This window comes from Streptomyces sp. NPDC001732 (assembly GCF_053596315.1).
This window is the reverse complement of the sequence record NZ_JBSFFY010000045.1, coordinates 1-52988: the sequence shown is the minus strand read 5'-3', so window position 1 is coordinate 52988 and position 52988 is coordinate 1. Positions and strand designations below refer to the sequence as shown.

The following is a 52988-nucleotide window of genomic DNA, read 5'->3' as shown; positions in this document are numbered from 1 at the left end:
GGTCTTGGCCTCGCCGGGGTAGAGGTCGGCGGCCCGGCGCATCGACAGGCCGGGCAGGTAGGCGACCCGGCAGCCCGATGGGCGGGCGGCGGCGACCAGCGGGCTGCCGTCCTGTTCGCGCTCACCGGTGCGAAGGACGGCGAGCGCGAGGCCCGGCGGACCGGCGCGCACCCGCTCAAGCCGCCGCAGCAGATCACCGGGTCGATCGACCAGACCCTCAAGGGCCGACCGGACCCGGAACGCCACGGCGGCAAGAGCACAGTCGGCTAGGAACGGACCTCGCGATTCCGGAGCCCGCGAGGGTCGATGACCTCGCGGATGAGCCGGAGTTCCTCGTCGTTCGGTACCCGGGTCCGGGTGGCGGAGTCCGCGTCGATGTCGAAACCCGTGTTCTCCCGGACCTCGTCGACCGTGACGCCGGGATGCACCGAGCGGATGCGGAGCCGGCCGTCGTCTCCGTAGTCCAGCACCGCCAGATTCGTGATCACCACGCCCAGGTCGTGGAACCTCAGCGCCTGACCGGCGTGCGCACGGGCCCGGTCGTTCCCCACGCCGGACACGACGTCGACCTTCTCGACGAAGGTCCTCGCAGTGTGCTGCGGAACCCAGTAGTCGGTGCGGTGGTTCACGGTGTTCCCCGGCGCCCCGCGGACTCCGATGAGCTGTCGGGTGGGGCGTTGCCAGTCGCCGATGAGGGAGATGTTCTGGTTGCCGTACTGGTCGATCTGGCTGGCGCCCATCATGCTCTGCCGACGACCGGTGGCGACGATGTCCAGGACGAGCCGGAAAGGCACCCAGCTTTCGATGACGCCGCCGGCGGCAGCGGTCCGGCCGAGTGGCGGCGGTTCGCTCATGAAGAAGGCCTCTCCGTCGGAGAGGACCAGGTCGGGGGAGGTCGTCAGGCGCGCGAGCCGGGCCCCGATGGAGGGGAGCGTGCCGACCGCGTGGGCCAGTACCTCGCCGGCGCCGCGCCAGGCGTCGGCACAGGCTGCGGCGCAGACTTCTGCTCGGGTGATTTCCATGGTCAGCCCTCCTCTCCGCCACGGTCCCGGGACGCGTGGAACTCCGCGACGGCCGCGTGGTACTCCCGCTCATTGCCCTGAAGGAACCTCTTGCGGAACAGCTGCCAGGAATCGGGGTCCTTGGCGGCGGACGCGTAGTGCGACTGGAATGTCTCGTCCCGCCCGTAGTCGGGTTCGCAGGAGGTGAAGTGCGCGCCCCGGGGCGCCTCGACCACCCCGGTGACGAACATGCGACTGATCAGCAACGACTGCGCAGGTGCGTCGGTGAGCAGCTCGTCGGTGGCCACGATCTTCTCGGCGCTGACGTAACAGCGGTCCGCGGCCATCGCATAGAGGTCGTCGAAGTACGGGTCCGGACCGAAGTACTGGGCGTTGCCCGCCGGATCCGCGCGGTTCACATGCACGAGCGCGACATCGAGGTTGAGGGCCTTCATCGCGACGTACTCCTCGTCTGCGTACGGGGAGGCGATCGTCGTGAGGTCCGGGTTCATCGCCAGCACGTCCGAGCCGAGTCCGGCCCGGATGGGCAGGAAGGAGAGCCGATTGGCGGCCGCGCGCAGGCCGGTGACGAACATGCCCTCGTCGTACTCCGCGGTCTCGACGGCGCCGCGCTCCCGCGCCGCCCGGAAATGCGGATCGAGCGCGATGCTGTCCAGCGAGACGAAGCCGTAGACGAGCTTGCGCACCTTGCCGGCCGCGCAGAGCAGTCCCACATCCGGGCCGCCGAGCGAGACGACGGTCAGGTCCTTCACCTCGCTGCGGAGGAGCTCGCGCACCAGGGCCATCGGCTTCCGCCGGGATCCCCATCCGCCGATTCCGATGGTCATGCCCGACTCGATCGTCGAGGCGAAGTCCTCGAGGGGCATCGACTTGTTGCCCATGAATCGTTCCTTTCACGCCTCGGGGATCGCACCGGCCGGCGCGATCCTAACCTAGCGCTTGCTTGCTTGAAGCGTAGCACGGGCCCCGTCCACCGGCTGTGGGCGAAAGCCTCGCCGGCCGCTCTATCAAGCAAGCGCTTGATAGGTTAGGTTGGCCTGTGCAGGCGAATCCGGGCAAGGAAGGCGAAGAAATGGTCGGTGTTGCCGAACACGCCGTCGTCACGGGCGGCAGCAGTGGGATCGGTCTCGCGGTGGTGCAACGGCTCCTCGCCAGGGGGCTCAATGTCACCGTTCTGGATCTGCAACCCCTGCTCTCCCGGCCCGAGTCGGCCGGAGGCGGGATCCTCCAGGAGTTCCCTGTCGACGTGACGGACGAGGAAGCGGTCCAGGCCGTCCTTGCCCAGGCCGCGAAGCGGGCGGGAGTGCCCACCCGGCTGGTCACCAGCCACGGGATCCGCGGTGCCTACGTGCCCGCCCTGGAGTTCGGCCTCCAGACCTGCCGGCGCGTGCTGGACGTCCATGTGGTGGGCACGCTGGTGATGGCCCGCTCGATGGTGAAGGCCATGGACCAAGCCGCCGACGGTGACCCCTTGCCGGGGTCGATCGTGCCGGTCTCCTCCACGACGGCGTACGGCGGCTGGGCCAACCAGGCCGACTACGGGGTGGCGAAGGCCGCTGTCCGTCAGCTCACCGAGAATCTCGCCATCGAGTGGGCGCCGCGCGGCGTCCGCGTGAACAGTGTCGCCCCCGGGCACACACTGACCCCGATGGTCCAGGAGATGATCGGCCAGGGCTACGACGTGAGCGCCACCGAGACCCGGACACCGCTGGGGCGGCTGTGCTCCCCGGACGAGACGGCCGCCGCGATCGAGTTCCTGCTGCTCGACGCGTCCTTCTCCACGGGAGTGTGCATGCCCGTGGACGGCGGGTGGACGGTGGTCGGCAGGTGAGCGGCGGCATGCGGGCGTGGAAGGCCAACGGAGTCCGGGTCTACCGGGAACTCGCGAGGCGCTCCCTCGCCACACTGCGCGAGGCGATGCCGTTGGAGGCGGTCGAGCCGGCCCGCAGGCGCGTCAGCACCGGCCGCGAGGTGTCGATCCCGCTGCACGAGATGCACAGGGCGGCCAAGTGAGCACGGCGGAGCGTGAACGCATGGTCGAGGCCACCCGCGCGCTGGCCCATGCCGTCGGGGTGGCGGAGGTTCCCGGCGAGGACCTCGCCGCGGCCACCGAGGCGGTCAGGGCCGTGAGCCGGGCGCTGGAGAAGCAGACCCGGAAGCGCTGCGTCGTGGAACCCTTCGCCAGTACCGCCGAGAGCCGGCAGGTCGTGCTCGACAGGTACAACCCGGGACTGATCCCACTTGAGGTGCACTTCCTCGATGACGGCACCGCCGCAGCCACCATCACCATGAACGCCCTGCACCGGGGCCCCACGGACTCGGTGCACGGGGGAGTGGGCGCACTCCTGATGGACGACCTCCTCGGAATCCTCGTGCGGTCCAAGAAGCTCCTGTGCGTGACCGGGACGCCGAACGTGCGCTACCTGGCGCTCACCCCGCTCGACCGGCCGCTCGAACTCGGGGCCAGGCTCGTGGCCCACTCGGGGCGCAAGGTCACCGCGGCGGGATGGATCGAATGCGCCGGAGTGAGGAGGGTCGAGGCCGACGGACTGTTCATCGAGGTGGCTCGTCGCTGAGGGTTGCGGGACAGCCCTTGGCCAGGCCCGGCAAACCGAAATGGCCTCGACCCGTGTGCAGGGTCGCGGCCATTTCGGTGAGCGGCGTTCGGTGGGCGGCTACTCCGCGCGGAGGCCGCCGTGCAGCACGGTGAGGTACTGCGCCGCGACGGTTCCGGGCTTGTACTTGCCGCCCGGGCGGTACCACCGCACGGCGGACCAGACGGTGTCCCGGATGAACCGGTAGGTCAGGCTGACGTCGACGTCGGCCCGGAACACCCCGGACTTCTGCCCCGCCCTGAGCACCCGCAGCCAGATCTTCTCGATCTTCTTGCCGATCTCGTCGACGTACTCGAAGCCGGGCTGGCGACTGAGCATGGTCGATTCGTTCTGGTAGAGCGCCACGGCAAACGGTGTGGTGTGGATGGCGTCGAAGGAATGCCTGATCAGCTCGTCGAGGATCTGCTCCGGGTTCTCCCCCTCCTTCTCGATCGCGGTGAAGCGCTCGAGGAGCCGGCCGAGGAAGTCACGGAGGATCTCGTCGAGCATTTCCTCCTTGGAGCTGAAGTGGTGGTAAAGGCTGCCCGACAGGATGCCCGCCTCGTCGGCGATGTCCCGGACGGTCGTCTCGGCGTAACCTCGAGTGGCGAACAACTCGGCAGCTATGCCCAGCAGCTCGCCACGGCGGTCCGAGCCGCTGTTCCCACCGGCCCTGGAGCCGGCCTTCCTGGCCGCTGTCTGCACGGGCCGCCTTGCCGCCATGTTGTTCGTCCCTCCTAGCGGGAGACTGTGCGTCCCCCCAACAAGCACTTGTTTAAGTCTGCCACAGGGCCTGTACGGGATGCGGTTCGGTGCACCGTGATGCACCGTCGGCGCCCCGCCCGATGCGCCGGCCGCGCCGCGCGGTCAGTGGCACGGTAGTCAGTCGTCAATTAGTATACCAACCAAGCATTTGGTCAATTCGGAGGAGCCACGTGAGCAGTGCCGCAACCCCACTGACCATCCCCCGCCTCCTCGCGGACGCGGCGGCGAAGTACCGAAGGCACCTGGCCGTCGTCGACGGTGACATCCGCGTCAGCTACCAAGAACTGGCCGACCTGGCCTTCCGGGCCGCCCGAGCCTACGTCGCAACCGGCATCCGCCCGGGGGACCGCGTCGCGATCTGGGCGCCGAACCGGATCGAGTTCATGCTCGCCATGCTGGGGGCCCAGTCGGCGGGCGCGTCGGTGGTCCCGATGAACACGCGCTACCGCGGTCACGAAGCCGCCGTCATCCTCAGGCGGTCGAGGGCTTCGGTGCTCGTGCCCGCAGGAGGATTCCTCGGCAACGACTTCGGGGCGATGCTGCGTGCCGCCGTGGCCGGGGAAGCGGACCCGGGCGAGGCCGGGCCCGTACCGGGCCTTCCCGAGCTGAAGACCGTGGTCGACATCACCGCCACGCGGTCCTCGGCCGACACGCCGGCCTGGCCGGACTTCCTCCGTCGCGCCGATGCGGTCCCGTCCGGGCGGGGGGTGGAGATCGCCGACGCCGTGACTCCCGAGGACGTCTGCGACATCTGTTCACCTCGGGCACCACGGGCGTGCCCAAGGGCGTGATGAGCGCCCACCGCCAGACCATCGGCGTGGCCCGGGTCTGGGCCAAGGGCGCAGCACTGAGCCCGGCCGACAACTACGGGATAGTGAACCCGTTCTTCCACGGCTTCGGTTACAAGGCGGGCATGATCGCCGCGCTCGCCGCCGGCTCCACGATCTACCCCCTGCCCACGTTCGACGCGGACCAGATCCTCGAACTGATCGGCTCCGCCCGGATCTCCGTGCTCCCCGGTGCGCCCACGATCTTCACCTCCCTCCTCGACCATCCGCGGCTGCGGGAGTTCGACCTCGGCTCGCTGCGCTTCGCGATCGCCGGGGCGGCAACGGTTCCCGAGTCCCTTTTCCGGAGGATGCTCGACGAGCTGGGATTCGAGGCCGTGGCGCAGGCCTACGGTCTGACCGAGTGCGTCGTGGCCACCCAGTCCCGTCCGAACGAGGACCCGGCACACGTCGCGGAGACGACCGGCCCGGCCGTCCCGGGCATCGAGATCCGTGCCGTCGACGCGGACCGGAAGGACGTGCCCGTGGGCCAGGACGGCGAGATCCTGCTCCGAGGCGACAACGTCATGCTCGGCTACTTCGAGGACGAGGACGAGACCCGTGCCGCGATCGACGCCGAGGGCTGGTTCCACACCGGAGACGTGGGCCGGCTCGACGAGCACGGCTGTCTGAAGATCACCGACCGCATCAAGGACGTGTTCATCGTCGGCGGCTTCAACGTCCACCCCGCCGAAGTGGAAAACACCCTGGGTGCCCACCCCGACATCTCCGAGTCGGCGGTCGTGGGCATTCCCGACGAGCGGCTGGGCACAGTGCCGTGCGCCTACGTCGTGCCCCGTCGTGGCGCCCAGCCCTCGGCGGAGGACATCATCGCCTTCTGCCGGACCAGGCTGGCGAACTTCAAGGTGCCCCGCAAGGTCGTGCTCATCGGAGAGTTCCCCAGAAACGCCAGTGGCAAGATCCTGAAGAGGGATCTGCGAGGCGGGGCACCGGCCGACTGAGCCGTGGCGGCTCGACCCCGGTCGGGTCGAGCGCCACGGCTCGGTGTCCTGCCCGATTCAGCTCAGTCGTTCCAGGACCAGGGCCATGCCCTGGCCGCCGGCGACACACATGGTCTCCAGCCCGAACTGCTCGTCCCGCTCCTGCAGCGCGTGGATCAGCGTGGTGGCGATCCGGGCCCCGGTCATCCCGAAGGGGTGACCGAGGGCGATCGCGCCGCCGTTCACGTTGACCTTCTCCGGGTCGGCCCCCAGCTGCCGGACCGACGGGATCGCCTGCGCGGCGAAGGCCTCGTTGATCTCGAACAGGTCGATGTCGTCCACTGCGAGACCGGCCCGGTCCAGCGCCTGGAGGCCGGCCTCGACCGGGCCCAGGCCCATGATCTCCGGGCTCAGCGCCGACAGGCCGGTGGAGACGATCCGCGCCAGCGGCGTGAGTCCCAGTTCGGCCGCCCGGCGGTCGCTCATGACGACCAGCGCGGCCGCCCCGTCGTTCAGCGGGCAGCAGTTCGCGGCGGTGACCGTACCGCCCTCCCGGAACACCGGCTGCATGGCCGAGACCTTCTCCAGGGTCACGCCCTTGCGCGGTCCGTCGTCGGACGTCACCACGGTGCCGTCCGGCAGGGTGACCGGTGTGATGTCCCGCTTCCAGAATCCGCGTGCGTCGGCCGCTTCCGCGAGGTGCTGGCTGCGGACCGCGAACTCGTCCTGCTCGCGCCGGGAGACCCCGCAGATCCGGGCCACGTTCTCGGCGGTGTCGCCCATCCCGATGTAGACGTCGGGCAGCTCGCCCGCCGGGCGCGGGTCGGTCCACTCGGCGTCCTGGTCGCCGGCTCGGCGCAGGGTGCGCCGGGCCGCCTCGGAGTACGCCGGGTTACGGGTGTCGGGCATGCCGTCGGCCTTGCCCCTGCCGAACCGGGAGACCATCTCCACCCCGGCCGACACGAACGCCCGGCCCTCACCGGCCTTGATGGCATGGAACGCCATCCGGGTGGTCTGCAGCGACGAGGAGCAGTACCGCTGGACCGTGGTCCCGGGGACCTTGTCCAGGCCGAGCCGCAACGCGATCATCCGGCCCAGGTTGTAGCCCTGTTCGCCGGCCGGCTGGGCACAGCCCACCATCAGATCCGCTATCTCCTTCGGATCGAGCTCGGGCACCTGCGCAAGCGCGGCCCGGACCATCTCCGCGCCCAGGTCGTCGGGGCGCAGGTCCTTGAGCGATCCCTTGTGGGCCCGCCCGATGGGTGAGCGTACGGCGGAGACGATGACTGCCTCAGGCATGACAGGGTTCCCTTTCACGGTTCGAGCTTGCTGGTACTCAGCAGCCCCTTGTTCGGAGCGTGCTGCAAGAAGGCCGGCCACTCGCCGCCACCGTCGACGTTCAGGACGGCACCGGTGATGTGACTCGCGAGCGGGGAGGCGAGCATGACGCAGGCCGCTCCGACGTCGCCGGGCCGGGCGAAGACTCCCCGTGGGATGGTCGCCGCGACCCTGGCGGCCTGCTCCGGGTCGCCGTAGTGGTCCGTCGACCCGGGCGTCTCCACCAGCCCGGAGCTGATCGCGTTGACGCGAACCCGGGGTGCCCATTCCACGGCCAGGCTGGTGGTGAGGCTCTCCAGGGCGGCTTTGGCCGCGCCGTAGACGGCGGTGCCGGGGCTGGGCCGCCGGGCGCTGATGGAGGTGATGTTGAGGACCACGCCGCCGTCGCTCTGCGCGTTCATGACGGGGAAGACGGCCTGGGAAACAAAGGCCGCCGACAGGAAGTTGAGCTCTGTGATCCTGCGGTGAAAGCGCGGGGAAGCGGTCGCGAAGTGCGCGAAGGGCGCGCCGCCCGCGTTGTTCACCGCGACGTCGATCCGGCCCCGCCGTGCGGTGATGTCATCGACCCACCGTGCGACCTGTTCCTCGTCGCGGACGTCCACCTGGCTGAAGTGCGCCGACTCGCCGTCGACCGACCGTGTGGAATCCGGGATGCTCCGCCCGCAGATCTCGATGTGCGCGCCGGCCCGCAAGAACATCTCGACGATGCCGTCGCCGACCCCCTTGGCGCCACCCGTAACCAGGACGACCTTTCCGGACATGTCCACCTGGAGCGACACGCCGACTCCTTTCGTCATACGTGCGAGAGGCCGCCGCGCTACAGCTCCCGGAGGGCAATCGCTCCCGCCCCGGGGACACCGTCCGTGCCTTCACCGAAAGCCGCGGCGGTCATTGTGAGTTGTTCGCCCGGGGGACGTGGCACCAACCCGTCCGCCATGCGCACGGGAGCACACCCTAGCCAACGAACCAACCAAACGCTAGGTTTGTCATCATCCGATGTTCCACCCGGCATCCCGGCGCGAAGCGCTCGGTCGTCGCCCCGGCCGCAGCCGGAGCGACGGCCGAGCCCCCTCCGGCCTGCGACGGGGTACCGGCACTCGCGAACCGGCACGCGCAGACGAAGGGCAAGGGCCGGTCCGGTCTTCTTCGTGCCCAACCAATTGCTTGCTTTAGCGCTTTCAGTGCTGCGTCAGTCGGCACCGAAGGAGCACCCGTGGAACCTCACAACCAGCAGCGCGAGATGCACTTCGCCGTGTTCGCCCAGGGACTGGGCGCAGCACACTCCGTGTGGAAGTCCCCACGCACGTCACCGGAGGCGGTCCACACCCTCGCACACTGGGCAGAGGTGGCGCGGACCGCCGAGGAGGGCAAGCTGGACGCGATCTTCATCGCCGACGCCCTCACCCTGGCCAAGTCCATCGGCTCCGACGCGAGCGAACGTCCGGACCCGGTGTCCGTCCTGTCCGCCCTGGCGGCCGTCACCTCGCACATCGGCCTCATCGGCACCAGTTCGACCACCTACAACGACCCGTTCACGGTCGCCCGGCAGTTCGCGAACCTCGGCGATGTCCGTCATCTCCGTCCCCAGCGGGGGGAAGTCGGCGGTGGCCAGGTCGATGATCGCCTGGACCTCGGGACGGGGCCGGCTCACGCGTCCGCCCCCTTCCGGGGGAAGGCCGGCATCCGTCCGGCCGACGCCCGGCCGTCCACCGGGAGTTCGGTGCCGGGCAGGTACGACGAGTCCTCGAAGGCGAGGAACGCGACGAAGCGGCGGGCCTTCGCCCCGAGGGCGGCGAACGGCCGGGTCTCGGCCTCGCCCGTGCCGTGTGGCTCGCCCATGCTGCGTGCCGCACCCGTGACCAGCGCGACCTTTCCTGTCAGACCGACGGACATCAGCGGTTCTCCTGGTTGCGGATGCTCGGAAGAGGCCTCGTGTCCCGCCGGCACGGGGCGTCCGTCAAGCCTGCCCGTACCGGGCCCTCGGCGGCAGTGTCCTTTCCCGGTGAGCGGGAAGCTCCTCGGGGCCCGGCACCAGAAGGTCAACCCGCGCACCCCGCGGCACAACGGCAAGGCAGAGGGGTGCAACCGCATCCTGCCCGAAGAGTTCCTCTGTGCCCGGACCTGGACGTCAGAACAAGAACGTGCCGATGCGCTCGCCTTCCGGAAAGTCCACTGCAACTGCCACCACCCGCACGCCGCTGCCGGAAATCTTCCACCAGCAGCTCAACTCCGCGACAGCCTCACCAACGTCATGTCCTCGTACGCCTGGTCCTGCTCCCCTCATGCACCTGACGTGGCGTCAGTCGAGTCGGCATCTGATCGGCATCGGTCCCCGCACATTCCGAGGCGGGTGTCCGAGCGGATGCGTGGTCGGTGACGTCACAACAGCCTGGTCGGCACGGAAACGCGGGCAGGGAACCCTCTCGTCGGAGCGAAGCGATGTTCCTCGCGACCATCGAGTCAGAGGTGTGCCCAGGTAGAGTGAAAGCCGCCCTTGACCTGCAGAAAGCAGGCAGGGAGCTGTCTTCCAGGAGTCCAAGATGCTGCGTACTCTGTTCAAGTCCAAGATCTAGCGGTTGGGTGTTTTTGCAGGTCAGAGGTGTGATGGCCCCGCTCGGGTCAGCAAACGGTCAGCATCGGGCGCGGGAGCGTCCCGGCTTGCTGACCTGGTGGCCGCCATGACGGGGGACCTGCAACACAGGTGCCCGGCTCCCGCTCGGGAGGTTCGCTGCGTGACTCGACAGCTCGTCCGCGGCATGGGTCCTGAGAGAGCGGGCTGCGTTCGGGGCCGAAGCTGCGTGCCATATGGATGCCGCCTGTCCCCTCCGGCCGCGACCTCGCCCGCCCTGGTGTCCTTCTCGTCCACTGCGCCGGCGCCATGGGCCTCGGCTTCGGCACCGTCGTCATTCCCGACACCGAGACCGAAGCCGCAGCCGACTCCACCGCGGCGGCCCTCCGCGTGTCCTGCTGCATCATGATCACCCGTGCCCGCGGGCGGGGCTGGTCCTGGGTCGGCAGGGCGGCCGGTTGCCGCGCGCTGCCTGGGGGCTGCGCGGGTAGGCCATGATGCGCTGAGCGCCCACTGGGTGAGATGTCCGAGGGAGTGGCGGGCGGCGCCCGACCCGTACGTACGCCAGGGGAGCCCCGTATCCACCGTGCAGCCGCCTCCCAGCAGCGATATTGGATGCATGGACACGACGATCACCGCCCCCCGCGCCGAGGTGCTGCGGGACCGCTACCGCAGCCGACTGCCCGAGCGCTTGCAGGAGCTGGCCGGCCCCGTCGAGGGCAACGTGGACCTGCCGCTCCACATCGTCCGGTCCGGGCGGACGAGCTACGGTCTGGACCGTCCGAAGTCCCGCATGACGTTCTACCGGACCGTCCTCGCCGAAGGACTGAGTGAGGACCTGGTGGCCCTCCTGCACCACCGGCTGCTCACCGAGCAGTGGCCCGTGCTGCGGCGCTTGATCAGTCCCTACATCCGCGAGGTCTGGGAGGACGCCTTCCCCGAGCTGCTCCGCACCGCTCCGGCCGACCCGACCGCCGCGTGAAGCTCACTCCGCTCCACGAGCGTCTCCTCGCCGACATCCTCGACCTCGGTTCCCCTACCCTCTGGTCCTCACCGGCGGATACGCCGTGCAGGCCCACGGCCTGGTCGAACGCTTCAGCCGTGACCTCGACGTCGCCACCGAGAACCCCGCTCCGATGCAGGAGATCGTCGCCTCACTCACAGCAGGCCTCAGCGCGCGCGGATGGCGGACCACGCACGTCCAGACCGATCCGCTCAGCGGCCGGTTCCTCGTCACCGGTCCGGCCACCGGCGAGGAGTGCGAGGTCGACGTCCTCAAGGAGGCGTTCTGGGCTCCGCCCGCCCAGACCCCCTACGGTCCCGTTCTTTCCCTCGACGACGTGATCGGCACCAAGGTCCGTGCCCTCGCCGACCGCGGCACCGTCCGCGACCTCATCGGCCGTGGGCGAGTTCATTGACCGTGCCTTCCACCCCGAGCGCACGGCGTATCGGATCTTCCACTCGGGGGTCTGCTGCTCGGCGCGGGCGCGAAGCTCCAGGTCTCGGAGTTCGCGTGGGGGAAAGCCCACGGTGCGGACGCTTTCCCGTGAGGTGGTGCACTGGGTGCGGGCGGGGCAGGGCTGACACTGGCCCTTGGTGAATTTCGCCACGACCAGCGGGGCCGCGGTGGGTGAGGACGTCGGGTACGGGCCGTGCCGGCCCCGGCTGTCGTGAGTGGTGGCCGCGGTGGTCGCCACGTCCGTGATCACGTTGGGGGCGTCCGGGGCACGGGTCTCGGTCAGATGAGCGGAGAATCCCCTCCAGCTGATGATGTGTCCGTGCCGTGCATAGCGGGCCGGGGTGTCGTAGGGCGAGACGATCGCCCGGGACGAGGGCGGCAGCCCCGGTCCGCCGTCCTCGTCGGTGCGCCAGAGCAGGCGGCTCGCGGCGTCGCGGTAGTAGTAGTTCTGCACCATGATCTGGCGCAAGGCCTGGACGCGGGGGCCGGACGCCCGGCCTGTCCCGTGCTGGTAGAGGTGTTCCAGGAGCCGGACAGCGTCGTCGCCGGTGGCGAGGATCCTGGCCTTGGGCCTGGTGGGGTTCTTGCCCAGGCGGACGGGCCGTCCGTAGCGGTGCCCCCACTCCTCGTCTATCAGGCCGTCCAGCAGGTGCCCGACGGTGCCGGCGACCTCTTCCAGTGCGGCACGTACCGCTTCAGTGATCAGTTCCAGGCGGGTCAGGTCGCGGACCGCGGCCAGGACGTGGGTGAAGTCGGTGCGCTGCGTGGTGCATTCGCCCACGAGGCCGGCTTCCTTGAGGCGGGCCAGGGCGAGGTCGAGGAGGCGGTCGGCCCGGTCGGCAGCGCCCCCACTGCCCGGCCGCACCGGGACACGCCACCCCTTAATTATCGGAGCGTAACCTCTGAAGAACCTCAGATTCACTCGTCAGTGATGTGGAACACTGACAGAATCCCAGGAATCCCGAATGATGTGTCGTCGAGCCGTGCCACGGGGACGACTCCCTGGCCGGCCATGGCCGGGACCGCCCACCTTCCCCTCACAAAGGCGAACCTCCTCCATGAGTGACCGCACCACTGCGGCCGATACGCTCGCCGTTTCCCCACCGTCGGCGGGCTCCCCCCACCGGGACGCCGGCGATGCCGGTTACAGCAAGGACCTCAAGTCCCGCCACATCAACATGATCGCCATCGGCGGCGCGATCGGCACCGGCCTGTTCCTGGGCGCGGGCGGGAGACTGGCCGGAGCGGGCCCCTCGCTCGCCCTCGCCTACGCGGTCTGCGGTGTCTTCGCCTTCTTCGTCGTCCGCGCGCTCGGCGAGCTGGTCCTCTACCGGCCCTCCTCCGGTGCCTTCGTCTCGTACGCCCGCGAGTTCATGGGCGAGAAGGGCGCCTTCGCGGCCGGCTGGCTGTACTTCCTGAACTGGTCGACCACCGCCGTCGCCGACATCACCGCGGCCGCCACCTACGCCCACTTCTGGGCGATGTTCAGCGACATCCCACAGTGGATTCTCGCGCTGATCGCCCTGGCCGTCGTCCTCACCGCCAACCTCATCTCGGTGAAGTACTTCGGCGAGATGGAGTTCTGGTTCGCGATCATCAAGGTCTCCGCCCTAATGGCCTTCATGCTCATCGGCATCTTCCTGGTGGTCACCCAGCACCCGGTGGACGGCCACACTCCGGGTATCTCCACCATCACCGACAGCGGCGGCATCTTCCCCACCGGCATGCTCCCGATGCTGATGGTGATCCAGGGCGTCGTGTTCGCGTACGCCTCCGTCGAGCTGTGCGGCGTCGCCGCGGGTGAGACGGAGAACCCCGAGAAGATCATGCCCAGGGCGATCAACTCGATCATGTGGCGCGTCGGCCTCTTCTACGTCGGCTCGGTGGTGCTGCTGGCCCTCCTGCTGCCGTACACCTCGTACTCGGCAGACCAGAGTCCCTTCGTCACCGTCATGGACAAGCTCGGTATTCCGGGCGCGGCCGGTGTGATGAACCTGGTCGTGCTGACCGCGGCGCTCTCCAGCCTGAACTCCGGTCTGTACTCCACCGGGCGCATTCTGCGCTCCATGGCGCTGGCGGGCTCCGCGCCCCGGTTCACCGGCCGGATGAACAGAGGCCAGGTACCCTACGGCGGCATCCTGCTGACCGCCGGTTTCGGTGTACTCGGCGTCGTGCTCAACTACGTCATGCCGGGCCAGGCGTTCGAGATCGTCCTGAACTTCGCATCGATCGGCATCCTCGGCACCTGGGGCATGATCATGCTCTGCTCGCTGCTGTTCTGGTACCGCTCGCAGGACGGCAGGGTCACCCGCCCTTCGTACCGGCTGCCCTGGGCCCCGTACACGCAGATCGTCACGCTGGTGTTCCTGGCCGGTGTCGTGTTCCTGATGTGGTGGGAGGGCGGAGTGGGCCGCACGACCGTGCTGTGCCTGCCGCTGATCGCGGCGGCGCTGGTCGGCGGCTGGTTCGTCGTCCGTGGACGGGTGAATGACCTTGCGCGGGCGCGCCAGGACGCCTGACGTTTCCAGGCAACGGCGACGGCCCGCGCGGGTTGATTCCGCGCGGGCCGTTCGCGTGGAAGGAGAATGCCGATCTCGTCGAAGCGACGCAGAGCGCCGGCTTGCCCCGATGGGCCTCGCGCAGGCGTCTGACCCGCTCCTCGAAAGCGGTGATGTCACCGGTGCGGGCGTGGGCGGCGCGCAGGTCGTCCAAGAGCGCGGAGGCGCGGTCGTAGGCTGTGGGCTTCTTCTGCGCGATGAGGCCCTCTGCTCCGCGTTGTAGGCGAGATGGTCCAGTTGGCCGACGCGGGCCGCCTCGGCGGCCTCGACGCGACGGCGCTCGTCCGCTTCCCGCGCCGCGCGTTCCCGCTCAAGGCGCCCGGTGCACTGGGCATGAGCGGCGTCCAGAAGAGGTGCGGCAGTTCTGCCGCGGGTGCTCACCACACTGGCGCACCGGTTCTCCCTGCCGTCCCCCGTCAGGCACACCGCACCTGATGCGTCGCGGTGACAACCGTCGAGGACATGGCGGGCGGCACCCTGGAGGAAGCGAAGGTGTGAAGGCGGGAGAGGAGGCGTGATGCGGACCAGCGACGAGATCTATCACCGGGTCCGCTGGGACCCGCGGTTCGACCCGGCCCGGTTCGTGCTGGGGATCAGCCAGCGCGGGGATGCCCTCAAACGCATCCCACTGCCTTCCTTCGTGCCCGGGGGCGACATCCCGTGGCACCGGGTGGTGTTCATCGAGGCGGACGGCGAGGTGGTCTGGGACCGGGCCACGGGTGTGGACCGTATCGACGCGTCGGGCGCCGGCCGGGTGCGGGACCGGCAAGCGGACCTGAGCTTCGACACGAACTCCGGCAGGCGCGAGCCCGCCGGCGTCCTCGAGGTGTCCCCGACGGCCCGCACGGCGGTGGCCTGGATCCCCCCTGCGGAGCTGTGGCCGCCGATCCAGGACATCCGCCGGGATTACGATCCGCAGATCCACCGCTGGCCGCCACACGTCAATGTGCTCTTCGGCTTCGTGCCGGAGTCCGACTTCGAGCGGGCGGCCCCCCTGCTCGCCGAGGCGACGGCCGAGACGCCGGTCTTCACCGCCGGGCTGGACGGAGTGCGCACCTTCCGGCACAGGGCGTACTTCACCGTGTGGCTCGACCCGACGGAGGCCGGCACGGCGCCGTGGGCGGACCTGTACCGCGTACTGCAGCAGCGGTTCCCGCGCTGTCGTGGGCCCGCCAAGAACTTCACCCCACATCTGTCCCTGGGCCGGACCCGGGATCCGCGGCGAGTCACCGCCGACTGCGTCACCCGGATCGACGCCATGACGGCGACAGTCTGGGAACTCGTCCTGCTCTCACGCAGGGGCGACGGGCCGATGCGGCCACGGGCCACGGTCGCCCTGCGCACGGGCGAGGTCCGCTGGCTGCCCGGGCCCGGCCCCGAAGCGCCGGGCCCGGAGGACGCTGCCTGGCTCTCCGAGATCACCGACAGGTGAGGCACATGGCCAGGTGAGGCAGAGCGCCGCCCGGGATTCAGGTCGCATGGACGGAGTGTTCTGACGCCTGGGGGACGGGTCGGCCATGCCCTCGTGGTTACGGGACCGGCGGGCCCTCTACATAACGAGATGTGGCCCCAGCGCAAGCCTTGAGTTCTAGCGGTCCTCGCAACTCCCATCATCGTGAGTGTTGCGAGGACCGCTAGAACTCAAGAGCACTGGGGCCACATCTCGTGAACCGACGAGGGACGATCTCGTGAGCGTCCCAGTGTTGTGGTCAACCGACGCAATTCGTTGACCTGCGGACACGCCCGGTCGTCAGGGTGATCGTTCCCAATGCTGTGGAGATCATTTCCCCTGCTCGCGCGCAGGGTGGTCTGGCGTGGGGTGCAGCCATCCCCCTCTTGGCCCGTGATCCGGTGATCCGGCGGCGAGCTTTTCCAACCTCACGCTGGCGCATGATGAAGGACGAGGACGGCGTGAGGCCGATCGCGGTGATGCGGTTGGTGCTGGAGCGGAGCTACCGCAGGAGGCGGCGGGGCCCCGCGATGTGAGAACGCTCAGCAGATCTGTCAATGGCCTTGAAGTTCTCCCCGCTGGCGGCCAGATAATTCCCCGCCGTGGTGAGTGCTGTGATCAGCTGAACGGCTTGACTCCCTGTCCGGAGGTGGCCTGGGTGAGCCGGAAACTGTCACCCTGGGTGACCACGGTGTGAGCGTGGTGCATGAGCCGGTCGGCGGTCGCGGTGACCAGCGTCTTCGGCATGATCTCGTCGAATCCGGAGGGGTGGAGGTTGCTGCTGACCGCGAGCGCGCGTCGTTCGTAGGCGGCATCGACCAGGCGGTAGAAGCCCTCGGCGGCGCCGGGGCTGACGGGCAGCAGACCGATGTCGTCCAGCTATGCCGATATCCGCATAGATCGATCTATGCCGCGCCCACGGCTATGCCGAGGGCTATTACAGGGCGCGAGATCGCCGCTCGCTGAGCAGTCGGTCTGCTCGGCGGTGTTCGGCATGGTCTCGGGAGCGGGAGAGGTTACGAAGCGCTCTGGCAGGTGCCGAGTGGCGCGGTGGCTGAGGCAGGCTTCAAGCCGTCTGCCCTGGCCGCTGTTTGCCGCCGATCTTGAGTCTGTTGCCCTGGCAGTCTCGACATACTGCGCGTAGTGGAGGCGTGCGTCGGTGAGGCTTTCCGATCCGTTCGGGCCGCCCCATATTTCATCGGCGTTCAGGTCGTCCTGACCGTCGTCCTCCCATCCGCATTCGTGGCAGATCTCCCACTCGACTCGGGTATTCAGGGTCGGGAGCTTGCAGCAGGGGCGAGCGTAGGGACCCCCACCCGCCGGGCATGCCTCTCATCCGCGGCTGGACGTGCTCGTCAACAACGCCGGAGTGATGGCGCCGCCCCGCTCACTGAGCGCCCAGGGCCACGAGTTGCAGTTCGCCTGCAACCACCTCGGCCATTTCGCGCTCACTGGTCTACTGCTCGACCTGCTGACCGATGGCAACGACCCCCGCGTAGTCACGGCAAGTTCGACCAACCACCGGCAGGGGCACCTCTACTTCGACGACCTTTCCGGCGAGCGCAAGTACTCGCCCATGGGGTTCTGCAACCAGTCGAAGCTCGCCAACGCCGTCTTCGGACGGGAACTCCACCGGAGGCTGACCGCGGCCGCCAGCCCGGTGCGCAGCTTGCTCGCCCACCCCGGCTACACCTCCACCAACCTTCAGACAAGCGCGCCGGTCGGCATGGTGAAGGTGCTGTTCGGCCGCGTCCTCGCCCCGCTCGCCCAGCCCCCGGAACAGGGCACACTGCCCCAGCTGTACGCGGCCACCGCCCCGGACGTGAAGGGCGGTGAGTTCATCGGGCCGGACGGCTTCGCCGAGCTGCGAGGCGGCCCGACGCAGGTGCAGTTGTCCACCGCGGCGGCCGATCCCCGGACCGGCCGCCGTCTGTGGGAACTGTCGGAACAACTCACCGACGTGCGGTTCCTGTTTCCGGCCGCTTTCCAACGAACAGGTCGCGCGGATGGGCGTGAGGTCATGGCCGGCGGTTCGGGTGTTCGTCCCAGCGGTGGGTTGTCCATGCCCGTCGGATCAGGCTCCGCACGGTGATGATTGCGTCGGCGAGGTCGAAGAAGGCGTCGATGACGGTGGCGCGGCGCTCGTAGCAGCGGGCGAGACGGTGGAAGGCGTTCTGCCAGGCGTGGGTGCGTTCGACGTGCCGGTGCCGACCGGCCTGGTTGGGCGCCTTCTTACCCTTGTGCGCGATGCGGCCGTGCAGGCCGCGTTCGCTGAGCAGAGCGCGGGTGGTGTCCGAGTCGTAGCCGGCGTCCAGGTGCACGGTGATGGTGTCGGGCAACGGGCCGAGGCCCTCCAGACGGTCCAGGGTCGGGGCGAGCAGCGGGGAGTCGTGGCGATCGGCACCGGCCAGGACGCGGCCCAGGGGGGATGCCGTAACCGTCGGTCATGCCGGAGCGCTTCAGGGTTTGCCGCGGTCGACGGGTGAGCGTCCGGCGGCCTCGCCGCCTCCGGGGGCCTTGGTGATGGAGCCGTCGACGGCGATCTGGTCGAGGACGGGGCCGACGATGCGGTCGTAGCACGCCAGTGCGATCTGCTTGAGCCGGGCGAACACGCCGAGTCGTATCCATTCGTCGCGGCGGCTGCGGATCGTGGTGGCCGAGCAGGTTGTGTCGGCGATCGCCTCGTAAGAACAGCCGAAGCGCAGCAGTTGCAGCATCTTGTCGAAGATGATCAGGACCCGGCTGTCGTGAGTGGTGGCCGCGGTGGTCGCCACGTCCGTGATCACGTTGGGGGCGTCCGGGGCACGGGTCTCGGTCAGATGAGCGGAGAATCCCCTCCAGCTGATGATGTGTCCGTGCCGTGCATAGCGGGCCGGGGTGTCGTAGGGCGAGACGATCGCCCGGGACGAGGGCGGCAGCCCCGGTCCGCCGTCCTCGTCGGTGCGCCAGAGCAGGCGGCTCGCGGCGTCGCGGTAGTAGTAGTTCTGCACCATGATCTGGCGCAAGGCCTGGACGCGGGGGCCGGACGCCCGGCCTGTCCCGTGCTGGTAGGGGTGTTCCAGGAGCCGGACAGCGTCGTCGCCGGTGGCGAGGATCCTGGCCTTGGGCCTGGTGGGGTTCTTGCCCAGGGACCCGGTGGGCGACCTTGCTGCCGAAGAACCCACTTGGGCGGTCGAGTTGCTGGGCACACTGTTGATGGAACGCCCGGACGCCCTCTCGCCCGACGACCAAGGCGGGGTAGCGGTACTGCTGAACCGGGACTGCGCGGCGCTCAAGGCGGTGACCGCCGTCGCTGTCGGCGCCCCGGAGGAGTTCTGCGTCCGGGTGCTGCCGGTCCTACTGGCCGTCATGAGCGGCTCCTTCGGTACCTCGGCGGGCGCCATGGTCCGGCTGAGCCGGCACCTTCGCAAGCCGGTGAAGGACATCTCCGCCGCGGTGAAGCAACTGACCTCTGCTATCACGAGGATGGGGGAGTGGGCGGCCAAGGCCCGTGCGCTGGCGCACAGTGCCACCGCATAACACTGCCTCGCAGGGACCCGGACCTTCTCAGAGGCCCGGGGCCTGTCCCATCACGCCTGCTGCTTGCACAGTCACGTGTGCCTGCTGGCTGATTGACCCGCGGGTCTTCGCCTGGCGGCGGTGGAGGTACGTAAGCTCCTGCTGCGACAGGAGATGCCGTCGAAGACGGTGCCGATGCGAACCAGGCTTCAGAAGAACCCAGGTCCCGGCTGTGTGAACTCTTCGGTACCAAGGGCGCTGTCGGCGAGGCCACGGTAATCGCGGACGGCACGCAGGCCTGGTCCTCCCCCACCACCGCTGACGCGGTCAGACCGAACTCCCAGACTGGAAAGTGGACCACAACACATCCCGTTGTAAGGATCGCCCCCGTGTCGAGCATGCCTTCGTCCGCATGAAGAGCTGGAAGGTTCTGCGCGACTGCCACCTCGGCCGACTTCGCCCGTCGGCGCTCCCGGGAAGCGACTCCTTCTATGCCTCTTATGTTCCTGATGTGTCGTCAGGTAAGTCAGTATCTGATCAGTATCAGTCCTCGCACATCCTGCGACGGCTGTCCGAACAGGTGCAAGGGGCGATGGCATCACAACAGCCTGATTCGCACAGAAGCGCAGGCAGGAAGCCTCCTCGCCAGAGCGAAGCGATGTTCCTCGCGACCATCGAGTCAGAGGTGTGCCCATGTAGAGTGAAAGCCGCCCTTGACCTGCAGAAAGCAGGCAGGGAGCCGTCTTCCAGGAGTCCAAGATGCTGCGTACTCTGTTCAAGTCCAAGATCCACCGGGCCACTGTGACCCAGGCCGACCTGCACTACGTCGGTTCGGTCACCGTCGACGCCGAGCTGATGGAGGCTGCGGATCTGCTGCCCGGCGAGTTGGTGCACATCGTCGACATCGACAACGGGGCCCGCCTGGAGACATACGTCATCGAGGGCGAACGCGGCTCCGGGGTCATCGGCATCAACGGGGCCGCCGCCCACCTCGTCCACCCCGGCGACCTGGTCATCCTGATCAGTTACGCCCAGGTCGACGACGCCGAGGCCCGCGGACTGGTTCCGCGTGTCGTGCATGTCGACGCCGACAACCGGATCGTCGAGCTCGGCACCGACGCGTCGGCCCCCGTTCCCGGCACCGCCACCGGACGGAGCCCGCACGCCGTTCCCGCCGCACGCTGATCCGGTTCGGTCCACCCGGGGAGCGCCCCGCCGGGGCAGAACGGACCGGCCCGGCCGGACTCGACATCCGGGACGACCGTGCGAGCGGCAATCTGCTCGCGTACGAGAACGGCGAGGCCGTCGGGGTCGTCGCGTCCTTCGTGGCGGAGGGCGACCCCGCCGGGCCCGGCGCCGGCTGTGAGGGACCACCCGGGCCGTCTTCCCGGGCCGCGGCGATCCGCACTGCCGGGGCGTGTCCGTCTCGCCGCGCCCCGGGCGGCGGCGGGGTATCCGGAACCCGTACGTACGGCCCCACCGGGCGCGGGCGGCGGGGCCGGGGGACGGTGGAAGGAGATCCGTTCCGAACCGTTCGGAGGCTTCCGATGACCAATCCGTACCCCGACCCGGTGCCTCCGGCGCCCACCCCGGGACCGATGCCCGGACCGCCGGCTCCGCTGCCGGAGCCACCGCCTCCGCCCCCCGGCCCCGTACCGCCGGGCCCGGCGCCGGATCCGATCCCACCCACACCACAGCCCGAACCACAGCCCGAGCCGCAGCCCTCGCCCCAACAGGCCGGTTGATCCGGTCCGCTCGGGCCCGGTCCCGTCCGTGCGCGAGCACGTCGCCGTGCTCGCGCACTCGGCCGCCGGTGATCTCGCCGTCCTGTGCACGGCCCGGTACCCGCGGCGCGTCCGCTCAGGCGATGATCGGCACCACGGCCTCGGGCGTCAGCATCCGGAAGGTGAACGCCTGGTGGAAGTAGAGCCTGATGCCGGTCGCGTCGTGGTCCTGGTAGCCGATGGAGAGGTCCTGGCCCAGGCACAGCTCGAAGTCGCCGCCACGGGTGGACAGCAGTGCCCCGCCCCTGACGGCGGGGGCCCACAGGATCTGGTCGTCGAGCAGCCGGGCCAGATGGGTGGCCACCGGGTACCCGTGGTCGGAGGTCTCGGTGGCCTCGGTGAAGGCGTCGGCGCCGAGCAGCAGCCGGTACGGGCCGTCGACCCCGGCCAGCCGCAGCTGGGTGAGCGCCTGGCTGACGGTGGTCGGGTAGTCGCGGGCGTCGGCGGGCAGCGCGAGCGGTGTGTGCGAGGAGCCGTCCCGCAGCCCGGTGATGCCGCCCGAGGCGTACCCGTCGATGATCGCCATGTCCTCGGCGAACGCACAGGTGCGGGCGGCGTCCTTGACGGGCTGCCAGTCGCTGTCGTCCGAACCGCGCTCGACGTCGTCCACGGCCGACCGGGTCACCGTGAACGGCACCCGCCATTCGATGACCGGCACCGAGGTGCGGGCCCGCGCGGTCACGTCCGGTGCGGGCGGATCGATGTCGCGCAGATGACCGTCGCCGATGGCGGCCAGCTCGGGGCCTTCCGGGCCGGTGACGTCGACGACGCGGCGGCCCGCCAGATGACGGCTGAAGGTGCGCCGGGCCTCTTCCTCGATCTGTGCCCAGGCGGCTTCCGTGACGGGGGCGAGTTCGCGATGGAGGTTGTTCATCACCGGTCACTTTCTTGCAGGCTGCCGATGCGCAGCGAACCGTCGGACGGACGGGCCGGAGCGGGGGCCTTCGCCGCCACCGGCACGGGTACAGGCAGGGCCTCGGTCCCGGCCGTCGCGGGCGGTGGGGGCAGGACGGCGAGGAAGTCGGCGCGGGGGGCGTGGAAGAGGGTTCCGGTGACCGCGGTCGAGAAGTCCAGGATGCGGTCGTGCGTACCGGGCGGATCGCCGAGGAACATGTTGCGGAGCATCTGCTCGGTCACGCCCGGATCGGCGGCGTACCCGATGAAGTACGTGCCGAACTCGCCCTCCTCGAAGCTGCCGAACGGCATGTTGGCCCGCAGGATGTCGCGTTCCGTGCCGTCCGGGTCGGTGATCGTGTTGAGGGCGATGTGCGAGTCGGCGGGCTTGACGTCGTCGGGGAGCTCGATGTCGTCGGCCTTCGTGCGGCCGATGACCCGCTCCTGTGCCTCGGTGCTCAGCGAGTTCCAGGCCGTGAGGTCGTGGAGGTATTTCTGCACGACGACGTAGCTGCCGCCGGCGAACGCAGGGTCCTCGGAGCCGACCAGCGCCGCCGACCGTGCATCCGCGCCCACCGGGTTCTCCGTCCCGTCGACGAATCCGAGCAGGTCCCGGTGGTCGAAGTAGCGGAACCCCTGTGTCTCGTCGACGACCTTCACCGCCCCGCCGAGCCGGTTGAACAGCTGGGCCGCCCACTCGTAGCACACGTCCATCCGCTCGCCCCGGATGTGGAACAGCAGGTCCCCAGGGGTGGCGGGCGCGTGGTGCCGGGCGCCGCGCAGTTCCTGGAACGGATGCAGCAGGACCGGCCGGGGCCCCGAGAACAGCCGGTCCCAGGCGTCGGAGCCGAAGCCGGTCACACAGGCCAGGCCGGTGTCGGGGAACCGGAATCCGACGGAGCGGCCGAAAGTCGCCAGGTCCGGCAGCACCTCGCGCACCGCGGTCTCCCCGCCGGGCTCGATCGTGGCGACCAGGATCAGGGCGGCGCTGGTCAGCGGCGAGACGACGGGTTGGGCCGCAGGCGGCTCCGCGGCGGGTTCCGGGGTGGCGTCGGGCATGCGGGGGCTCCCTGGGACGGCGGCGACGGCGGAGACGAGACGACGGCGGAGACGAGACGGGGGCGGAGATGGCAACGACGGTGGCGATGGTGATGGCGGGCCGTGGCGACGGGCGGGCGGTGGGGGTGGGCAGGAGAGAAGGGGTTCGCTGCTACTTACGCACGGGCGGGACGCCACCGCATTCCGGGGTCGCCCGGCCGGGCGACCCGGAGACGGGCGGTCCGCGGACCGTACCGGCCGCCCCGGGTCACCCCGCGGCGACCTCCGACCGGTCGCCGCCCCAGAGCGTGTGGAAGGAGCCCTCGCGATCCGTACGGCGGTAGGTGTGCGTGCCGAAGAAGTCGCGCTGCCCCTGGGTGAGCGCCGCGGGCAGCCGGTCGGCGCGCAGGCCGTCGTAGTACAAGAGCGAGGCAGCGAACCCCGGCGTCGGCACGCCCTGCCGCACCGCCTCGGAGACCACCGCGCGCCAGTCGTCCTGCGCCGCACCGATCTCCTCGGCGAACCGTTTGTCGGACAGCAGACTCGGCAGGTCGGGGCCCGCATCGTAGGCGGCCCGGATCCGGTCGAGGAACGCGGCCCTGATGATGCAACCGGCCCGCCAGATCGCCGCCACCGCACCGAGGTCGATGTTCCAGTCGTACGCCTCGCTGCCCGCCCGGATCCGATGGAACCCCTGTGTGTACGAGACGATCTTGGACGCGTACAGTGCCTGCTCCACCCGGTCGGCGAAGGCAGCGGCCTCGTCCTCGCCGAGCGCGGACGCCGACGGGCCGGCCAGGTCCCGGGCCGCCTCGCGCAGATCCGTGTGTCCGGACAGGGACCGGCCGAAGACGGCCTCCGCGATTCCGGAGACGGACACCTCCAGGTCCAGGGCGATCTGCATCGTCCAGCGGCCCGTGCCCCTCTGCTCGGCCCGGTCCTGCACGATGTCGACGAAGGGCTTCCCGGTGGCCGCGTCGGTGTGGGAGAGGACCTCCGCCGTGATCTCGATCGGAGTGGACGCCGCGCAGCGCATGAGCGGACGCGGCATCGGGGCCCTGCCTGTCTGCGGGCCGGACAACCGGCTCCACGGATTGATCACTGACCGCGACATTGTGGTGAAGTGCCTCGCCAAGGACAAGGACCAGCCAAGACGGCGGGGTGGAACCCGGCGGCGAGGGTGGCGGCTCACCACGGTGACCGCGGGTTCCGCGGCGGTGCGCGACCGTGGCCTGCTGGGGCGAGCATGGAAGTACGGGGCGTCGCGTTGCTCACCGTGTCCTCGGGGACGAGGAGGTCGGATCGTGTTCTTCATGGATCGTCGTGAGGCCGGCCGGCAGCTGGCCGACCGGCTGGGACATCTCAAGGGAGCCGAGGTGGTCGTGCTGGGTCTGCCTCGTGGCGGGGTCCCGGTCGCCGCTGAGGTCGCCGACATGCTGGGCGCGCCATTGGATGTCTGTCTGGTGCGGAAACTGGGTGTGCCCTTCCAGCCGGAGCTGGGCATGGGCGCGATCGGCGAGGGCGGCGTACGCGTGATCAACGATGACGTGGTGCGCGCAGCGCAGGTCACCGCCGTCGAACTGGGCGAGGTCGAGGCACGTGAGCGGGCGGTGCTGGAGAGCCGGGCCCGGCGTTACCGGGGCGGGCGGGCATCGATCGGGCTTGAGGGGCGCACAGCGCTGGTGGTCGATGACGGGGTGGCCACGGGGTCGACGGCGCGCGCGGCCTGCCAGATCGCCCGTGCACGTGGGGCCGCTCGGGTCGTGCTGGCGGTCCCCGTGGCACCGCATGACTGGACGGCACGGCTGGGCAGGGACGCCGACGAGTTCGTATGCGTGCACACCCCGCGGAACTTCTATGCGATCGGACAGTTCTACGTCGACTTCTCCCAGACCGACGACGACGAGGTCGTTGCCTGTCTGGACGAGGCGATCGCCCGCCCCCTGAACACCCGCCGCACCGGGCCGCGTCCTCCCGTGCCCGAGGACCGGGAGGTGGATGTGCGGGCCGGAGCCATGGTGCTGCGCGGACAGTTGACGGTGCCCGCGGGCGCGAGGGGCATCGTCGTGTTCGCGCACGGCAGCGGCAGCAGCCGGCACAGCCCGCGCAACCGGTTCGTGGCGGCCGGACTCAACCGCGCCGGGCTGGGCACGCTGCTGTTCGACTTGCTCACCGAGGACGAAGAGGCCAACCGGGCCAACGTCTTCGACACCGGTTTGCTCGCGCAGCGCCTGGCTGACGCCACTGTGTGGCTGCGCGGACAGCCCGAGGCCGACGGGCACGCTGTCGGGTACTTCGGCGCCAGCACCGGCGCGGCTGCGGCGCTGTGGGCGGCTGCCGAGCCGGGCACGCGGATCGCGGCAGTCGTGTCGCGGGGCGGCAGGCCCGACCTGGCCGGGCCACGGCTGCCGGCGGTGACGGCGCCGACGCTGCTGATCGTCGGGGGTCACGACCAGCTGGTGCTCGACCTCAATCAGGAAGCACAAGCCCGGCTGCGTTGTGAAAGCAGGCTCGCGGTCGTGCCCGGCGCGACGCACCTCTTCGAGGAGCCCGGTGCCCTGGAGAAGGTCACGGATCTGGCGCGTGACTGGTTCACCGACCACATGGCCCCGACCTCTCATGCAGCGGCCTGAGGCTCTGAGGCTGAACGCGTGCTCCGGTCGGCTGTCCGGTGCCTCCGGTCAGCAGCACGATTCGGTTGCGCCGCAGGTGCCGGTCCGCACGCAACCGGATGAACGGCTCGGCGAAGATCTGCGTCGGGACGGACGTCATCACCCGTACGTCCGGTTCGCCGCGTGCGGTCGGCGCACCTCGCAGCATCGGGGCGTTCATCGCCGTGCCGAGCATGCCGATGTCGTCCGTTTCTGCCTCCCGATACCCCGGCTCCCGGCCAGCCGCCCTCGGAAGAGGTTTCCCCCTCCGACGACCACCGCGGTCTGCACCCCGCGGTCGTGCACCAAGGTGACCCCGTCCGCCAAGTGCGCCAGGCAGGCCGGATCAGTCTCTGCACTGGCCGCCCCGGCGAACGCCCCGCCGCTGAGCTTGACCACGACACCCGCATAGCGGCCCACGGCTCTCCCTCCCTACGCCATGGGTGACCCCGCCGCGTGCGGCACGGGCCACCGGGCACGGATCATCAGGTGGTCGCCTGCCCGTATGGACAGGTACAAGATCATGCTCGGGCGGCGCCCCCAGCAGCGCACCTCGCCCAGGGGACCCCGGCGATCCACCCGGGTGCCTGCGACGCCGTGCGGTGCTGCGACTGCCGACCGGTTCCGCCCGCCCTAGCATGGAGCCCATGGGGCAGGGAGTGGGAAGCCACCGAGTTCCTCCCGCGCTGGGCGTGCAGCATGCGACTCGACGGACGTCGCCAGAATGCGCAGCCCACGGCGTCGCCCAGCAGGACGGCCCAGACCTCGGCCTCCTCGCACCGAGCGCGTCACAGCTCGCCAGAGGTTCGCCCTCGATGCCGAGGAAGCCGTCCGGTCGTACAGGCAGGCAACCGAGGCCCGGGCCATGCGCCGAGGAGGCGATCGTGGAAGAGCAGCAGGAGGTCCTGGCGCGGCCGGTCGGCGCGGTGATGCGTCCCGCAGTGGTCACGGTCGACGTCGGCGAAACAGTGCTCGTGGCGTGGGAGCTGTTGCAGCGGTCGGGTTCCCGTCATCTTCCGGTGGTGCGGCCGGACGGTCGATGTGCCGGCTTGCTGGAGAGGGCTGATGTGGCGGTCGCGTGCGGGACCCCCGCCGTTTCGCTGTCCGACGTGCGGGTGGACGAACTCCTTCGGGGCCACAAGCAGGCGCTCGTCCACGTGGAGCAGACCGTACGCCACGCGGTCGACCTCATGACGTACACCGAATCCGACGCCCTTCCGGTGCTGGACGAGGACGGGCGTCTCGCCGGGGTGCTGACGGCTGCCGACATCGTCTCGGCCCTCGCTGGCCACCCGGTACGGAAGGAGCCAGCGGACCGTCGGCCACAGGCCGGCACGGTGTTGCCCGGGCTGCCGCCTCGGCGGGGCTACCGCGGCACGGCTGTTCCCTGACCGCCGGAGGCGACGCGCGAGGGAGGCGAGGCGTGGACGGTGCTGCCGCACGCGGTGGGTATCGCGGTGTTCCGCATACGGCGGACCTGCGGGTGGAGGCGTGGGCCCCCACGCGCGAGGAGTGCCTGGCGCAGGCGGTGCGGGGAGTCTGCGCGTCCTTCCTGGATGTGACGGGGGCGGTCGGTGTCCGCCGACGGGACGCCGTGGTGCGGGCGGAGCGGGATGAGGACGTGCTCGTCGCGCTGCTGGACGAGGTCGTCTACCGGCTCGACACCGAAGGAGAGGTCCCGGTCGATGTGGAACTGGCCCCGGTCGACGGCGGGATACGGGGTGTTCTGTGGATGGCCGACGCGAGGTCGCTGCCCGTGACGGGTGCCGCTCCGAAGGCCGTCACGTTGCACGGGCTGGCCATGACCAGCGGGCCGGACGGCTGGACGTGCTCGGTGACGCTCGACGTGTGACTCCCGCAGGGGACGGTGGTGCGGTCTCGCCTCAGCCGGATCGGCCCTTCCGCAGGAACCGGCGCAGCCGTCGCAGCGGCCAGGTGTTGATCACTTCGTCGGGGGTGAGCCATCCGCGCTGCGCCGTGCCGACGCCGTAGCGAAGGTGCGTGAGCTGCGGGATGGAGTGGGCGTCGGTGTCGATGGCGAACTTCACCCCGTGACTTCTGGCGCGGAGGAGGTCCTCGTGGCCGAGGTCGAGACGGTCGGGCTGGGCGTTGATCTCCAGGGCCGTGCCGGTGCGGGCGCAGGCGGCGAACACCTCGTCGAAGTCCGCGTCGATGCCCGGCCGCTTGCCCAGCAGCCGGGTGGTGGGGTGGCCGACGACGTTGACGTGGGGGTTCTCGCAGGCGCGCACGATCCGGCGGGTCATCGCCTCCCGGTCGAGGCCGAAGTGGGAGTGTACGGAGGCCACGCAGAGGTCGAAGCCGGTGAGGGACGCGTCGGGCCGGTCCACCTCGCCGTCCGGGCCGATGTTGAGCTCGGTGCCGTGCAGGAGGTGCATCCGGCGGTGTCTGCCGTCCAGAGCCCCTGCGCGCTCGCGCTGGTCCAGGACCTTGCCGTCGGTCATGCGTTGCATGGCGAGGGCGGGTGCGTGGTCGGTGACCGCGTAGTGGGCGTACCCCCGTGCGGCGGCCGCCGTCACCATGTCCTCCAGTGGGGCGAGGCCGTCGGTGAGGTCGGTGGGGGTGCAGGTCACCCCTGATGGCGTCCTCCGTCACGACCTCGGGCAGCTCACCGCGCAGGCCGGCTTCGATCTCCCCGCGGTCCTCGCGCAGGGTGGGCGGGATCCACGACAGGCCGAGCCGCTCGTCGCTCTCCGCGTCGAACAGCCCGTACTCGGACAGCTTCAGCCCGGCGTGGCCGGCGATCGTGCGGGCCGCCTTCTCGTAGGCGCGCCCTGAACGCCTCGCCTCCGGTGAGGGCGATGAGGTCCGCGTACTCCTGAAGGAGCGCTTCGGCCTCCTCGTTGGGCCGGACCACGACTTCCAGTCCAGGAAGCGGGGGCACGCCGCGCTCCCGGGGCGCGAAGCCGTGACGCCGACGGTCTACTGGAGTCAGGGGACCGGGAAGGGGCAACGGGCATGGACATCACCCTGGTGGAGGAGACGCCGTACCGGTTCCGTATCGAGCGGCGGGATTCGATGCGCGTGCCCGGGGTCGTCTTCGCGACGCGGGAGCTTCTGCCGCAGGCGGCCGGGGACAAGGCGCTGGAGCAGCTCGCGAACGTGGCCACGCTGCCCGGCATCGTCCGTGCCTCGTACGCCATGCCCGACGTGCACTGGGGATACGGCTTTCCGATCGGCGGCGTGGCGGCCACGGACATCGACGCCGGCGGGGTGATCTCGCCCGGCGGAGTGGGGTTCGACATCTCCTGCGGAGTCCGGCTGCTCGCCGCCGGCATCGACCGCGACGCGCTGGCCCCGTCGACGCGGCGCCTGATGGACATCCTCGGCGACACCGTCCCTCGCGGACTGGGACCGGGCGGCCTGTGGAAGCTGTCCGGGCGCCCCCAGCTGGAGGAACTCATGGTCGCCGGCGCCTCCTACGCCGTCGAGCACGGCCGGGGTGTGCCCCGAGACCTGGAACGCTGCGAGGACCGCGGAACGCTGGCGGGAGCCGATCCGTCGCAGGTCGGCCAGCGGGCGGTGGACCGTGGGCTGCGGCAGGTGGGCAGCCTGGGCTCGGCCAATCACTTCCTGGAGGTGCAGGCCGTGGACCGGGTGTACGACGAGCCGATCGCGACCGCCTTCGGTCTGCACGCCGGCCAGGTATGCGTCATGATCCACTGCGGCTCGCGCGGCCTGGGGCACCAGGTGTGCAGCGACCACGTCCGTGGCATGGACCAGTCGTTGGGCTCTTTCGGCATCCGGCTGCCGGACCGGCAGCTGGCCTGCGCCCCCGCCGTCTCCACCCCTGGCCGCGCCTACCTCGGGGCGATGGCGGCCGCCGCCAACTACGGCCGCACCAACCGGCAGGTGCTCACCGAGGCCGCGCGCCATGCCTTCACCGTCGCCGCCGGGGTGAGTCTGGACCTCGTCTACGACGTCTCCCACAACATGGCGAAGATCGAGACCCACGACGTGGACGGCGTACGGCGCCGGCTGTGCGTCCACCGCAAAGGCGCCATCCGGGCTCTGCCGCCCGGACACCCGGACCTACCGGACGACCTCGCGGAGGCCGGGCAGCCGGTCCTGGTCCCTGGCACCATGGGCACGGCCTCGTACGTCATGGCCGGCGCTGTCGGCAACGACGCCTTCTGGTCCTCCGCCCACGGCGCCGGACGCGTCTGGAGCCGCCACCAGGCGCTGCGCCGGGTCCGCGGCGAGGAACTGCACGACGAGCTGGAGTCCCACGGCATCGCGGTCCGGCCGAAGTCCTGGCGCGCGCTCGCCGAGGAGGCGCCCGACGCCTACAAGGACGTCGACGCCGTGGCCGCCGCCACGGAGGGTGCGGGGCTCGCCACACTGGTCGCCCGCCTGGTACCGCTCGGGGTCGTCAAGGGATGACGGACAGGGGATCCACCAGGCGGCACCGACAGGTAGGGTCAGGCCCCGCGCGGACCCGTGTCCCCCGAGGGCGGCCCAGGACGTTCCTCGAGGACGTTCCGGGCGACCGGGCCGAGCAGCTCGGCCAGACGCCGGAAGACGTCGATGAGTACGTCGCCCACGGTCAGGACGCCCACGACCCGGTGACCGTCGAGGGCGGGCAGGCGACGGACCCCGGACCTGCGGAAGGTCCGGTAGGGCACGTCAACGTCATCAGCGAATCGGCCACCTCGTTTGCGTCAGCGGAGGATCTCGCCTTCGGTGAGCATCACGGATCCGACCCCGTATTCGGCCATCTCGCGAGCGACTTGCCCCAGCGGTGTCCCGGTGGGGCACGGGCACCGCCGGATGGCTCATCGCCTCGGAGACCTTCATCGTCGGGCTCCTACAGCCCCTGGGACAGCAGCAGTTCGTGTGCCAGTCTGGCGCCGCGAGCCGCCTGCTTCTCCATCTCGGTGTCCTCCGAGGGGATCTCCTCCAGTCCTTCGGCCAGTGCTCTGACGGCCTGGGCCAGGACCTGCACCTGGGACTCCAGGGTGCGCAGCCTCTCGTGCTCGTCGGGGGCGATGTTCTCGGTCATCACGTCTCCTTGCGTGGGGGAACAGGGGCTCTCCCGTCCGATGGGGTGAGTCGTGCTGGGGGGCTCGGTCGGGGTCGGTCGCAGTGGTGTCTTCCGCTGCTAGTCCGGCTCCAGATAGGGGCGGCGGAAGACCAGGGGGCCGGTGTCGTACGGGCGCACGGCTGCCAGCGCCTGGGAGACGGCGGCCTCCAGGGGGCCGCTGGTGTCGATGGTGATGGCTTCCGCCCACGATGGCTCCCTCGCCGCCATGGCGGTGGCCACGTCGAGGTCGGCGTCGGAGGGTCCGGCGGCGCGGTCCTCCATGCGGGTCGCGGTCGTCTCGTCCGGGACCTGGCAGTGCAGGGCCACGAGGTCGGCGCTGGTGCGTTCGGCCACGCGCTGGGCGGCTTCGCGCTGTTCGGCGTTCGACCAGGTGGCGTCGAGGACGACGGACTCGCCGCGGGTTAGCAGGGTGGCAGCGCGTTCCAGCAGGGCGGCGTAGGTCGTGGCGGTCCACTTGGGCGTGTACAGGCCCTCGCCGTACGCTGCGGAAGCGGGCCGGTCCGCCGGGATGCCGGCGAGTTCCTTGCGGAGGCGGTCGCTGCTGAGCAGTGTGACGCCCAGGCGGTCGGCCAGTGCTCCGGAGAGGGTGGATTTTCCGCTGCCGGGGAGTCCTCCTACGAGGGTCAGGCCGACGGCGGAGGTGCGCAGGTGCCGCAGAGCCGAGGCGATCAGCCGCCGTGCGGTGCGGTCGGCGTCGGGCGTGCCTTGGCGGGCCTGGATCAGGGAGACCTTGGCGCGGACGAAGGCGCGGTAGGCGACGTAGTGGTGCCGCAGGGAGGGTGGTGCGGGGTCGCCGGAGTACTCGCTGTACCGGGCGAGGAAGAACGCCGCTAGACCCGGGGCGTCGAGCTGTTCCAGGTCCATGGCGAGGAAGGCGGCGTCGTCGAGGCCGTCGACATAGCGCAGGCGGTCGTCGAACTCCAGACAGTCCAGGACGCGGGGGCCGTCGTCCAGGCAGAAGATGTCCTCGGCGAGCAGATCGCCGTGCCCGTCGACGATCCGGCCCTGCCCGATGCGCGTCTCGAACAACCGCTCACGGCCGGCGAGATAGCGGCGGACCAGCCGCTCGACCTCCTCCACGCCCTCCGGCACGCGGCCTTCCACGGCCGTCTCACGCACCTGCGCGAAGCTTGCCTCCCAGCGCGACGACAGGGCGTCCCGGGTGCCCTGTGCCTCCACGTCCGACGTGCGGCGTGCGCTCGCATGATGGGTCGCGAGCAGCCGGGCGACGGCCCGCAGGGCATCGTCGACGACCGCGCCGTCCCGGACAAGCCGGGAGAGGCGGCGCCCGGCCGGCATGCGGCGCATGGCCACGAGAGGCTCGGGCGCCTCCGCGCCCGGGACGCGGATCTCGCCCACACCCAGGTAGACATCCGGGGCGAAGCGGCGGTTGAGAGCGACCTCCCGCTCGCACGCGGTCCGCCGCGCCTCCACGGTGCTGTAGTCCAGGAACGTCAGGTCGACCGGCTTCTTGAGTTTGTAGGCGCGATCGCCGACGAAGAACACGACCGCGGTGTGGGTCTCGCGCACCTCCGCCCGCGGAGGCACGCCGGTGTCAGGGGCGACGCCCGGCCGGAGCGGGGCAGTGTGCTCCTGGCGCCCCGTCGCGATCAGCTCGTTCAACGGGGTCGGCTCAGTCATGAGGGACGACGGCGACAGGACAGCGCGCGTGGTGCAGGGCGGCCTGGGCTACGGGACCGAGGTGTGGTGCGAGCGGGGGACGGTGCTTGCGCCGGCCGACGACCAGCAGCTCGGCCCCTCCGGCGGAGCGCACGACGGCCTCGGCCGGGCTTTCGAGCCGGACGGTACCGACCGGCTCCACGCCGGGGAACTTCTCGCGCCAGGGGCGCAGGACCTGATCCAGCTGCTTCCGCGCATCCTCCGTGATCTCCTTGACGACGTCGTGGTCCACGCCCCAGGGGGTGTGCGCATGGAGCGGCAGACTCCGGCCATGGACGACCTGGAGAGGCACGCCGCGGGTTGCGGCGGCCTCGAAGGTGAAGGCGAGGAGGTCCTCGCAGGGGCCGTGCAGTTTCAGCGCGACCACGACGCCGCCGGGGGTAGGCGACGTGCCCTTTTCGCGGGGCTCGGGACGGATCAGGACCACGGGCCGCGTGGCCCGTGCCACGACGGCCATGCTGACGGAGCCGAGAAAGTAGCTCTCGGCGGGGGTCAGGCCGCGCGAACCCAGCACGGTCAGTTCGGCCTCCGACGCCGCCTTCACCAGCGCGTCCTGCGCGTCGTCGGCGACCAGGTTGCCGACGATCAGGAGGCCCGGGTGGCAGGCCTGGAGCTCCGCCTGAGCCTTGTGCACGAGGCGCTTCGCCCAGAAGTTCTGATCGATCTCCGACGCGGCGCGGACCGGCTCGGGCGCGAGCATGGGCCAGGCGTGCATCAGACGCAGCGTGGCCCTGCGCCGCTCGGCCTCGTCGGCCGCCCAATGAGCGGCCGCCATGCTCTGGGGCGAGCCGTCCAGGCCGACCGTGACGACTGGCTCCATGGCAACTGCCTCCGATCGAACGACGCCGCGGGGAGGGGCACACGGGCGTCGGCTCTGAGCACCGAGGCACGCCCCTTCCTCCCCTTCGAGGAGTACCCCAGATCGTCCGGCCGCGCATGCGGGCCGCGAGCGACGGGATCCGATTCGGGAGCGCTGCGGCGTCGTGGCTGTGCGCCGGAGGGCTCAGTAGGTCCCTGGAAGCCGTGCACCGTTCGGCCCCTTTCCGGGCCCGTCCGGCACTCGGGGAGCAGGCCTACGGGCGCCAGAGTGGGGGTGACAGGTCGATCCACGACGCAAGGAGCGAACGTTCATGCCGACCGGCATGGAACGCCGTCGCAGCTTCTTCCCCGAGCTCGCCGACGTCAGGGACTGGTTCGGCGATCTTCCCCGCTTCCCGATGTGGCGTACGGATTTCGGTCGGCACGGCATTCCGATTGACCACCACCGGCGTGGTCGGCCTGCGCCTGCGGCGCACCGAGGCCGCCACCCTGGACGGCTGGGAGAGCGAGTGGGCCGTCGTGGAACCGTTGTGGACCCACCGTGGGCGCACCTGAACCGGTCCGGAGTGGTGAGTACCGTGCGGTGCCCGCGCACGCCATTACCGCCAGCAAGCGGCCACCCGGCGGTGAAGATCAAGATCCACGGCTGGAATATCGACCGGGGACTCGGTGCCGTGTTTCGCGCCGCCTGTCCGTCGGTCCGGTGACTCTGCTGCCGATACCACCTGTTGCCCTGCTACTCGGGGTGGTCACGGCGCTGACGAAGGCGGTGGCCGGCTGGTACGCGCGTGGCGGGAAGGCGCGGGGCGCCGGGGACGACTGCGGGCCGGCACGGCACTCGAAGCACGCGAGTTCTCATGCATGGGCCTGGAACTTGCTCTTCACCTCGGGGCGGAGCGATTGGGCCACTTCCGGGTCGAAGGGCTCGGTGCTGGGGGTGAGCATCGCTGCGGCGGCCACGGCCACCCCCAGGGCGCTGGCGCTGACGGGGTCGTCGCCGGCGGTCAGCCGTGTGGCGATGGCGGCCACCATGCCGTCTCCCGCCCCTGCATCGCTCAACGGCTCGCCGGGCAGCGGTGGCGCGTGCAGTTCGGTATGGCCGTGGCCGGTCGAGCACACCGCGCCCAGCGCTCCCACCGTGGTGACGGCGACTTCGGCGGCTCCTGTGGAGAGCAGGTGCTCGTTGACGGCTCGGGCGTCGTCGAGGCTGAGGATGTCCCGGCCTGTCAGGCTCGCGGCCTCTGTCCGGTTGCACCTGAGGAGGAAGACGCCTTCCGCGAGTGCTCCGCTGAGGGCCGGCCCGGAGGTGTCCAGAATCAGCCGGGCTCCGGCCTGCTTGATGCGGCGGGCGACGACGGCGTAGAAGTCGGCGGGCAAGCCGCCGGGCAGACTGCCGCTGGCCACGACGTACGGGCAATCGCCCGCGGCCCGCTCCAGTGCGTCGAGGCACCGCAGCCCCTCGTGTTCCCGCAGGCGTGGGCCGGGCGGCACGATGTGGTAGCAGTGGCGCGATGCGGTGTCGAACAGCACGAGTGCTTCGCGGGTCTCTTCCTCGATGTCGACGGCGACGTGGTCGACGCCTTCTTCGTCCAGCAGCCGGTTCAGCCGTTGGCCGACCTCGCCTCCGGCGGTGTGGACGGCAGTGGCCCGTCCGGCGAGCAGCACCACACCACGGGCCACGTTGATCCCTCCGCCTCCGGCGCCCACCGACCTGACCCGGGCACGGTTCTTGCCGATGCCCATCAGGTGCCCGACCTCCCAGGAGAGATCGACGGTGGGGTTGATCGTCAGGGTGAGTACTGACGGCCCGGCGGCCTTGCTCCGAGGGCCCCTTTCACTGCCGGTCTTCCTGGCAGGAGTGGGGGTCGGCGTTGCGCGGGCGCTCATCGTGGTACCCGGGCTCGGCGGGCCGTCTGCTGGACATGGCCTTGCGTCATCGCGCCCACCTCCGCGCACAGGGAGACGACCTGCTTCCCATGCTCATGCTGAGGCAGCGCGAGGTCACCCGCATGCCGGCCCGGCCCGGCCCACCCTGTATTCGGTGTTCGGAGCCCCGACCTCGGTGTGCCGGGAAGGTGGACCGCTGCGGGTTGTTGTCCGGGTGGGTGCTTCCGGGCGCTGGTCATGCCGGAGGCTGGCAGCAAGGGGCGCGGCACCACCGACGGTCTGCTCGGGGAGCGGGGAGACCGGCTTGCCGGTCGAAACTCCCCAGATCCTCCCCAGCGCCGTTGACTGGCGATTCCTGCCGCTACACCCCGGAGAAGTCGTCCGTGGATTATAAGGCTGAAGAGATGGGTGGCCTGGAAAAGCGTTGGAAGAGGTCGTAGCGACCTGCTATGTCACGCTCCTGCGTGAGGGCGGATCGCTTCCCGGGATCGTCGAGGCCGACGACCTCGGAACGTATTCATGGAAACGCCTGAGGTGACTGTCCACCGCGCACAAAAACCCCGGTCACCGCACCGCCCCGTGGCGGAAGCGTATGCAGCCGTCGATCGCTGCGTTGCGGCGCGTATTGGTTCGGGTCAGCAGCGGTGGCGCCATCTGGAATTCGTGGCCAGTGTTCCGATCGGGGTCGTCATCGTCGGCGGGGCCCACAGCCCGGGGGTACCGTCACATGGCGCAGGCCCTCCACCGGGAGGAGCGCGCCTGTCACAGCGTCGGTATGCCTTGATGATGTGCTGACGCAGACAGTGAATTCTGGTGGGAGGAGTGCCGTGGAAAGCATCTCTCCCCGGGCGCCTCGACACCGTCCGGCCCTGACGCGGTGCTACCGCTCGGCGGTGACAACCGGTGTCTGAGCGGCCGGAATCCGCAGCAGCCGGTCACGAAGGCGGGGAGGCAGGCCGTCTCGTGCGGCCGGGCCCGGTGTGGTGGCTCGGTGCCGGCCTGTCTGTGGGCGCTGGACATCGGCGTGCCCTGGCGCGGGATCCTGGTCGCGTACGCGCTCACACAGATCCCCAGCAGCCTGCGGCTGGCGCCCGGCAGCATCGGGGTGGTCGAGGCGAGCCTGTCCGCGTTGCCGGTGCTGTATGGCCTGCTTCCCGGACCAGCGATCGCTGGGGCGCTGCTGTACCGGGCCATCAGTTATTGGGCACTGCAGCCGGTCGGCTGGGCGAACTGGATCGGCGTGACCTTCCGGACCGATCGACCCTCCTGGCGTCCTGGACACAGGACAGACTGCGGCACACGCCAGCCGAACCAGCCACCTCCGCGCGAGCCAGGAACCTGACCGGCTGTCACCGTGCCGCGGGGAGGGGGCATCCGTGACATCACCAGCGCCGGCCGTGGTCACTCAGCGCCGTGGTCGTTCCTGTGCGGCGCTGGCAGGAGGGTTACGGTCGTGCGGGATGCGGTTCCGAGACGCATACGTCTCTCCGCGCTACCTCGCCGGAGCCTTCCCTCGGCCGGGAGTCCTCCAGGGCGGGACTGTCAAACGAACGGTCCTGTCTCACACCCGGTCACCACAGAATGGGCGGGAGGGATCACTCCCGCCGGTCCCGTTCCGTAGCCTGTTCGCGGTAGTACGTGCGCCAGATCAAGCGGTGCACCCGCGTCCATCGCGGCACGGATCGCACGCCGGGGAGGAAGGGCACCAGCATGAAACCCAGGCTGAGCAGGGCCATCACGCCCCAGACCAGGGCGTCGGCGTTGCCGGAGGACTTGAAGGGCTCGATCTGATACCAGAAGGTGTACAGCCACAGCCACGCCTGCCCGGGGTAGTTCCCGGTCTCGTTCATCATCCCCCACTGGTCGCCGCCGAGATGCTCGGCACGGGCCAAGGACTCCAGGTAGGAGCCGTCGGACAAGAACAGCAGCGGACGGGTGTAGTCGGTCTGGTAGAACTTGCCCTCCGCCTGGAGTGTGCCGTCCAGGGCTCCGCTGCGGGCCAATTCGAGAAGGCGTGTCGTGAGCACGGGCACCGGGCCGTAGTCGCCCTTCACGGGGGTTGAGCCGCCCGCCTTGCCCAGGGCGCCGGAGTAGGCCGCGGCCCATGCGTGGCGCCGGGCGGGCGGGGCGGCGGCCCAGGCCGCAAGCGCCGCGGTGACGGCCGGGGGCTCCGGGGCATCGCGCAGCGGGCGTAGTACGAAGTCATTCGCGGTGTCCACCGGGATACGGACCCCCGCCATGCTCTGCAGCCCGAGGGGGCCGAGCGTCTGCGCCGCGCCCGGCGTGTGGTTGTACGGCGGCCCGTACTGGGCCGTCGCACTGATGCCGCCGAGTTCGGCCGCGGCGGTGGCTGTGAAGTCGGCGCCGTCGGCCCGTGCCCAGGAAGCCAGAGTCACCGGCTTGACGTCAGGCGAGGAGAAGACCGCGGCCAGGGCCGTGGTCAGCAGCGCGATCACGACCAGCGCGACGGCGAACTCCTTGACCAGATCGTACGGCCTGGTGGGGAAGGCGGCCGGGTCCGGTACGGCGGACCTGCGGGGGCGCCGGCTCAAGGCGCCGCCTCCTGAGCCGTGCCGTCCACGGCGGGAGTGGTGACATCGATGGGCGGGACGATCCCGCGCAGCCTGACCAGGAGAATGTGCCAGACCGTCAGCACGCACAGGACGAACGGCAGCAGGACGATGTGCCACATCAGCATCTGCCCGAAGTCCAGCACATTGAAGAACGCGCCGATGCCGACCGAGTTGAGCCCGTCCTTGGCCTGCCCGGCGATCCACTGGGAGTCGAAGTTCTGCTGAACCAGGTAACCGGTGAAGGCGGTGCCGATCGAGGCGAAGAAGCACACCGTGCCGGTGATCCAGGTCAGCGCTCGCCTGCCACGCCAGGCGGCCATGAAGAACTTGCCCCACAGGTGGATGACCATGAAGAACATGAACAGCTCGACGCTCCACAGGTGCAGGCTGTTCACGTACTTGCCGGTATCCGAGACGTGCCACCACGCGGGCCCCTTCAGGGCCAGCACCCCACCGGTGACCAGGACGACGATCAACGCGGCCATGGTGAGCACCCCGAAGACGTAGATCCACGAGGCCATGTACGCAGGCTGGGTATCGGGCAGCAGCTTGTCGGGCGGCAGCACACGGACGGCTCGCCGCCGGACCGCTCCCGTCCAGCCTCCTCCTGCCCCGCCCGTCTCGCTCACCGCAGGCCCCGCCCTCGGGGGAAGGGAAGAAGCAGGGCCACCACGAAGACGATCAGCATCAGTCCGATGACCACGAGGTTGGCGACAGACACCTGCACCACGCCCCAGTGCACATATTGCCCGGTTCCGTTGAGATCGATGGGTGCGGCAAGCCCGCGCTCCGCGGAGTGCGGATGTCCTGTCATGAGACGACTCCCCTCAGAGTTGAGATCAAGTAGAGCGCCTTGTAAGACCCTCGGCACTCCGGCCCACCCGAGCCATGGGCCGAACGGCGCATCGCACGGGAGCGGCCATGTCCCGGGTCCGAAACCCGATCTGTCCAGCCTGGACCCGTCCTGTCCCGCTCGGCTCAGATGTTGGCGGAACTGCCGCCTCCCGCTGGTTCCCTGTGCGTGGCCAGTTCCGGCAGGGGCACGGCGGCTCTTCCGGCTTCCTCTTCGACGAACCGGGTCAGTGCCCGGGTGCTTTCGAGGAACTGGGTGGGGAAGACGATCGTAGAGTTCTTCTCCGCGGCAATCTCGGCGGGGATTTGCAGGTTGCGTAGTTGCAGGGCGAGGGGGTGGCCACTGATGACGTCGGCGGCCTCGGCGAGGCGGTCGGCGCTCAGGGCTTCCCCTTCGGCGGAGATGATCTTGGCGCGCTTCTCGCGCTCGGCCTCGGCCTGGCGGGCCATGGCCCGTTGCATGGTGGGCCGGGAGCTCGATGTCCTTCAGTTCCACCAGCAACACGTATATGCCCCATCGCTGGGGGAGGCCGTCGAGGATGTCCTTGATCCGGGTATTGAGCGTCTCGGTGTCGGTGAGCACCTGGTCGAGCAGCGAACGGCCGACGACGGTGCGCACGGTGGTCTGGCCGATCACGGTCCCCTCGATGTCGAGGCGAGGGAGGCCGTTGGTGTCCCGGTTCCGGTCACTGGTCTGGTGCCGCGCCTGTGCGCGGACCTCGCGCAGCTGATCGGTGGCGAACTGCGGTGGGAAGCTACGACCGGTGGTGGCCTGACGGCCGTGCTGAGCCTGCCTGCGGCGGCCGAGAGCGGAAGAGAGGCGCGTCGAGCGGCGGATTGAGTTCCCATACGTCTGAGCCCTCGCAGGCACCGCCGCCGCCCGTCGGCCCGGCAGACGGGCGGTACGAACATCACCGTGTACGTCCCTCTCCACAGCCACAGCCCTCAGAGCGTGGTCTTGGCGCAAGTCATCAGGATCCGCGCCGCAGGGGTTGCATATGCTCGAAGTGAACGCGTTCGCAGTCGGGCTTCCTGGTGGTGACGGTCATGCGCGACCGGTTGCATCTGTACCTGGGCACGGCACCGGGGGCCGGCAAGACGTGTTTGCAGGAAGCGGCCCAGAAGCATCGCGAGCCCGAGAGCGGTGTTGTACCAGACGGTGTGGGCGCTCAGCCCGGCGAAGGCGGAGCCGTTGTTGAAGTTCCCGGTACGGCCGGTCGATGCGTTCCCTTTCCGACCACTTACGCCATGCGTCGAGCCAGGCCGCGCGATCTGGACGGGCATAGTTCCTCAACGGCCCGGCCGACTCCGCCCCAGGCTGCGAAGGCAGCTGGGCGGCCTGCCTCCCGTCAACCGACACGGGTGATCGGAGGGCAGTGCCACCGTGCGTCGATGACCTCGGGCCTTGGGAGGTACATGCGCAGTGCCACGTACCAGATGCCCTGCTGCGGCGTGGGCAGCCAGTTGGAGTCCCGGCCAGGCCCCGGTGAGTCCGGTTGCAGGTAGAGGGTCAAGCCGCCATCGGCGTCGCTGACCAGCCCTTGGGTGCGGTCTCCGATGGAGTACCGGTCGATCGGATTCGGGACCAGGTTCCGATCCTCGTCGTATACGGTCAGCGACCAGAACGCGTCGACCGGAGGCAGCGTCCCCGCCTCGTAGCGGAGCTCGTAACGGCCGGTGGTCAATGTTTCGTCAGCGCTGTCGGTGAAGGCTGCCAGGTAGACCGCTTCCTCGGGATCGTTGATGGCGACGCCCACCAGGGACTGCTCCGCGGCCCTCCTGAGGAAGTCGTCCCCGAAGTGCCCGATCTGCGGGGGAGGGTACCGCCAGCCGTTGATGAGCTCGCCCCACTGGCCACTGAGCAGCTGCTGTTCAAGCATGGGCACGGCGGTGGCGGCGGCCCGGATCAGGCCCTCCTTCACCGGCTCCGGTTGTGCCTCGACGTCCATCCCCGGACCGACGCCGATCTCCGCGAACTGCCGGAGCAGGACATCGTGGTGCTTCGGCAGAGGGTTCTCGGCCAGCGCCGCGTTGAGCGTCTTCCACGGCCCGAGCGGATCCTGGGCGGGGTCGACCGGTACCGGTACGTCGCGGCGTTCCGGGAGCGTGACGCCCTCCTCACCGAACAGGTGGAGCGGCGTCAACCGGTACTGCTGCTGCAGTGCGTGGACGGTCGGTAGGTCGTCCACGCCCTCCACGAGGGTTCGCCCGACCACCAGGACCCACGGAGTGGGGGCGGTCGCCGTGCGGCGCACGCCCTGCGGGAGGTCTCCGGTCCAGTCCGGGCCGATGAGGGCGAAGTCGCCGGCCTCCGATCCCGTCGTCCGCATGCCCACGTAGTCGTAGTTGTCGGAGGTGAAGGCGACCAGTTCGAAGGTGAAGTAGCGGTCGCCCATGTCCGGGTGCGAGAGAATGAGGGGCTCCTCGCGCAGGTCCACCCACGCCCAGGAGTACAGCGTGTCGTTGTTGGGGGACACGCCCTCCCGGTCCGAGGCGTCCCAGAGCCTGCTCGCATGCCAGAAGTGGTTGACGGGCGCGTAGGGCGTCGTTTCCGTCTCGGGCTTCTGGGTCACCCAGCGGTGGCGGAGCACGGCGTTGTAGATATAGGGGAAGCCGTAGACGAAGGCCTGTTCCCCCAGTGTGTACGCGTACTCGCGCCGCCAGTCGTCCATCCGGCCGGTCAGCGACGGCTTTACCGAGTGCCATGCCACAGGCAGGGCCCGAGTCATCTTCCTGGCGCGGTCAATGGTCGCCCTCGGGTGACGTACGGCAGCCGCGGTGGCCTTTCCGGTGACGGCCGCCGCCTCGGCGAGATCGTGCCGCAGGCGTTGTATGGGACGGTTGCCGGTGGCTGAGGATGCCATTACCGTATTCCTCTCATATGGCTGGAAAGCGCGGCTTGTGGCCACCACGTGAGCTGAAAAAGTCAGGACCCTCGGCGACGCGTCCCGGCCCTCCCGGTGCGCGCCAAAAGGCGGCGCTCTGCGCCATGCTCCATGGGTTACCGGGCTGAGTGCTCCAACGCACCTACTTCTTCGAGTAGATCATCGCGTCCGCACCCCGGCAACCGGGCTCGGCAGGTCATGGCTCACGGTCCCCTGGTCCCCCGTTCAAGGGCGGCGAGGAGCGGGATCGTCTCGTTGTCACCCCCCGTCACTCAGCGCACCTGTTGATGCGCCAGAGCCTCTCGATTCCAGAAGCCGACCTCACCCTTCCGCCTCCCGGTCGCAGCTGCACGGAGCACCAGGGCGAAGGTGAAGGACAGGCCGAAGAGGGCTCAGAGGTGTCAGCCATCACCGCGTCTTGGAGCCCGCCCGGACAGTGGCCAACCGAGACCCCTGGCCCACACCTGTGACCCTGTTGCTCCCCCGTCACCGCTTCCCCTGTCGTTCCGCCTCGCCGGGACCGGTCGGCGCAGGGTTGCCGACCGCGCGGCGTGCGGCAGCGACGATTCCGCCGACCTGGGGCAGCGCGGCCTCCTCGCCCCTTGTGCGACGGCGGTGCACCTACCACAGACGGCTTCCCCAACGTGATCAACCCGGAGATCACCCACGGGCCAGCCAACTGACAGCGCCATCCCTGTGCCTTGCGAATCAGGCCGTAACCAGTTGAAGAGGATCCTTCCGGTTCCAGTCAGCTGATTGCCCGTCATCGACTCCGAACCAATGGGGTGACAGGAGGCGTACTTCCTCGCTCCTGACGCGATTCCGGCATCCATAGCGACTTAAATGCGCACAGAAGAAATCAAAAAACCTCGCCAAGGGCAGCGTTTGGGGGTTCGGCATGCGCGGGTCCGAGCCCGGTACTCGGACAATGGTTACGCGCTGGTCGTCAGATACGTCCCGTGGAGCACTGTCCGGACCGCGAGGATCTGCAAGCTGCGACACCTGATGGTGTCCGCGAATCGGTGGAGGATGTACGTGGTCACGAGACGGCGTGTCGTGCAGGCGGCGATCGGCGGAACGCTCGCGCTCCTTCCGGCGGCCTACGCGACTTCGCGCCTCCTCGAGCCCAGCGGCAAGGACATTCTGGATCCGGGAGAAGTAGACAAATACGTTACGCCGTTGGTTGTCCCGTCCGTCATGCCGCAGGCTGGAGGCGGCATCGCTGATCACATCGACCGTTACGTGATCGGCGTGCGACAGTTCCGGCAGCAAGTGCTGCCCCCGGGCCTGCCGGCGACGACCGTGTGGGGGTACGGATCAACCCTGCATACGCGTAGCTTCCACTACCCCGCCTTCACCGTCGAGGCCCGTGCCGGAACGCCTGTCCGGGTGAGGTGGAAGAACCAGCTGCTTGACCGCAAAGGCCGTTACCTGCCGCACCTACTGCCGGTCGACCCCACACTGCACTGGGCGAACCCTCCGGGCGGAACACCGGCCCGGGACTCACGTCCCGGATTCCGCTCGACGCCCGGGCCGTACACGGGCCCGGTGCCGATCGTGACGCACCTGCATGGCGGGCGGAACTCGGAGGAGAGCGATGGCTACACCGAAGCCTGGTACCTTCCCGGCGCGCTTGACCTTCCTGCGGGATACGCTGAAGTCGGCTCGTTCTACAAGGAGTTCAAGGAGAAGTTCGAGGACCGGTTCGGCGATACCTGGGGCCGGGGGGACGCCGTGTTCCAGTACGCTAACGCGGAGAGGGCCTCGACCTTCTGGTTCCACGATCACGCCCTGGGCGTCACGCGGCTGAATGTCTATGCCGGACTGGCAGGGTTCTACCTTCTGCGGGGAGGATCCGCGGACCTTCCCGTCGGGGCATTGCCCGGTCCCGCGCCCCGAGCCGGTGATCCGCCCGGCCGGAAGTACTACGAGATCCCTCTCGCCATCCAGGACCGCTCGTTCCACGTCGACGGCAGCTTGTTCTATCCGGCCGGACGCACTGCCTTCGACGGATTCAAGGGCCCCTACATCCCGGACAGCGACATCCCCCCGATCTGGAACCCTGAGTTCTTCGGGAACACGATGGTGACCAACGGGAGCACCTGGCCGGTCCTCCAAGTCGAACCGCGCCGCTACCGCTTCAGGCTTCTCAACGGATGCAACTCGCGGTATCTGATCCTCAAGATCGTCACCCGCCCACTCGCCGACCGCCCCGCGACGCCCGCCCTCCACTTCTGCCAGATCGGCAGCGAGGGGGGCTTCCTTCCCGCGCCCGTATGGCGCGACCAGGTGCTCATCGCTCCCGCCGAGCGCGCCGACGTAATCGTCGACTTCGCATCCATAACGGTCGGGACCAAGCTGTATCTGATCAACGAGGGCCCCGACAAAGCATTCCAGGGCGGGAAGGCAGGTACGGATTACTCCCCGGCGGACCCTGCCACCACCGGGCAAGTCATGAAGTTCGTCATCCAAGCACTCACCTCACCGGACACGACCGTGCCACCGTCCCAGCTGTCTCTTCCGCCGCTCGAACCGTTGGGCAAGGCGAGCCGTATCCGACGCCTTTCCCTCAGTGAACAGAATTCCGCGTCGCTGCCACATGTCGGCCCCCGGCAAATGCTGCTCGGTACCCTGGACCGGAACGGGGCCCCTGTGCCCATGCGCTGGGACGACCCCGTTACGGAGAATCCGGCCCTGGGCGCGACCGAGATCTGGGAGATTCACAACTTCACGAAGGACGCACACCCGATCCATGTCCACGAAGTCCAGTTCCAAGTTCTCGACCGGCAACAGGCCGGTCGTGCTGCCCGGCCTGCGGAGCCGTGGGAGAAGGGGTTCAAGGACACGGCAGTTGCCTACCCGGGTGCCGTGACGAGGCTGAAGGCGACGTTCGACCGGGCAGGTCGGTATGTCTGGCACTGTCACATGCTCGAACACGAAGACAACGAAATGATGCGTCCCTACACCGTCGGATGACAACGGAAGAGGTTCTGCCGCTCGGATGTACCTCTGTACCTCGGAGTGCTTCCCTGGAGCAAGATCAGCCCGAGCGGGAACCAGCGACAGGGCGGCACCGGGCACCGTCACGCGGCTCGGTTCGGCTGGGGGGTGGGCGCCTCGTGGTGACCGCTGTCCTGGCCACTGCCTTCCGGCGGCGCGAGCTGGTGGAGGTGTACCACTTGATCTCTCGGGTGCGTTTGCCTGAATTCGGGGGTGCCATGGGGCTTGAGGTGTTGTTCATTTCAGCCTGGCCTGCGGACATCGCGCGGTTCGGCGCAGGCGCCGACGATCGCCCGTCCCGCGGCTGCGGAACTGCGGACGGGTGATCACTCGCTGACATCGCATCCACACGGAGACCAGTCAGCCGTACGCCGACGACTGGCATGGCGATCTCATGGGAGGAGTCGGGTGGAACGGAACCGTTGTGCGGACCTTCTGCGTGTGTGTGCGATGGGCGGGGTGGTGCTGGGCCACTGGCTGCTGGTCAGTGTCACGTATCGGAGTGGGCATCTGTCTGGCCTCGACGCTCTTCAGTACGTCGGCTGGGGCTGCTGGTTGACCCTGTTGCTACAGGTCATGCCGGTGTTCTTCGTGGCCGTCACGCTCTATCCCACCGGCGTCATGCCTCAGCCGGCCATCGGATCGGCCCGGTGGTGGGCTCTGCGCCCGGCCTGGATCGCCCTTCTGGCAGCGCTGCTGGTGCCGATCACCGCAGGCGTGATGCGGGCCCGGCAGCCGCTGCGTCTGCTGCCCGCGGGACAGGGAGCGGCCGGGTGGTGGTCACCGGTGCTGGTGCTGTGTGCCCTGGGAGCCGTCGTGCCGGCGTTGACCAGGCTGGCCATCGGTGGCTTCGCACCGAGCGGGCACGTGCCCGTGCTGTTGCTGACAACCTACGCCTGCGGCCTCTTGGCAGCTTTGTATTCGGGCCGCCCATCGGTAGGGCAAAGAGGCTGAGTACCGGCGACGATCAGTACGGCCGCCGCGAGGACCTGCTCCGCACCACGACGGTGTGGCTTCCGGGAGCGCGCAGACAGCCGAGAAGGCCGCACCTCTGGCAGCGCACCGGCCGTACGGCCGCAAGAACAATGCCGATCAGCCGTGGTGGCGAGGGACGAGGGGCCGTGATCGCTACGACACCCGGGCCCTGGCGGTGGGACGGGCCTCTTGCGCCATGCATACCTGGCCCCGCCTGGTGGCGAATCCCGACGGCCTGCGCCGTTGTCGGGGCCGTCCGTCGGCCCGCATGGGCCGACCGGCCCTTGGCGATGGCCCTGTCAGCGGGAGACCGGGAATGTAAGTCGGCTCGGCGGCATGCAGCCAGTTCGCACTTACCTGCTGTTGGCAGGACCTGCGTGCAGCGAGATTTCTGTCGCGATCCATTCGGCAAGCGGCTCCACGATGGCTGCGACGGGTGCTGACAGGCCGGTGCCCAGGCTGCTGTTGGCTGCCTCGATGGCGTAGACGACCAGCTGTCCGGGCAGGCGGTCCAGTTGGCGGGCGAGTTCGACGGCATCGACGAGTCCGAGCCCGTGGGAACTTGTCGCAGTGCCTGTCTGTGACAGCTGCCCGTCATCCACTTTCAGGCGATGCAGCCGACCGGGGAGCCCGGGGTGTGCGTGTGCGGCGTCCACCAGGATGGCGAAGTCGGCGTCTTCCCACAGTGTGATCAGCCGGGCGGGGTCGCCATCGCACACCAGAAGGGCGGTTCCACTCGGCAGTGGCCGTTCCTCGGCCCGTTCTGCCAGTTGGGCCACGACGGCCAAACCCACACCGTCGTCGTGGCGGAACTCGTTCCCGACACCGATGACAGCGATCCGCGTAGTGAGGTTCACGTCTCTACCACTTCCCGCCGCACGGGCTCGCCAGTGGTACCGGCCCGCGCGGGGGCCCGTACAGGGTGACGTACACAGCCACCTGGACTATGCAGGGGCCGGGCGGCCCATGCCGGGCAGCGGGTCCGTGCACATACTGGCCGGGCAAGCATCATCGGCGGCGTCGGAAGGTTGGCGATGGCGGACGACGGCGGCATGACCGCGGTGATCGGCAAGGACGGTTTGGAGGCGCTGATCACGGTTCTGGCCGGGCGCGGTCGTACGGTCGTGGGACCGACCGTACGTGATGGGGCGATCGTCCTGTCCGAGATCTCCAGCGGCGCGGAACTCCCCTACGGCTGGGGAGTCGAGCTGGAGGCAGGTATCTATCGGCTTCGTGCCCGCGAGGACGATGCCGTGTTCGCGCACAGCGCGGGCCCTCAGTCCTGGAAGACGTTTTTGCACCCACCTCGGGAACGGCAGTGGACGGCCGATCGCGATGCCGACGGCGAACTGATGGTGGCCGAGGACCGGACACCACCGCCGTCGTACGCGTTCCTCGGTGTGCGCCCCTGCGACCTGAGGGCCATTGCGATCCAGGACCGGGTGCTGACCGGCGGGATGTACAGCGACCCGGCGTATCGCGGGCGTCGCGAGCGGGCCTTCTTGGTGGCGGCGGAGTGTACCGAGCCGGGTGCGACCTGCTTCTGTGTGTCCATGGGCACCGGGCCGGCCGTGGGGCCCGGCTACGACCTGGCGCTGACCGAGGTGCTCGATTCCGACGGCCACCGCTTCCTGGTGCGGACCGGGACCGAGGAGGGAGAGTCGGTCCTGGCCGAGCTGCCCCACCGTCCCGCCGACGCCGCGACTCGGACCGTGGCGAGCGAGCGTGTCGCCGGCGCGGCGGAGCGCATGGGTCGCAGCATGCCGCTGGTCGACCTGCAGGTGCTGATGCGCGAGACGCTCACGGCCGAGCGCTGGGATGACGTCGCTGCCCGATGCCTGACCTGCGGAAACTGCACCATGGTCTGCCCGACGTGCTTCTGCACCACCACCGAGGACGTCACGGACCTCGCCGGAGACCACGCCGAGCGGTGGCGGCGCTGGGAGTCCTGCTTCGACCTGGACTTCTCCCACCTGCAGGCGGGGCCGGTCCGCAACTCCTCGCGTAGTCGCTACCGGCAGTGGGCCACCCACAAACTCGGGACCTGGTATGACCAGTTCGACAGTTCCGGGTGCGTCGGCTGCGGGCGCTGCATCGTATGGTGCCCGGTCGGGATCGACATCACCGAGGAGGCCCATGCGCTGAACCTGGAACGCGAGGCCACCCGGCCGGAGTCGGGGCAGGGCCCGTCATGACCGTTGTCCGCCATGGGTTTCTCGGTGCTCTCTCGCCCGGCCACCGCGAGCGGCTGACCACGTTCGCCCACGACGTCTCCTTCCCCGGTGGCACCCGCATTTTCGACGAGGACGGTGCCGCCGACCGGTTCTGGATCATCCGTTCCGGGCTCGTTGCCCTCGACATTCACGTTCCGGGCCGGCGCGAGGCAGTCCTGGAGACCCTTGGGGAAGGCGATCTGCTGGGCTGGTCGTGGTTGTTCGAGCCCTACCGCTGGCACCTGGGCGCGCAGGCCCGCAGCACCGTTTCGGCGTTCGAGTTCGACGCGGAGCGGGTCCGAGCCGCGTGTGAGGAGGATCCGTCGTTCGGCTTGGCGTTGACCAACTGTGTTGCGCAGGTGATTGCACGACGGCTGAAGTCCACCCGAATCCGCCTGCTCGACCTGTACGGTCCCCCCGCCGGTGAGGCGTGATGACGGCTGCCGCACCACTGACTGCCCGGCCGGGAACTGTCCCCACTCCGTACCGGGTGGTGGAACGCGAGGCCGAGACGCCCGACACCGCAACGATCGTCCTGGAACCGGTCCGCTCTGCCCTGCAGCCCTTCGCTCCTGGGCAGTTCGCGATGGTGTACGCCTTCGGCGTCGGCGACATCCCGTTGTCGGTCTCCGGGACCGACGGGCGGCGGCTGACGCACACCGTCCGCTCGGTCGGAGCGGTATCCGGCGTGCTGAGCGGGCTGCGGCGTGGTGACACCGTCGGGGTGCGTGGCCCGTTCGGCACCGGCTGGGAACTCTCTGCCGCAGCGGGAAACGACCTGCTCGTCGTGGCTGGAGGCATCGGTCTGGCGCCGCTGCGCCCGCTCGTACGCGACGCGCTCGCCGCACCGGAGCGCTACGGACGGCTGAACGTTCTCATCGGAGCGCGGACGCCCCACGAACTGCTCTACACCGAGGACGTCCGTGGCTGGCAGTCGGCCGCCCGGGTCTTGACCACCGTGGACCGCGCGGACCCGCCGTGGCAGGGCGAGGTCGGCGTCGTCACGACCCTGCTCGACCGGGCCGACTTCAGCCCCGGGGCGTCGGCGGCGTTCATCTGCGGCCCCGAGCCGATGATTCGGGCCGCCGCCGGCGAACTGGTGCACCGCGGCGTCGATCCGGAGCAGATCCGGGTCTCACTGGAACGCAATATGCACTGTGCCACCGGACACTGCGGACACTGCCAGCTCGGGCCCCTCCTGCTCTGCCGCGACGGCCCCGTCCTCAGCTGGACCAAGGCCCAACCCCTTATCATGGTCAGGGAGTTGTGAAATGGCAGCGAGCGATCGCCCGAACCTCGCCGTCTGGAAGTTCGCCTCCTGCGACGGATGCCAGCTCACACTGTTGGACTGCGAGGACGAACTCCTCGGCATCGCCGAGAGGGTGGAGATCTCACACTTCCTGGAGGCTTCCAGCGCCGACGCACCGGGCCCGTACGACCTGTCGCTGGTCGAGGGATCGGTGACCACCCAACAGGACATCGACCGGATCCAGCACATCCGGGCCGTCTCCAAGCGGTTGGTGACCATCGGGGCGTGCGCGACCGCGGGCGGCATCCAGGCGCTGCGCAACTACGCGGACGTCGCCGACTTCCAGACTGTCGTCTATGCCAGACCGGAATACATCGAGACGCTCGCCACCTCCACACCCATCAGCGCCCATGTCCCGGTGGACTTCGAGCTGCGCGGCTGCCCCATCGACCGCGGCCAACTGGTGGAGGTCATCACCGCCTACCTGGCCGAACGCAAACCCGACGTACCCGCGCACAGCGTCTGCTTCGAGTGCAAGCAGCGCGGCACGGTATGCGTGACGGTAGCCCACGGTGCGCCCTGCCTGGGGCCGGTCACCCACGCCGGATGCGGTGCGCTCTGCCCCGTGTACGGACGCGGCTGTTACGGCTGCTTCGGGCCGTCCAACTCGACCAACTTCCCCTCGTTCATCCCCCTCCTGCGTCGCGATGGCATGGACACCCTCGACGTGGTGCGGGTGCTGCGCACCTTCAATACCGCCGCTCCCGAGTTCGACGAGGCCTCCCGGAAGGAACTGGAAGAGTGACCCACCGCCGCTCAAGGCTGTTGAAAGTCGGATCGCTCGCCCGCGTCGAGGGCGAAGGCGCACTGCACCTGCGCGTGGACGGCAGCAAGGTCACCGAGGCACGCCTGGCGATCTACGAACCTCCACGCTTCTTTGAGGCATTCCTGCGCGGACGCTCCTACACCGAGCCGCCCGACATCACTTCCCGGGTGTGCGGGATCTGCCCGGTCGCGTACCAGATGAGCGCCTGCCGGGCGATCGAGGACGCCTGCGGTGCCGTCGTCGACGGGCCCTTGGCGGCGCTGCGCCGGCTGCTCTACTGCGGTGAATGGATCGAGAGCCAGACGCTGCACATCTACCTCCTCCACGCGCCCGACTTCTTCGGCTGCGACAGCGCCATCGACCTCGCACGCACCCGGCGCGCCGACATCGAACGCGGTCTTCGGCTCAAACAAGCCGGCAACGCGATTCTCGAACTGCTGGGCGGCCGGGCGATCCACCCGATCAATGTCCGCCTCGGTGGTTTCCACCGCACCCCGACCACGAACGAACTGCGCCCGCTGGCAGAGCGTTTGCGCCGGGCCCGCGACGACGCGGCCCAAACCGTGCGGTGGGTGGCCGGCTTCGAGTTCCCCGACGCCGGATGCGACAACGACCTGTTCGCCCTGTCCGAGCCCGGAACCTACGCCATCGAATCCGGCACCCCGACCGTCATGGCCGCGCCACACACCGTCGGCCTTCCCCCCGAATCCGACCGCGCGCTGCCCACCCGCACCTTCGGGGTCCACGACTTCGGCGCCCATGTCGCCGAGAGCCAGGTACCCCACTCCACCGCCCTCCACTCCTTGCTGGACAACCGCCGCCATCTCACCGGCTCACTCGCCCGGTACGCCATCAACGGCCGCTGGCTGTCCCCGATCGCCCTCCAGGCCGCCCACGACGCCGGACTCGACGACCCCCGGCAGGGCACCGTCTGCCGAAATCCCTTCCGCAGCATCATCGTCCGAGCGGTTGAGGTGCTCTACGCGGTCGACGAGGCACTGCGGATCATCGACGCCTACGAAGCCCCGCCGCGCCCCTACGTCGACGTGCCCTCACGAGCCGGTACCGGGCACGGGGCAACTGAAGCGCCGCGCGGTCTCCTGTACCACCGCTACACCCTTGACTCCGAAGGGACCGTCACCGACGCCGACCTTGTCCCGCCGACCGCGCAGAACCTGGGTGCGGTCGAGGAGGACCTCCGCCGCGTCGTGCAGGCACGCCTGGAAGAGGGCGACCCCACCGACGCGGAGCTGACCGCTCTGTGCGAACGGGCGGTCCGTAATTACGACCCGTGCATCTCGTGCTCGGCCCACTTTCTCAACCTCAGCGTCGAGCGAACCTGAAGGTCGGACAAGGGAGGCGGGCAGATCGACGAGCCACGTCACCGATCCCGCGTCGGCCGCCGCACCGACGTCGCTCATTGCAGCTGTACTGCAACAGCCGTCCCTGCACCTAGTGCTGTGGCCGGCAAACCTTTCCGGCCACAGCACTAGGTGCAGGTCAGCCGCGCCCGCGAGGTGCGCAGCCCGCAGGTGAGTGCCGCACGGCAAGTCGGGCCGCATACAGATGCATCCCGAGCGTGTCGGATGCCGGACGGTGCCAGGACTGCGGCTGAGTCCTGCAGGAACAGCTCTTTGGGCAGGTATCGCCCGGCAATGGCGGAACTCTCCCTGCCCGCCAGCCGGGGCGGCTGCTCTTGACGCTCGTTCAACCGGGCGCGGCCAAGTCACCCGGCGCGGAGTCGGTTCTTCCGGCGCGGAGCAGCTGGTTACCGAGGTCGACCAGGGCCCGGCCGACGGCGAACTCGTCACCGATCTCGGGAACGGGTGTGTCGTGAGGGTTACGCCTGGCGTAGGTGCGACTCTGCAGGGTGGTGTCGCCGGTGTTGAGGACGGCGTGAACCTTGGTGAGGTCGCCTTCCTCGAAGAGGTCCAGACGTACGCTCCATTGCTTGCTGCAGAGCTTCTCTGCGCTGGTGTGCCGGGCCATGGCCAACACTTCCTTCCGCTGAATGGCACAGGCGGCCGGGGACACGGTCGCCGTTGACCGCTGTCGGCCCGCCGGGTTACCACGACGGCGAATCACATCCGGCTCCCGGATCCGACGCGACGACGAGCCTCCTCGAAGTGCTCTGACCTCCATACTGCACCGCATGAGCCGTCCCGGGCCTGGGCCTACTGACCCACAGGGTGGGCCGGACAGGTCCATCCGGCACACCCTGCGGGCCCGTCCCGTGAGAACGCCTTGCCGGAGCCCGTCCCAAGACGGGGCACGCACGCGGCCTCCCATGCCTGCGACGGACGGCGTGTCATCGGGAACGTCGCACCATCGGCCACTCGCCGCTCCACACCGCCCGGCTCTCGGATCGCGGCACGGCCGGACGAGGTGTGCCAGGGCGACGGCCGCGTGAGTCGGTATTCGATGCGGCAGCGTGTGCCCGAAGAGACCTCGGGGCTACCCGTCGGTGGAAGTGATCCGCCGGCCCGTGAGACTCGTGGGCCGGATCGACATCCACATCTCTCGTTCCCCGCCCGCCCATGGTTTGGTGTAAGCCTCTTGGGTGAGTCTGCGCACGGTCTCGCGATCCGTCACGATGCTCGCGGGGCCGACGGCGAGCACGCTCCACCCCTGGCTCAGGGCATCGTCCACACGGTCGACCTCGAAGGCCACCTCCTTGTGCGCGGCAGCAGCGGTGACGGAACCGGGCGCTGTCCGGAAGACGATGGCGTCGTCGATGACCGCGTAGTTGACCGGGATGACCGCTGGGCGGCCGTCGGACGCCGATACCGCGACGCGTCCCACGCCGTGTGTGGAGAGCAGGGTGCGGCATTCTTCCGGGCCGAGGTCCTGTAGCTGAGGGTGCAGCAACGCATGCCCCTGGCCAGGTGGAAGGTCGATGCCGCCGCCGCGCAGAGCGGCGACCGTGGTGCCCAGTGCGCCGGCCAGCACGAGGAGGGTAGCGAGGGTCGGGTCGGCGGGGTGTTCCTCCAGGTAAGTCAGGTAGTTGAGCGATATCCGGGCACGGCGGGCCGTTTCCTCCCGGCTGACTCCCAGCCTGCGGCGCTCGGCGGCCACGCGTCGGCCGATGTCGCCGGGGTTGGCCGCCTCGCTCAGTGGGACAGCCGACGAAACTGCCGCCTCACTCGTGTCCGGCTGTGCCTCGCGTGCGGCCCTGGGTCGTCCGTGCTCCAGGTGGCGGATGTGGGCGTCGGGCCCGGGAAAGACGAACGTCACCTCGCCCGTGTCCGACCAGCGCACGTCGTACGGAGGTGTTCCGTCCTCGTGGTGCAGGCCGACGATCTCGCCGTCGCGCCTGGCAGCGCCGGTTGCCGGACTTTCGATGACGAGTCGGTCGCCGAGGTGAGCTCGCATGATCGCCGCCCTCTCCTCAGAGTGGTGGTGTATCCAACCTGCCACGCGGGACTCACCGCCGCATGGTGCGAGAACCCGGCGTCCGTGAGATGAGTGCCCCGCATCTGAAAATCCCTACTGATCTTTTCGTAAGTTCGGTGGGTGTGGTGGGTGGATGGTCAGGCCTGTGTGGGCGAGGAAGGACCAGGGCAGTTGTGGGTTGTGGTT

44 protein-coding genes and 14 pseudogenes are annotated in these 52988 nt (G+C 69.5%); 29 read left to right on the top strand and 29 right to left on the bottom strand.

Annotation, left to right across the window (positions count from 1 at the left end; genetic code table 11):
* The 3 genes from ACWCXX_RS30365 to ACWCXX_RS30355 form a co-directional block, all read right to left on the bottom strand.
* On the bottom strand, window positions 1-246 hold a 246-nt coding region (locus ACWCXX_RS30365; RefSeq protein ID WP_451132786.1), incomplete at its 3' end, for a hypothetical protein.
* 20 nt (window positions 247-266) lie between these two features.
* On the bottom strand, window positions 267-1022 hold the full coding sequence (locus ACWCXX_RS30360; protein ID WP_451132777.1) for a CoA-transferase subunit beta: 756 nt from the start codon (window positions 1020-1022) through the stop codon (window positions 267-269).
* A gap of 2 nt (window positions 1023-1024) precedes the next feature.
* The gene (locus tag ACWCXX_RS30355; protein ID WP_451132775.1) at window positions 1025-1903 is read right to left on the bottom strand and encodes a CoA transferase subunit A; all 879 of its coding nucleotides are present in this window, start codon (window positions 1901-1903) and stop codon (window positions 1025-1027) included.
* Between the two features lie 191 nt (window positions 1904-2094).
* Between ACWCXX_RS30355 and ACWCXX_RS30350 the strand changes: the two genes are divergently transcribed.
* From ACWCXX_RS30350 to ACWCXX_RS30340, 3 genes are read left to right on the top strand one after another with little or no spacing between them, the layout of a single operon-like run.
* Complete coding sequence (locus ACWCXX_RS30350; RefSeq protein WP_451132773.1) at window positions 2095-2853, top strand: SDR family NAD(P)-dependent oxidoreductase; 759 nt, start codon at window positions 2095-2097, stop codon at window positions 2851-2853.
* 8 nt (window positions 2854-2861) lie between these two features.
* Complete coding sequence (locus ACWCXX_RS30345; RefSeq protein WP_451132771.1) at window positions 2862-3035, top strand: hypothetical protein; 174 nt, start codon at window positions 2862-2864, stop codon at window positions 3033-3035.
* Between the two features lie 20 nt (window positions 3036-3055).
* Window positions 3056-3598 carry a PaaI family thioesterase gene (locus ACWCXX_RS30340; protein ID WP_451132769.1) on the top strand — a complete coding sequence of 181 codons (543 nt, stop codon included), beginning with the start codon at window positions 3056-3058 and terminating at the stop codon, window positions 3596-3598.
* A 99-nt stretch (window positions 3599-3697) separates the two neighbouring features.
* Here the strand turns inward: ACWCXX_RS30340 and ACWCXX_RS30335 are convergent, their stop codons facing one another.
* Window positions 3698-4339 carry a TetR/AcrR family transcriptional regulator gene (locus tag ACWCXX_RS30335; RefSeq protein WP_451132767.1) on the bottom strand — a complete coding sequence of 214 codons (642 nt, stop codon included), beginning with the start codon at window positions 4337-4339 and terminating at the stop codon, window positions 3698-3700.
* Window positions 4340-4551: 212 nt separating this feature from the next.
* On the opposite strand from ACWCXX_RS30335, the gene ACWCXX_RS30330 reads away from it, so the two are divergent.
* A complete protein-coding gene (locus ACWCXX_RS30330; protein ID WP_451132765.1) occupies window positions 4552-5172 on the top strand; it encodes an AMP-binding protein in 621 nt (206 codons plus the stop codon).
* Window positions 5172-6170 carry an AMP-binding protein gene (locus ACWCXX_RS30325; RefSeq protein ID WP_451132763.1) on the top strand — a complete coding sequence of 333 codons (999 nt, stop codon included), beginning with the start codon at window positions 5172-5174 and terminating at the stop codon, window positions 6168-6170. Before ACWCXX_RS30330 ends, ACWCXX_RS30325 begins: the two co-directional genes overlap by 1 nt.
* 57 nt (window positions 6171-6227) lie before the next feature.
* Here the strand turns inward: ACWCXX_RS30325 and ACWCXX_RS30320 are convergent, their stop codons facing one another.
* Window positions 6228-7448 carry an acetyl-CoA C-acetyltransferase gene (locus tag ACWCXX_RS30320; protein ID WP_451132761.1) on the bottom strand — a complete coding sequence of 407 codons (1221 nt, stop codon included), beginning with the start codon at window positions 7446-7448 and terminating at the stop codon, window positions 6228-6230.
* Window positions 7449-7462: 14 nt separating this feature from the next.
* The gene (locus ACWCXX_RS30315; protein ID WP_451132759.1) at window positions 7463-8266 is read right to left on the bottom strand and encodes an SDR family oxidoreductase; all 804 of its coding nucleotides are present in this window, start codon (window positions 8264-8266) and stop codon (window positions 7463-7465) included.
* Window positions 8267-8727: 461 nt separating this feature from the next.
* Here ACWCXX_RS30315 and ACWCXX_RS30310 point away from each other — a divergent pair.
* Window positions 8728-9042, top strand: a pseudogene (locus ACWCXX_RS30310) (LLM class flavin-dependent oxidoreductase); the annotation flags it as partial.
* Between the two features lie 92 nt (window positions 9043-9134).
* Here the strand turns inward: ACWCXX_RS30310 and ACWCXX_RS30305 are convergent.
* Window positions 9135-9380: a hypothetical protein gene (locus ACWCXX_RS30305; RefSeq protein ID WP_451132784.1), complete on the bottom strand. Its 246-nt coding sequence runs from the start codon at window positions 9378-9380 to the stop codon at window positions 9135-9137.
* 121 nt (window positions 9381-9501) lie between these two features.
* On the opposite strand from ACWCXX_RS30305, the pseudogene ACWCXX_RS30300 reads away from it, so the two are divergent.
* The 3 genes and pseudogenes from ACWCXX_RS30300 to ACWCXX_RS30290 all read left to right on the top strand — a co-directional run.
* Window positions 9502-9750 (top strand): annotated as a pseudogene (locus tag ACWCXX_RS30300) (integrase core domain-containing protein); the annotation flags it as partial.
* Window positions 9751-10675: 925 nt separating this feature from the next.
* On the top strand, window positions 10676-11038 hold the full coding sequence (locus ACWCXX_RS30295; protein ID WP_451132757.1) for a hypothetical protein: 363 nt from the start codon (window positions 10676-10678) through the stop codon (window positions 11036-11038).
* Window positions 11035-11453: pseudogene (locus ACWCXX_RS30290) on the top strand (nucleotidyl transferase AbiEii/AbiGii toxin family protein); the annotation flags it as partial. The gene ACWCXX_RS30295 and the pseudogene ACWCXX_RS30290, both read left to right, overlap by 4 nt.
* A gap of 96 nt (window positions 11454-11549) precedes the next feature.
* Here the strand turns inward: ACWCXX_RS30290 and ACWCXX_RS30285 are convergent.
* Window positions 11550-11972 (bottom strand): annotated as a pseudogene (locus ACWCXX_RS30285) (IS1182 family transposase); the annotation flags it as partial.
* Window positions 11973-12573: 601 nt separating this feature from the next.
* Between ACWCXX_RS30285 and ACWCXX_RS30280 the strand changes: the two are divergent.
* On the top strand, window positions 12574-14034 hold the full coding sequence (locus ACWCXX_RS30280; RefSeq protein WP_451132755.1) for an amino acid permease: 1461 nt from the start codon (window positions 12574-12576) through the stop codon (window positions 14032-14034).
* Window positions 14035-14590: 556 nt separating this feature from the next.
* Window positions 14591-15433, top strand: a pseudogene (locus ACWCXX_RS30275) (RNA repair domain-containing protein); the annotation flags it as partial.
* A gap of 708 nt (window positions 15434-16141) precedes the next feature.
* On the opposite strand, the pseudogene ACWCXX_RS30270 reads toward ACWCXX_RS30275, so the two are convergent.
* Window positions 16142-16402 (bottom strand): annotated as a pseudogene (locus tag ACWCXX_RS30270) (ATP-binding protein); the annotation flags it as partial.
* Window positions 16403-16807 (bottom strand): annotated as a pseudogene (locus ACWCXX_RS30265) (CPCC family cysteine-rich protein); the annotation flags it as partial.
* Window positions 16808-16847: 40 nt separating this feature from the next.
* On the opposite strand from ACWCXX_RS30265, the pseudogene ACWCXX_RS30260 reads away from it, so the two are divergent.
* Window positions 16848-17507, top strand: a pseudogene (locus tag ACWCXX_RS30260) (SDR family NAD(P)-dependent oxidoreductase); the annotation flags it as partial.
* A gap of 34 nt (window positions 17508-17541) precedes the next feature.
* Here the strand turns inward: ACWCXX_RS30260 and ACWCXX_RS30255 are convergent.
* A pseudogene (locus ACWCXX_RS30255) lies at window positions 17542-18372 on the bottom strand (IS5 family transposase).
* A gap of 346 nt (window positions 18373-18718) precedes the next feature.
* On the opposite strand from ACWCXX_RS30255, the gene ACWCXX_RS30250 reads away from it, so the two are divergent.
* From ACWCXX_RS30250 to panD, 3 genes and pseudogenes are all read left to right on the top strand, one after another.
* Entirely contained in the window at window positions 18719-19042 is a 324-nt protein-coding gene (locus ACWCXX_RS30250) for a hypothetical protein (RefSeq protein ID WP_451132753.1), read from the top strand.
* Between the two features lie 224 nt (window positions 19043-19266).
* Window positions 19267-19469: pseudogene (locus ACWCXX_RS30245) on the top strand (IS5/IS1182 family transposase); the annotation flags it as partial.
* A 311-nt stretch (window positions 19470-19780) separates the two neighbouring features.
* Window positions 19781-20206 carry an aspartate 1-decarboxylase gene (gene panD, locus ACWCXX_RS30240; RefSeq protein ID WP_451132751.1) on the top strand — a complete coding sequence of 142 codons (426 nt, stop codon included), beginning with the start codon at window positions 19781-19783 and terminating at the stop codon, window positions 20204-20206.
* Between the two features lie 675 nt (window positions 20207-20881).
* Here the strand turns inward: panD and ACWCXX_RS30235 are convergent.
* The 3 genes and pseudogenes from ACWCXX_RS30235 to ACWCXX_RS30225 form a co-directional block, all read right to left on the bottom strand.
* Entirely contained in the window at window positions 20882-21679 is a 798-nt protein-coding gene (locus tag ACWCXX_RS30235; protein ID WP_451132749.1) for a family 1 encapsulin nanocompartment shell protein, read from the bottom strand.
* The gene (locus tag ACWCXX_RS30230) at window positions 21679-22758 is read right to left on the bottom strand and encodes a Dyp-type peroxidase (protein WP_451132747.1); all 1080 of its coding nucleotides are present in this window, start codon (window positions 22756-22758) and stop codon (window positions 21679-21681) included. Before ACWCXX_RS30230 ends, ACWCXX_RS30235 begins: the two co-directional genes overlap by 1 nt.
* Before the next feature lie 247 nt (window positions 22759-23005).
* Window positions 23006-23749 (bottom strand): annotated as a pseudogene (locus ACWCXX_RS30225) (NADP-dependent phosphogluconate dehydrogenase); the annotation flags it as partial.
* A gap of 292 nt (window positions 23750-24041) precedes the next feature.
* Between ACWCXX_RS30225 and ACWCXX_RS30220 the strand changes: the two are divergent.
* From ACWCXX_RS30220 to ACWCXX_RS30210, 3 genes are all read left to right on the top strand, one after another.
* Entirely contained in the window at window positions 24042-25370 is a 1329-nt protein-coding gene (locus ACWCXX_RS30220) for a phosphoribosyltransferase family protein (RefSeq protein ID WP_451132782.1), read from the top strand.
* Window positions 25371-26272: 902 nt separating this feature from the next.
* Window positions 26273-26779, top strand: coding sequence for a CBS domain-containing protein (locus tag ACWCXX_RS30215; RefSeq protein WP_451132745.1), 507 nt, complete (start codon window positions 26273-26275; stop codon window positions 26777-26779).
* A 32-nt stretch (window positions 26780-26811) separates the two neighbouring features.
* Window positions 26812-27240 (top strand): archease, encoded by a 429-nt coding sequence (locus ACWCXX_RS30210; protein WP_451132743.1) that lies wholly within the window; start codon window positions 26812-26814, stop codon window positions 27238-27240.
* Between the two features lie 31 nt (window positions 27241-27271).
* Here ACWCXX_RS30210 and ACWCXX_RS30205 read toward each other — a convergent pair.
* A pseudogene (locus ACWCXX_RS30205) lies at window positions 27272-28157 on the bottom strand (PHP domain-containing protein); the annotation flags it as partial.
* Window positions 28158-28364: 207 nt separating this feature from the next.
* Between ACWCXX_RS30205 and ACWCXX_RS30200 the strand changes: the two are divergent.
* Window positions 28365-29789: an RtcB family protein gene (locus ACWCXX_RS30200; protein ID WP_451132741.1), complete on the top strand. Its 1425-nt coding sequence runs from the start codon at window positions 28365-28367 to the stop codon at window positions 29787-29789.
* A gap of 38 nt (window positions 29790-29827) precedes the next feature.
* Here ACWCXX_RS30200 and ACWCXX_RS30195 read toward each other — a convergent pair whose 3' ends face one another.
* From ACWCXX_RS30195 to ACWCXX_RS30175, 5 genes are all read right to left on the bottom strand, one after another.
* The gene (locus ACWCXX_RS30195) at window positions 29828-30031 is read right to left on the bottom strand and encodes a hypothetical protein (protein ID WP_451132739.1); all 204 of its coding nucleotides are present in this window, start codon (window positions 30029-30031) and stop codon (window positions 29828-29830) included.
* 182 nt (window positions 30032-30213) lie between these two features.
* Window positions 30214-30408, bottom strand: coding sequence for a hypothetical protein (locus tag ACWCXX_RS30190; RefSeq protein WP_451132737.1), 195 nt, complete (start codon window positions 30406-30408; stop codon window positions 30214-30216).
* A 99-nt stretch (window positions 30409-30507) separates the two neighbouring features.
* A complete protein-coding gene (locus tag ACWCXX_RS30185) occupies window positions 30508-31980 on the bottom strand; it encodes a bifunctional aminoglycoside phosphotransferase/ATP-binding protein (RefSeq protein WP_451132781.1) in 1473 nt (490 codons plus the stop codon).
* 103 nt (window positions 31981-32083) lie between these two features.
* Window positions 32084-32950: a universal stress protein gene (locus ACWCXX_RS30180; protein WP_451132735.1), complete on the bottom strand. Its 867-nt coding sequence runs from the start codon at window positions 32948-32950 to the stop codon at window positions 32084-32086.
* Between the two features lie 854 nt (window positions 32951-33804).
* Window positions 33805-34836, bottom strand: a complete 1032-nt coding sequence (locus ACWCXX_RS30175) for a 1-phosphofructokinase family hexose kinase (protein WP_451132733.1) — start codon at window positions 34834-34836, stop codon at window positions 33805-33807.
* A gap of 424 nt (window positions 34837-35260) precedes the next feature.
* Between ACWCXX_RS30175 and ACWCXX_RS30170 the strand changes: the two are divergent.
* Window positions 35261-35362, top strand: a pseudogene (locus tag ACWCXX_RS30170) (HipA family kinase); the annotation flags it as partial.
* Window positions 35363-35827: 465 nt separating this feature from the next.
* Window positions 35828-36178, top strand: coding sequence for a lysylphosphatidylglycerol synthase domain-containing protein (locus tag ACWCXX_RS30165; protein WP_451132731.1), 351 nt, complete (start codon window positions 35828-35830; stop codon window positions 36176-36178).
* Between the two features lie 253 nt (window positions 36179-36431).
* Here ACWCXX_RS30165 and ACWCXX_RS30160 read toward each other — a convergent pair whose 3' ends face one another.
* From ACWCXX_RS30160 to ACWCXX_RS30145, 4 genes are all read right to left on the bottom strand, one after another.
* Entirely contained in the window at window positions 36432-37388 is a 957-nt protein-coding gene (locus ACWCXX_RS30160) for a hypothetical protein (protein WP_451132729.1), read from the bottom strand.
* Window positions 37385-37930, bottom strand: coding sequence for a cytochrome b N-terminal domain-containing protein (locus ACWCXX_RS30155; protein WP_451132727.1), 546 nt, complete (start codon window positions 37928-37930; stop codon window positions 37385-37387). Before ACWCXX_RS30155 ends, ACWCXX_RS30160 begins: the two co-directional genes overlap by 4 nt.
* Before the next feature lie 104 nt (window positions 37931-38034).
* The gene (locus ACWCXX_RS30150) at window positions 38035-38223 is read right to left on the bottom strand and encodes a hypothetical protein (RefSeq protein WP_451132725.1); all 189 of its coding nucleotides are present in this window, start codon (window positions 38221-38223) and stop codon (window positions 38035-38037) included.
* 164 nt (window positions 38224-38387) lie between these two features.
* The gene (locus ACWCXX_RS30145; RefSeq protein WP_451132723.1) at window positions 38388-38711 is read right to left on the bottom strand and encodes a hypothetical protein; all 324 of its coding nucleotides are present in this window, start codon (window positions 38709-38711) and stop codon (window positions 38388-38390) included.
* Window positions 38712-38721: 10 nt separating this feature from the next.
* Here ACWCXX_RS30145 and ACWCXX_RS30140 point away from each other — a divergent pair, with 10 nt between their 5' ends.
* A complete protein-coding gene (locus ACWCXX_RS30140) occupies window positions 38722-39102 on the top strand; it encodes a hypothetical protein (RefSeq protein WP_451132721.1) in 381 nt (126 codons plus the stop codon).
* A 266-nt stretch (window positions 39103-39368) separates the two neighbouring features.
* Here the strand turns inward: ACWCXX_RS30140 and ACWCXX_RS30135 are convergent.
* Window positions 39369-39458: pseudogene (locus tag ACWCXX_RS30135) on the bottom strand (potassium-transporting ATPase subunit KdpA); the annotation flags it as partial.
* Window positions 39459-39610: 152 nt separating this feature from the next.
* The gene (locus tag ACWCXX_RS30130; RefSeq protein WP_451132719.1) at window positions 39611-41125 is read right to left on the bottom strand and encodes a DUF1254 domain-containing protein; all 1515 of its coding nucleotides are present in this window, start codon (window positions 41123-41125) and stop codon (window positions 39611-39613) included.
* 1056 nt (window positions 41126-42181) lie between these two features.
* On the opposite strand from ACWCXX_RS30130, the gene ACWCXX_RS30125 reads away from it, so the two are divergent.
* Together ACWCXX_RS30125 and ACWCXX_RS30120 are read left to right on the top strand one after the other, a co-directional pair.
* Window positions 42182-44122, top strand: a complete 1941-nt coding sequence (locus tag ACWCXX_RS30125; RefSeq protein WP_451132717.1) for a multicopper oxidase family protein — start codon at window positions 42182-42184, stop codon at window positions 44120-44122.
* Window positions 44123-44596: 474 nt separating this feature from the next.
* Window positions 44597-45100, top strand: coding sequence for a hypothetical protein (locus ACWCXX_RS30120; RefSeq protein WP_451132779.1), 504 nt, complete (start codon window positions 44597-44599; stop codon window positions 45098-45100).
* Window positions 45101-45474: 374 nt separating this feature from the next.
* Here the strand turns inward: ACWCXX_RS30120 and ACWCXX_RS30115 are convergent, their stop codons facing one another.
* Window positions 45475-45978, bottom strand: a complete 504-nt coding sequence (locus ACWCXX_RS30115) for a hydrogenase maturation protease (protein WP_451132715.1) — start codon at window positions 45976-45978, stop codon at window positions 45475-45477.
* 177 nt (window positions 45979-46155) lie between these two features.
* On the opposite strand from ACWCXX_RS30115, the gene ACWCXX_RS30110 reads away from it, so the two are divergent.
* From ACWCXX_RS30110 to ACWCXX_RS30090, 5 genes are read left to right on the top strand one after another with little or no spacing between them, the layout of a single operon-like run.
* Window positions 46156-47316 carry a 4Fe-4S dicluster domain-containing protein gene (locus ACWCXX_RS30110; protein ID WP_451132713.1) on the top strand — a complete coding sequence of 387 codons (1161 nt, stop codon included), beginning with the start codon at window positions 46156-46158 and terminating at the stop codon, window positions 47314-47316.
* The gene (locus tag ACWCXX_RS30105; RefSeq protein WP_451132711.1) at window positions 47313-47768 is read left to right on the top strand and encodes a Crp/Fnr family transcriptional regulator; all 456 of its coding nucleotides are present in this window, start codon (window positions 47313-47315) and stop codon (window positions 47766-47768) included. The genes ACWCXX_RS30110 and ACWCXX_RS30105 overlap by 4 nt, the downstream gene beginning before the upstream one ends.
* Entirely contained in the window at window positions 47768-48604 is an 837-nt protein-coding gene (locus ACWCXX_RS30100) for an FAD/NAD(P)-binding protein (protein WP_451132709.1), read from the top strand. The genes ACWCXX_RS30105 and ACWCXX_RS30100 overlap by 1 nt, the downstream gene beginning before the upstream one ends.
* A gap of 1 nt (window position 48605) precedes the next feature.
* On the top strand, window positions 48606-49388 hold the full coding sequence (locus ACWCXX_RS30095) for an NADH-quinone oxidoreductase subunit B family protein (RefSeq protein WP_451132707.1): 783 nt from the start codon (window positions 48606-48608) through the stop codon (window positions 49386-49388).
* On the top strand, window positions 49385-50752 hold the full coding sequence (locus tag ACWCXX_RS30090) for a Ni/Fe hydrogenase subunit alpha (protein ID WP_451132705.1): 1368 nt from the start codon (window positions 49385-49387) through the stop codon (window positions 50750-50752). Before ACWCXX_RS30095 ends, ACWCXX_RS30090 begins: the two co-directional genes overlap by 4 nt.
* 364 nt (window positions 50753-51116) lie before the next feature.
* On the opposite strand, the gene ACWCXX_RS30085 is transcribed toward ACWCXX_RS30090, so the two are convergent.
* On the bottom strand, window positions 51117-51398 hold the full coding sequence (locus ACWCXX_RS30085) for a dsRBD fold-containing protein (RefSeq protein WP_451132703.1): 282 nt from the start codon (window positions 51396-51398) through the stop codon (window positions 51117-51119).
* Between the two features lie 465 nt (window positions 51399-51863).
* Window positions 51864-52781, bottom strand: coding sequence for a pyridoxamine 5'-phosphate oxidase family protein (locus tag ACWCXX_RS30080; protein WP_451132701.1), 918 nt, complete (start codon window positions 52779-52781; stop codon window positions 51864-51866).
* Between the last annotated feature and the right edge of the window lie 207 nt (window positions 52782-52988).

Excerpts from the sequence above, each read along its gene's own strand:
- ACWCXX_RS30305 (WP_451132784.1), bottom strand. The coding sequence starts at position 9,380 with ATGTCCGTCGGTCTGACAGGAAAGGTCGCGCTGGTCACGGGTGCGGCA.
- ACWCXX_RS30150 (WP_451132725.1), bottom strand. The coding sequence starts at position 38,223 with ATGACAGGACATCCGCACTCCGCGGAGCGCGGGCTTGCCGCACCCATC.
- ACWCXX_RS30350 (WP_451132773.1), top strand. The coding sequence starts at position 2,095 with ATGGTCGGTGTTGCCGAACACGCCGTCGTCACGGGCGGCAGCAGTGGG.
- ACWCXX_RS30120 (WP_451132779.1), top strand. The coding sequence starts at position 44,597 with ATGGGCGGGGTGGTGCTGGGCCACTGGCTGCTGGTCAGTGTCACGTAT.
- ACWCXX_RS30095 (WP_451132707.1), top strand. The coding sequence starts at position 48,606 with ATGGCAGCGAGCGATCGCCCGAACCTCGCCGTCTGGAAGTTCGCCTCC.
- ACWCXX_RS30335 (WP_451132767.1), bottom strand. The coding sequence starts at position 4,339 with ATGGCGGCAAGGCGGCCCGTGCAGACAGCGGCCAGGAAGGCCGGCTCC.
- ACWCXX_RS30110 (WP_451132713.1), top strand. The coding sequence starts at position 46,156 with ATGGCGGACGACGGCGGCATGACCGCGGTGATCGGCAAGGACGGTTTG.
- ACWCXX_RS30155 (WP_451132727.1), bottom strand. The coding sequence starts at position 37,930 with ATGGCCTCGTGGATCTACGTCTTCGGGGTGCTCACCATGGCCGCGTTG.
- ACWCXX_RS30280 (WP_451132755.1), top strand. The coding sequence starts at position 12,574 with ATGAGTGACCGCACCACTGCGGCCGATACGCTCGCCGTTTCCCCACCG.
- ACWCXX_RS30080 (WP_451132701.1), bottom strand. The coding sequence starts at position 52,781 with ATGCGAGCTCACCTCGGCGACCGACTCGTCATCGAAAGTCCGGCAACC.
- ACWCXX_RS30345 (WP_451132771.1), top strand. The coding sequence starts at position 2,862 with ATGCGGGCGTGGAAGGCCAACGGAGTCCGGGTCTACCGGGAACTCGCG.
- ACWCXX_RS30235 (WP_451132749.1), bottom strand. The coding sequence starts at position 21,679 with ATGAACAACCTCCATCGCGAACTCGCCCCCGTCACGGAAGCCGCCTGG.
- ACWCXX_RS30295 (WP_451132757.1), top strand. The coding sequence starts at position 10,676 with ATGGACACGACGATCACCGCCCCCCGCGCCGAGGTGCTGCGGGACCGC.
- panD (WP_451132751.1), top strand. The coding sequence starts at position 19,781 with ATGCTGCGTACTCTGTTCAAGTCCAAGATCCACCGGGCCACTGTGACC.
- ACWCXX_RS30230 (WP_451132747.1), bottom strand. The coding sequence starts at position 22,758 with ATGCCCGACGCCACCCCGGAACCCGCCGCGGAGCCGCCTGCGGCCCAA.
- ACWCXX_RS30340 (WP_451132769.1), top strand. The coding sequence starts at position 3,056 with ATGGTCGAGGCCACCCGCGCGCTGGCCCATGCCGTCGGGGTGGCGGAG.
- ACWCXX_RS30145 (WP_451132723.1), bottom strand. The coding sequence starts at position 38,711 with ATGGCCCGCCAGGCCGAGGCCGAGCGCGAGAAGCGCGCCAAGATCATC.
- ACWCXX_RS30100 (WP_451132709.1), top strand. The coding sequence starts at position 47,768 with ATGACGGCTGCCGCACCACTGACTGCCCGGCCGGGAACTGTCCCCACT.
- ACWCXX_RS30250 (WP_451132753.1), top strand. The coding sequence starts at position 18,719 with ATGGAACGCCCGGACGCCCTCTCGCCCGACGACCAAGGCGGGGTAGCG.
- ACWCXX_RS30085 (WP_451132703.1), bottom strand. The coding sequence starts at position 51,398 with ATGGCCCGGCACACCAGCGCAGAGAAGCTCTGCAGCAAGCAATGGAGC.
- ACWCXX_RS30200 (WP_451132741.1), top strand. The coding sequence starts at position 28,365 with ATGGACATCACCCTGGTGGAGGAGACGCCGTACCGGTTCCGTATCGAG.
- ACWCXX_RS30355 (WP_451132775.1), bottom strand. The coding sequence starts at position 1,903 with ATGGGCAACAAGTCGATGCCCCTCGAGGACTTCGCCTCGACGATCGAG.
- ACWCXX_RS30190 (WP_451132737.1), bottom strand. The coding sequence starts at position 30,408 with ATGACCGAGAACATCGCCCCCGACGAGCACGAGAGGCTGCGCACCCTG.
- ACWCXX_RS30180 (WP_451132735.1), bottom strand. The coding sequence starts at position 32,950 with ATGGAGCCAGTCGTCACGGTCGGCCTGGACGGCTCGCCCCAGAGCATG.
- ACWCXX_RS30325 (WP_451132763.1), top strand. The coding sequence starts at position 5,172 with ATGAGCGCCCACCGCCAGACCATCGGCGTGGCCCGGGTCTGGGCCAAG.
- ACWCXX_RS30105 (WP_451132711.1), top strand. The coding sequence starts at position 47,313 with ATGACCGTTGTCCGCCATGGGTTTCTCGGTGCTCTCTCGCCCGGCCAC.
- ACWCXX_RS30320 (WP_451132761.1), bottom strand. The coding sequence starts at position 7,448 with ATGCCTGAGGCAGTCATCGTCTCCGCCGTACGCTCACCCATCGGGCGG.
- ACWCXX_RS30175 (WP_451132733.1), bottom strand. The coding sequence starts at position 34,836 with ATGAGCGCCCGCGCAACGCCGACCCCCACTCCTGCCAGGAAGACCGGC.
- ACWCXX_RS30130 (WP_451132719.1), bottom strand. The coding sequence starts at position 41,125 with ATGGCATCCTCAGCCACCGGCAACCGTCCCATACAACGCCTGCGGCAC.
- ACWCXX_RS30360 (WP_451132777.1), bottom strand. The coding sequence starts at position 1,022 with ATGGAAATCACCCGAGCAGAAGTCTGCGCCGCAGCCTGTGCCGACGCC.
- ACWCXX_RS30140 (WP_451132721.1), top strand. The coding sequence starts at position 38,722 with ATGGTGGGCCGGGAGCTCGATGTCCTTCAGTTCCACCAGCAACACGTA.